The organism is Pseudomonas sp. 58 R 12, from assembly GCF_900005865.1.
In the GTDB taxonomy this organism is placed as follows: domain Bacteria; phylum Pseudomonadota; class Gammaproteobacteria; order Pseudomonadales; family Pseudomonadaceae; genus Aquipseudomonas; species Aquipseudomonas tritici.
The window spans coordinates 1-57,671 of sequence record NZ_CVTP01000005.1; the positions used below are offsets into that span (position 1 = coordinate 1).

Genomic DNA, 57,671 nt, shown 5'->3' on the forward strand with positions numbered 1-57,671 from the left:
AACTCAGGCTGAAACCGGATCACTGACCAACAGGCCATATACAGTGAGCGCCTCGCGGCGAACCTGCCGCCGCTGATATGACGCTTGCCTTTGTGCTTGCCGCTATCGTCGTTGTAGGGCGCAGTGCCGCTCAATGCTGCAATCTGATGTCTACCCACCTCGCCTAGCTCCGGAAGATAGGACATCAAGCTGGCCGCTGTAACAAGTCCTATGCCTTTGACTGAGCACAGAAGGGCTACTTTTTTACGATCCAGACGTTCTGTACTTTGGCGGATCAGGCTTTCCAGCTCCTTCAGCACTTTTTGCAAATAGTCGATATGACTCTGCAGCGCAGGCTTGACCACGTCAGAGGAGGCCGTTTTAAGCCGCCGTTTGTCGTCATCTCTTTGCTGAACAAAGTGCTCTCGCTGTTGGACTAGGGCGCGCAAATCATCCTGCTCGGCGCTGGTAACCCGGCTATCGGGCGATTTGATGACCGCTGCGAACTGCGCAAGAAGGCGTGCATCTATCGGATCGGTTTTGGCTTGTTGCCCCATAGCCCGGGCAAAGCTTTTGGCTCGGCAAGGGTTGATCCGTATGACTTCAAAGCCCGCAGCTTGAAGCGCTTTCATGACTTTGCGCTCGTAACCGCCAGTGGCCTCCAGCAACACTCGACCCACGCGATGCAGGGTTAGCCATCCAATTAACCCAGGAAAATCACTCTGCGAATTGGAACAACTCATCGCTACATCCAGTTGATCAACCCGAATCTCGAGGCTACCGCTGGAGACATCAATACCTGCTGGATAGGAAAACATAGCCAAATCCTCTTACACTCAAGGTGAGAGCGCTCTGGCTTGGCCCACGCTTGTAACTGTTCGAGGTGGGCTCGTTCAACTGTTCGGGCTCAATGACCAGAGTGGAGAGGTGAGTGACAGCATGGGCTCCCACACGTGCTTTAAGCACTTCGGGCATTCAGCTTGTCACTCACCGCTCTCACCTTCAGTTTAAGCCTGGTTCAAGACACAAGCGGGCTTGCTCGCGAAGGCGGTGTTTCAGTCGATACCTACCTCACTGACACACCGCCTTCGCGAGCAAGTCGAATCGTCGCACCGCCGCTCCCACATTTTTGATCCAGTACCCATTCAAGAATGGGTCTACCGGGGGCGTTTCTTCACCAACTTCATGACCACCACAAAAAACACCGGCACAAACACCACCGCCAACGTCGCGGTGATCATCCCGCCGATCACCCCCGTACCAATCGCCTGCTGGCTGGCCGAGCTGGCACCTGTCGCAATCGCCAGCGGCACCACGCCGAGGATAAACGCCAGCGACGTCATGATGATCGGGCGCAAGCGCAACCGCGCGGCTTTCAAGGTGGCGGTGATCAGGTCTTCGCCCTGGTCATACAGGTCCTTGGCGAACTCGATGATCAGGATCGCGTTCTTCGCCGACAGGCCAATGATGGTGATCAAGCCGACCTTGAAGAACACATCGTTGGGCATGCCGCGCAAGCTCACCGCCAACACGGCACCGAGTACGCCCAACGGCACCACCAGCAATACCGAGGTCGGGATCGACCAGCTTTCATACAGCGCCGCCAGGCACAGGAACACGATCAGCAGCGACAGGCCCAACAGTATCGGCGCCTGGGAACCGGACAGGCGTTCCTGCAACGACAAACCGGTCCATTCCTGGCCCAGGCCGGCCGGCAATTGGCTGACCAGGCGCTGGATTTCATCCATCGCCTCACCGGTACTGTGGCCCGGTGCCGCTTCGCCGGAAATCGCAATGGCCGGGTAGCCGTTGTAGCGCGTCAATTGCGCCGGGCCCTGGGTCCACTTGGCTTCGACAAAGGCCGACAGCGGCACCATCTTGCCGGCGTTGTTGCGCACGTGGATCTTCATCAGGTCCGCCACCTGGCTGCGCTGGTCGCCTTCGGCCTGCACCACCACCCGTTGCATGCGGCCCTGGTTGGGGAAGTCATTGATATAAGCCGAGCCGATGGCCGAGGACAGCACATTGCCCACGTCTGCAAAGGCCACGCCCAGCGCGTTGGCTTGCTTGCGGTCGACTTCCAGCTGCACTTGCGGTGCTTCGGCCAGGGCGCTTTCGCGCACGTTGGCCAGGATCGGGCTTTTCTCGGCGGCGGCCAGCAATTCCGTGCGCGCGGCCATCAACGCGGCATGGCCGACACCGCCCCGGTCCTGCAAGCGGAACTCGAAGCCGCTGGACGTGCCGAGGCCATCCACCGGCGGTGGCAGGACCGCGTAGGCAATCGCATCTTTCAGTTCGGTAAAGGCCATGTTGGCGCGGTCGGCAATCGACGCGGCGGAGTCATCGCTGCTGCGCTCCGACCAATCCTTGAGCGTGGTAAACGCCAGCGCGGCATTCTGCCCCGAACCGGAGAAACTGAAGCCCATGATCATGGTGGTGTCGCCCACCCCAGGCTCTTTGGCGTTATGCGCTTCGATCTGTTCGGCCACCTGCACCGTGCGGTTCTTGCTCGCGCCCGGTGGCAACTGGATGTCAGTGATGGTGTAACCCTGGTCTTCCACCGGGAGGAACGAGGAGGGCAGGCGGCTGAACATCCACCCCAGGCCCACCAGCAGCACCAGGTAAATCAGCAGGTAACGGCCGCTGCGCTTGAGGGCATAGGCCACCCAGCCTTCGTAGCGGTCGGTGAGGCGTTCAAAACGCTGGTTGAACCAGCCAAAGAAACCGCCTTTGGCATGGTGCTCATCCTTGGCGATCGGCTTGAGCAAAGTGGCGCACAGGGCCGGGGTCAAGGTCAGGGCGAGGAACGCCGAGAACAGGATCGACACCGCCATCGACAACGAGAACTGTTGGTAGATCACCCCCACCGAACCCGCCATAAAGGCCATCGGCAGGAACACCGCCACCAGCACCAGGGTGATGCCGATGATCGCGCCGGTGATCTGGCCCATGGCCTTGCGCGTCGCTTCCTTGGGCGACAGCCCCTCGGCGACCATGATCCGCTCGACGTTTTCCACCACCACAATCGCGTCGTCCACCAGGATACCGATGGCCAACACCATGCCGAACATGGTCAGCACGTTGATCGAGAACCCCAGCAACAACATGGTGGCGAAGGTGCCCATCAACGCAATCGGCACCACCAGTGTCGGGATCAGGGTGTAGCGCACGTTCTGCAGGAACAAAAACATCACCGCAAACACCAGCGCCATGGCCTCGAGCAGGGTGTAGACCACCTTGGTGATCGAGACTTTGACGAACGGCGAGGTGTCGTACGGGATTTTGTATTCCACATTGGCCGGGAAGTAGCGCGACAGCTCGTCCATCTTCGCCCGCACCAGGGTGGCGGTGTTCAGCGCATTGGCGCCAGGTGCCAGCTGCACGCTGACTGCGGTGGACGGTTTGCCATTCAGGCGCGTGGAGAACTGGTATTCCTGGCTGCCGACTTCCACCCGTGCCACATCGCCGATGCGCACAGTGGAGCCGTCGGGATTCGCCTTGAGCATGATGTCGGCGAACTCGGCCGGCGTGGACAGCTGGCCCTTGACCAGGATCGCGGCGGTGATTTCCTGAGTCTTGGTACCCGGCAAATCACCGATGCTGCCCGCCGATACCTGGGCGTTTTGCGCGCTGATCGCGGCGTTTACATCGGCCGGGGTCAGGTTGAAACCGATCAGTTTCTGCGGGTCGATCCAGATCCGCATGGCACGTTCGGCGCCATACAGCTGGGCCTTTCCCACACCGTCGAGGCGCTTGAGTTCGTTCATCACGTTGCGCGCCAGGTAATCGCTGAGCGCTACATCATCGAGCTTGCCGTCGCTGGACGTGAGGGTCACCAGCAACAGGAAGCCGGCGGAGACTTTCTCCACCTGCAAGCCTTGCTGGGTCACCGCTTGCGGCAGGCGCGGCTCGACCGCTTTCAGGCGGTTCTGCACATCCACCTGCGCCATTTCCGGGTTGGTGCCCGGCTGGAACGTCGCGGTGATGGTTGCCGAACCCAGGCTGCTCTGGGACTCGAAATACAGCAGGTGATCGGCGCCGTTGAGCTCTTGCTCGATCAGGCTGACCACGCTCTCATCCAGGGTCTGCGCCGAAGCGCCGGGGTAGACCGCGTAGATTTCGACTTTTGGCGGCGCGACGTTGGGGTACTGCGCCACCGGTAGCTGCGGGATTGCCAGCAAACCGGCGAGCAGAATAAACAGGGCAACCACCCAGGCGAAGATCGGGCGGTCAATAAAGAACTGCGGCATGGTCAATGATCCTTATTGGCCGGAGGCCTGGGCGAGCGGCGTCGGGCTGTCATCTACGTCGACTTTTTCACCGGGGCGCGCGTGCTGGAGGCCTTCGACGACGATGCGGTCACCGGCCTTGAGGCCGCTGCTGACAATCCAGCGATCATTGATCACCGCGCCCAGCTCCACCGGCTGCTGGCTGACGGTTTGTTCGGCGTCCAGCAGCAAGACCATCGGGATACCGGCGCTGTCACGGGTAATGGCGCGTTGCGGCACGCTGATGCCTTGCTTGTCGACGGCTTGCTCCAGGCGCACCCGCACAAAGCTGCCGGGCAGCAGGTCGAGGTCCGGGTTGGGGAATTCGCTGCGCAGGATGATCTGGCCGGTACCGGGGTCGACGCTGATCTCGGCAAACAGCAATTTGCCCGGCAACGGGTAGAGGCTGCCGTCGTCCTCGATCAAGGTGGCCTTGGCCTGGTCCTGGCCGACCTGCTTCAAGCTGCCGGCACGGAAGGCACGGCGCAGGTCATTCAGCTCGCGATTGGACTGGGTCAGGTCGGCGTGGATCGGGTCCAGTTGCTGGATGATCGCCAGCGGCGTGGCCTCATTCTGGCCGACCAGGGCGCCCTCGGTCACCAGCGCACGGCCAATACGCCCGGAAATCGGTGCGGTCACGGTGGCGTAGCCCAGGTTCAACTTGGCTCGCTCGACGGCAGCCTTGTTGGCGGCGACCTCGGCGTTGGTCTGGCGCACGGCGGCGCGGGCGTTGTCGTAGTCCTGGCCGCTGATGGCGTTGCCTTCCACCAACTGGCTGTAGCGCTGCTCTTGCAGGCGCGCCTGGAAGGCATTCGCCTCGGCCTTGCTCAGATTGGCCTGGGCGCTGTCGAGGTCGGCCTTGAAGGGCGCCGGATCAATGCGAAACAGCACGTCGCCCTGTTTCACGTCACGACCTTCCTTGAACACCCGCTGCATCACCACACCCGCGACCCGTGCGCGCACTTCAGCGATACGCGGCGCAGCAATACGCCCGCTCAGTTCGCTGGTGATCGACAGGGGCTTGGCCTCAAGGGTTTCGATGCGCACTTTGGCCAGCGGCATTTGCGGCGCTTCGCCCGCGGAGTTGTCACACGCGCTCAGGGCAAGGGTGAGGGCCAGCAGGCAAAACGGCGCAAACAGATTCTTCGACATGCTCTTATCCCAATATTGACTGGCGCATCCTAAAGTCACCTGCGCCGTGGTGCTGTGAAGCTGTGTAGCGGGTCTGTGAAGAAATGTAAGGTGCAACGCGTTGTGAGCGTTGGGCGTATATCCTTGCACAATCCTGCAAGCGCCAACGATTCAACATGTGGCAACCGGCTTGTGTGGGAGCTGGCTTGCCTGCGATAGCATCACCTCGGTCTACCTGATAGACCGCAGTGCCTGTATCGCAGGCAAGCCAGCTCCCACACAAGCAGCGCCCACATTGGATTTGTGTACCGCCCATCACTGCTTATTTGGAAACACCATGCCCAACATTCTCCTGGTGGAAGACGACGCCGCACTCTCCGAGCTGATTGCCAGCTACCTGGAGCGCAATGGCTACCACGTCAGCGTGCTCAGCCGTGGCGACCACGTGCGTGAACGCGCGCGCTTGAATCCGCCGGACCTGGTGATCCTCGATCTGATGCTGCCCGGACTCGACGGCCTGCAAGTATGCCGATTGCTGCGGGCCGACTCGGCGGGCTTGCCGATCCTGATGCTCACGGCGCGGGACGACAGCCACGATCAGGTGCTGGGCCTGGAAATGGGCGCCGACGACTACGTGACCAAACCTTGTGAACCGCGCGTGCTACTGGCCCGTGTCCGCACGTTATTACGGCGCAGCAGCTTGTCCGAACCCCAGGCGGCCAACGACCAGATCATCATGGGCAACCTGTGCATCGACCTGTCGGAGCGCACCGTGACCTGGCGTGAACAACCGGTGGAGTTGTCCAGCGGCGAATACAACCTGTTGGTGGTGCTCGCACGGCATGCCGGCGAAGTACTCAGCCGTGACCAGATCCTGCAACGCCTGCGCGGTATCGAGTTCAACGGCACCGACCGTTCGGTGGACGTGGCGATTTCCAAGCTGCGCCGCAAGTTCGACGACAACGCCGGTGAAGCGCGCAAGATCAAGACGGTGTGGGGCAAAGGCTACCTGTTCAGCCGTTCCGAGTGGGAATGCTGATCGATGGTTCGCGTACTGTTTCGCCTCTATCTGATCACCATCGTCACCTACAGTGCGGCGATCTACCTGGTGCCCACGCTGGTGATCCAGCTGTTCGAACACCGCTACGTGAATTACAACATCGAGCAGACCCGCGGCCAGCAAAAGCTGATTGTCAAACAATACCTGCGCGCACCTGTGGAGCGCTGGTCACAGGTCACCGACCAACTGGGCCGCGAATTCGCGCCGCTCAGGGTTCAATTGCTGCTGCGCCAGGACGCCAGCTACACCCCGGCTGAGGAAAAGCTACTGGAGCAGGGCAGGTCGGTAGTGCGCCTGGGCGAATGGGGCTGGATGGAGCAAATCAGCACTCCGATCAATGAGCAATTCGTGGTCAAGCTGACGATACCGCCTGACCCGATGGACATGAACGTGCTGTATTGGGCGATCAACGTGTTGATTGTTGCCGCGCTGCTGGCCTGCCTGTTGGTGTGGCTACGCCCGCACTGGCGCGACCTGGAACGCCTGAAAAGCACCGCCGGGCAATTGGGCCAGGGCAATATGGCGGAACGCACGCGCATTCCGGCCAGCTCCAGCATCGGCAGCCTGGCTTCGGTGTTCGACACCATGGCCGACGACATCGAATACCTGCTCAATCAGCAACGCGACCTGCTTAACGCGGTCTCCCACGAGCTGCGCACGCCGCTCACGCGCCTGGATTTCGGCCTGGCCCTGGCGCTCTCCGAAGACTTGCCCGAGGCCAGCCGTGAACGCTTGCAAAGCCTGGTGGCGCATATCCGCGAGCTGGACGAACTGGTGCTGGAGCTGCTGTCCTACAGCCGCCTGCAGAACCCGGCGCAATTGCCGGAGCGGGTGGAAGTGGTGCTCGATGAGTTTATCGACAGTGTGCTGGGAAGCGTCGATGACGAACTGGAAAACCCCGAGATCGTCATTGATGTGGCGCTCGACTGCGCCGTGGAGCGCTTCAATCTCGACCCGCGCCTTACTGCCCGCGCGTTGCAGAACCTGCTGCGCAATGCCACGCGTTACTGCGACAAGCGCATTCAGGTCGGCGTGAAGGTCTGCCCCAAAGGCTGTGAAATCTGCGTGGACGACGACGGCATCGGCATCCCGCTGGACCAGCGAGAGCGCATCTTCGAGCCGTTCTACCGCCTTGATCGCAGCCGTGACCGCGCCACCGGCGGTTTTGGCCTGGGCCTGGCCATCAGCCGACGCGCCCTGGAAGCCCAGGGCGGCACCTTGACGGCATTGGCTTCGCCGCTGGGCGGTGCACGCTTTCGCGTGTGGTTGCCCAGCGTCGCCTGATCAGAGCACCTTGACCGCGCGGCCAATTGCCTGGATCGGCCCGGTGGGTTTGCCGGTCGGCGAGCCGCGCGGGTCTTCCAGGGTCAACTCGAACAGCTGGTTCTGCGTGAGCGGCGGCAGCTTGTCCAGCGGTACCGACAGCGTTTGCCCGGGTTTGACCAGGCCCAGGGATACCGGCCCCTGCCAACCGTCACCCTTGGTCCAGAACTGCAGGGCTTTGTCCGCCGGCACTTCCATCACGCCCAGCGGGATCAACTGAATCTGCTGATTGTCACTGGCCTGGATCACCCAGCCCGGGGCCTGGCTTTGCGGCGCCACCAGCACCACGACAAAGGTCGGGTCGGCGGTGGGCGGGCGGGTCAGCAGCAGCGTGGCCAGTACCAGGGTTGTCACCAGCCCGGCACCGGCCAGGCCGCGCCACACGGCCAGCAGATCCCACCAATGCGTGCGGGCGCTGGCGATGTTGCGTTCGATACGCCGCCACAGCTCAGAGGAGGGTGGCACCGGCTCCGCGAGTGCGGTCAGCGGCAACAGGCGATGCTCCCAGGCGTCCACTGCGGCGCGTAATTCGGCGTCGTGCTTGAGCCGTTGTTCCACCTCGGCGCGTTGTTCGCCGGGCAGGGTGCCCAGCACGTATTCGCTGGCCAGTTCGTCCAGTGGGTTGCTCATGCCATGCACTCCCGCAGCGCGGCGAGGCTACGTTTGATCCAGGCTTTGACGGTCCCCAGTGGGGTGTCCAGTTTCTGGGCGATTTCGCTGTGGGAATAACCGTCGACGTAGGCATGCAGGATGCAGGTACGACGGGCCGGGTCGAGTTGCTCCAGGCAGATGTGGACCTGCCCGGCGCGTGCGCTGAATTCAAAGGTGTCGATTGCAGCGACTTGCTCGTGTTCTTCGCCTAACGGTACTTCGCGGTAATGGTTACGCACACTGTTGAGCGCCAGGTGCCGGGTCACGCTGAACACCCAGCCACGTGCCGAACCGCGACTGGGGTCGAAACTGTCGGCACCGCGCCAGATCTTGATAAATGCGTCGTGCACGATGTCTTCGGCCAGGGACTTGTCCCTCGCTATGCGCAACGCCACGCCGAGCAAACGGCTGCTGTCGTGCTCATAGAGCTGGTGCAGGGCACGCTGATCGCCACGGGCGCAGGATTGCAGACAGGCTTCGTAATCAAACACGCGGTGCTCCCCCCAACGATCGGCATTGGGGGCAGCGTAGCCGACTTTGCTCAGTTGGCCGCCCAGAAAATGTAGTCGGCCTGGTACTTCACCACGGCCTGCTTGCCCTTGTTGGCCGCCGTGCAGGCACTGCTCGGTGCCACGCCGCCCTTGAGGGCAACCCGCTGGATGTAACTCACGCCGCTCATCGCGCCCTTGCCTTCAGCCGGGTTGGCCTTGACCAATTGGTACGGCAGGTTGCCCGCACCCGACGGCGCCACCGCCAACTGAGTGCCGGTGATTTTCGAACCGTCCGTGGCTTGCCAGGTGGCGGGCGGGCCGAAATAGGTGCCGACTTGCTTGCCGCTACGGTCATTCAGCACGGCCTTGGGGCCGACGAAGGTCCACTCGGTCTGGCCGGCGGCGTTGGCGTTGTCGCGGCACTCGTAGGTGATTTCGCCGACACCGGTGGTTTCCAGTGCCACCTTGTGGCCGTCCGGCACCTTGATGCTGTCCGGCAAGCCGGTCTGGGCGAAGGCAACGGGTGCAGTTGCCAGCAGGGCAGTGAGGCAGAACAGTGCTTTAGCGTTCATGGGTGTTTCTCCATTTCAGTAAAACAGCGGGGTGACTGAAAGGACTACCCAGCTTGCGCAGGATTGGATGCACGGATTAGAAAATAAATGTGTGAGGGCGCACACTGTGCCCCCGCTTCACCCCTGAGGAGAGATTGGCAATGACTGGTGTCCACGCGTCTGCTCAACAAGGTTTCTCCACCCATGCAGTCACTTACGCCCAAGGCCGGCCGAATTACCCCAGACAACTCACTGGCTGGCTCACTCAAACCCTGCGGATTGATGCGCAGTCGACAGTGATTGACCTAGGTGCCGGCACCGGCAAATTCACGCGCTTGCTCAGCACCCTGGCGCCAACGCTGATTGCCGTCGAGCCTGTGGCGGCGATGGGCGCGCAGCTGGCTAAGCTGCTGCCGGGCGTGCGCCTGGTAAATGGCACTGCCGAATCCATCCCCCTGGCGTCTGCCAGCGCCGATGCGCTGGTCTGTGCGCAGGCATTCCATTGGTTCTCCACCCAGGCCGCACTGGCGGAAATCCATCGCGTACTCAAGCCCGGAGGGCGCCTGGGGCTGGTGTGGAATGTGCGCGACGAATCGGTGGGCTGGGTGGCGGCAATCACCGAAATAATCACACCGTACGAAGGCGACACCCCGCGCTTTCATAGCGGACGTTGGCGTGAAGCCTTCACCGGCAAGTACTTTTCCGACCCTGAAGTCACCTGTTTTGCGTACAGCCACGTCGGCAGCCCCCAGGAAGTGGTCATGGATCGCTTTCTGTCAGTGAGCTTTATCGCGGCGCTCCCAGCCGCAGAAAAGGCCAGCGTTACCGCGCAATTGCGCACTTTGATCGACACCCATCCCGACTTGCGCGGGCGGGACACCATCGCCTTCCCGTATCAAACCCAGGCCTATGCCTGTCATCGCCTGCCATAAAAGGCATAAAGTCAGATCATATTGATATAAGTCGTTATAAGAAAAATCGCTATCCTGCGGCCAGAAATTTATAAGGCCGCAGGTAGCGTTGATGGAAGTGGGTAATTTTGGTTTTGTGATTGCCGGCCTGATCGTTGGTTTTATCGTGGGCATGACGGGGGTGGGCGGGGGCTCGTTGATGACCCCGATCCTGCTGTGGTTCGGCATCAACCCGGCGACGGCCGTGGGCACCGACTTGTTGTACGCCGCCATCACCAAGTCCGGTGGGGTGTTGGTGCACAGCAAGAACAAGAACATCGACTGGACCATCACCGGTTGGCTTACCCTGGGCAGCGTGCCTGCGGTGTTGCTGACCCTGTGGTTCCTGGCCAGCCTGCACACCGACCCCAGCGCGATGAACGCGGTGATCAAGCAAGCCCTTGGCGTGGTGTTGCTGCTGACGGCCCTGGCGATTCTGTTCAAGAAAAGCCTGTTGGCTTTTGCCCAGCGGCATGCCGGTGATGACTATCACATGAGCCCACGCAACCTGAACATGCTGACGGTGGTGACCGGTGCCATCCTGGGCACCATGGTTGCCCTGACGTCCATCGGCGCGGGTGCTCTGGGGACTGTGGCGCTGTTTATCCTGTATCCGTTCCTGGCCACGCGGCGGCTGGTGGGGACCGAGATCGCCCACGCCGTGCCTCTGACCCTGGTGGCGGGCTTGGGGCATGCGAGCATGGGGAACATGGACTGGCATTTGTTGGGGTTTTTGTTGATGGGGTCGTTGCCGGGGATTTACTTCGGCAGCCATATGACCGGCAAGCTGCCGGACGGGATATTGCGGCCGTGCTTGGCGGTTATGTTGATGGCGATTGGTTATAAGCTCGCGTTCTGATTGGGGGGGATATCCGGTATTTGGGTAATGGCTGATATGGGTTCCGCCCTTACGGCGGGTCACTTTGGAAAAGAGCCGGAATGCCGGCCCAGCCCAAAGTAACCAAAGGGCTCTTGCCCCAACACTCGGCACCTCGCCTAGGCTGGGTGTGCCCTCACTCCGGCTTGAATCCGTGGGCCGCCGCGATGGGCCATCCTTGGCCCAGCGCGGCTAACCCGGCGTCCTGCCGGGTTACCTACGGATTCAAGCCTGCGTTCGGCCAGCGTGTTTGATGGGGCGCCCCAGATCAAAAGCAAAAGCGCGGCGGCCTTAAAGCCGACCGGTATTGTGTGGCCGAACTCGGTCAAAACTGTGGGAGCTGGCTTGCCTGCGATGGCATCACCTCGGTGTAACTGACATACCGAGTTGCCTACATCGCTGGCAAGCCCCTAAAAACAGCGCTTTTGCTCCCCACCACTCAGGCCGGCTGTCAGGCCGCCGTGCTTTTGCTTTTGATCTTTTTGATCTTGATCTTAGGCGCCCCGTTAAACACGCTGGCCGGAATTCGATATTGATTTGGGGGGTAAACCGGCAGGGATGCCGGTTTAGCCGCCCCGCGCCATGGATGGCGCGTGGCGGCGGCCCCCCAAATCAATGTCGGATTACGGGCACACCGAGCCTAAGCGAGGTGCCGAGTGTTGGGGCAAGAGCCCTTTGGTTACTTTGGGGCTATTCCAAAGTGACCCGCCGTAAGGGCGGAACCCATATCCGCCATCACCCAAATAACGGATACACCCCCTACCAAAACCGCGACTCAACCCCGGCCCGGCCCATTCCCAATCTGCCAAACAAACGGCGGCTCAGCCCCATTGATCACCCAATCCCCCACAATCCGCGCCTTATAGATCACCGGATTATGCGACGACACCGTCCGCGCATTACGCCAATGCCGATCCAGCGCTTTACCCTGGCGCACATCCGAAGCCCCCAGTGCGTTAAACAATTCACTGGTAGCCCGCTGAATCAATTCCGACACCACCACCTGCGCCGTCGCCGATTCAATCTCGGCCGTCACATTGGCTTCGCGTTCGGCAACCTCATCCCCGCCAAACCGGGCCACGTACGCCCGTTGCGCCGGTAGCGTGGCTTTCAACGCGCTCGCCTCGGCGGCATAGACCAGCGCTGCCACTTCACCTACCACCTGCTGAACCTGTGCGTCCTGGCTGACATGGGCCGCATTGCCATGGCTGTAGATCCGCTTGCGGCTGCGCACCTGATGCGCCACATCGCGCAACGCTGCACGGCCAATACCGGCCAGGCTGGCGAGCAGAACAAGCTGATAGAACGCGGTCTGGTATTTGAACCGGCTGGAAAAGTCGATAACGTTTTCCGCCTCCACCACCGCATCGGTAAAGCGCGACGTGCCGCTGCCGGTGGTGCGCTGGCCAAAGCCGTCCCAGTCGTCGCTGTGCACCACGCCAGGCTGGCGTGCGCGGGTGGCCGCGATCACATCGCCGCCGGTGTCGCTGCGCTGGGCGTATACATCGATCCAGTCGGCGAAAATGCTGCCGGTGCTGTAGAACTTTTCGCCATTGAGTTTCCAGGCGTCGCCGTCGGGGCTGACCTGGGTGGCCACATCGCCGATGGCCACATTGCCGATTTCGGTCCAGGCACAGCCGACGATATCGCCGGCCACAAAGCGCTTGAACCACAGGTCGCGACCAGCACTGGGCGGCGCGTTCAGGCGGTCTTCGGCAAAGGCGAAGTGCCCACGCAAGGCCTGGGGCACGTTGGAGTCGGCTTCGGCCAGTTCGATCAACAATTCGAACAGCTGCGGCAGGGAGGCGCCACCACCGCCGTATTCCACCGGCACCCTTACCGCGCCAAAACCGGCCTCTTTGAGCCACTGGATGGGTTCATGGGGCAGGGTGCGCGTGTGTTCGCGCTCTACCGCGCCATCCGCGATGCGCTGGAAGATCGGTCGGAATCGCGCGGCTAACGTGGGGTAGTCGACGCCAATGGACAGTGGGTTGATGACGTGGTGGTCGGTCATGGGCAAGGTTCCTGGGCAGTGATCGGTACCGGGGTGATTGCACAGTCCGTGCCGGGTGCCGGCGCCCGTATTTGCTGAAAAAAGCCCTGATGCACTGTTGCCCTGGCAACAGCTGATCGACAAACCTGCCCAATCCGCGACATTGGCCTCTGCACCCAGCATTGGCGGCAACCCCCTTGGCCTGGGCGTTTCCCCGGCCTGGCACGCTTGCTGCTCAAGCCCTCGGTACATCCCTTTGTGCGAGGTACCGATTGATGAGTCAGCAAGCCGTGAAATTTGCCTATTGGGTGCCCAATGTCAGTGGTGGGTTAGTGGTCAGCAAGATCGAGCAACGTACCGATTGGGGTATCGACTACAACCGTAAACTGGCGCAACTGGCCGAAGCCGCGGGCTTCGAGTATGGCCTGACCCAGATCCGTTTCACCGCCGGCTACGGCGCCGAGAACCAGCACGAATCCGTGGCGTTCAGCCATGCGCTGCTGGCCGCGACCACCACACTCAAAGTGATCGCCGCGATCCTGCCCGGCCCCTGGCAGCCGGCGCTGGCGGCCAAGCAACTGGCGACCATCGACCAGCTCACCAACGGCCGTATCGCGGTGAATATCGTCAGCGGTTGGTTCAAGGGCGAGTTCCAGGCCATCGGCGAGCACTGGCTGGAGCACGATGAGCGCTATCGCCGCTCCGAAGAATTCATCCGCGCCCTCAAGGGCATCTGGACCCAGGACGATTTCACCTTCAAAGGCGACTTCTACCGCTTCAACAATTACACCCTCAAGCCCAAGCCCATCGGCCAGCCGGAAGTGTTCCAGGGCGGCAGTTCAAGGGCGGCGCGGGACATGGCCGCGCGGGTCTCGGACTGGTACTTCACCAATGGCAATACCCCAGAAGGCATCAAGGCCCAGGTCGATGACATCCGAGCCAAGGCGGCGGCGAATAACCATTCGGTCAAGGTCGGCGTCAACGCTTTCGTGATCGCCCGTGACACTGAGGAAGAAGCCCGCGCGGTGCTGGCGGAGATCATCAACAAGGCCGACCCGGAAGCGGTGAATGCCTTCGGTGACGCGGCCAAGCAGGCGGGCAAGGCCTCACCGGAAGGCGAGGGTAACTGGGCCAAGTCCAGCTTCGAAGACCTGGTGCAATACAACGACGGCTTTAAGACCAACCTGATCGGCACGCCACAGCAAATCGCCGAGCGCATCGTTGCGCTCAAGGCGGTCGGTGTGGACCTAGTGCTAGCGGGCTTCCTGCACTTCCAGGAGGAGGTCGAGTACTTCGGCAAACGCGTCTTGCCGTTGGTGCGCGAGCTGGAGGCCAAGGCCCAAATCAAACAGGTCGCTTAAGGACAAGCCCCGTAGCAGCTGCCGAGCGTAAGCGAGGCTGCGTCAAGTGCGCCGCGATGTATCAGGGAAAACGCGATGCAAGTTTTGGGGCCGCTGCGCAGCCCAACGCAGCCTCGCTGCTACGGGTTGGAGAATAGGATGACGGCTGCGCGCAATTTGTTATTGCCGAACCGGCACATGCGCTCGAACTCCCCATGGCTGACCGGCAAGTGCTGGCAGTCGAGGGGCTGGCGGTGCTGGCTGTGGTCGACGTCCGGATCGTGCAGGTAGACGAAGTCCTCGTCGCAATCGGTGACCATCACCCAGTGCGGTGACTTGGAGCGGGTGAGGCGGTAGCTGCTGATCAGCACCAAGGGCTGGCCGCCGTCGCGCAGCACTTGGGGCAAGTCCAGTGCGCCGGCGAACACTTGCTCGACGGCACTGCTGGCCAATTCTTCTTCGAAGGCTTCATGCACCAGGCGCATGACATCCTTTTTATGCGCATCGCGCACGCCATCCAGAAACAGCGGCCCGCGCACATTGACCTGCATGCGCACGGCAAACCCGCGACGCCAGGCCGCCAGTGCCAACCCTTGTGGGCTGCAGCCGCCATGGCCGGCAGTCATGAACACGGTGGTTGCTTCGCGCCAGATCTGCAGCTCTTCGCGCCGCTGCGCCGTGCGCGCCGGCATCAGTGCGCCCATGGCCATCAGCAGGCAGGCGGCGCCACAGGTGAAGTCGGTGGTCTGCTGGTAATACGGCACGCTTTGCGGGCGCGCATCCTGGTGCTGGACGATGCGTTTCTCCAGGCGCAGGGCGGCGGTGTGGTCTTCGTAATAGTCGTTAATCACGGCGAAGCGTCGGTAGCCGGCGCCTTCGTACAGCGCAAGGGCGCCGGGGTTGTCGGTGCGCACTTCCAGGCGCAGGTAGGCACAGTCGTGTTCCACGGCAATTGTCTCGATGCGCTTGAGCAACTGTTTGCCCAGCCCCAAACCGCGCGCAGGTTCGGCGATGGCGATGGAGTACAGGCGCGCCAACGAGGTGCCACGGTGGAACAGCACCAGCGCATAGCCGAGTAACTGTCCATCCGCCTCGGCCACCAGCAACTGCGCATGGGCGCGGCTGACCATCCAGTGGAAACTGCGCGATGACAGCCGGTCAGTGGTGAAACAGTGCTGTTCCAATGCCACCAATTCAGGCACATCGCAGGGGGTTGCAACGCGAAAGGAAAGAGCCATATGACCGCCGTAAAAGTTGCGTAACGAAACGGGACTTCTCTAAAAGATCGTGCTTAATAGAAAAGGTCGAGTTCTCTAAAGCGGATCAAATATTATGTCGGCGGTACAAGGTCATTGGCGTGAAGTATCCGAGCAAACCGTCGCGGCGACAATAACCAATAAGGGTTATTTTTCCGCACCCCTCAAAGGAGCAAGCCAAGTAGTGATCATTGTCGAGCGCAAGGAAGATTGGGCCTCCTACTTCCCCAGCGAAGACATCGTCACTGCTCAAGAGTACCTGGAGCAAACCCGGGAAAACGAGACCGGCAAGCGCGTGCAGGTGATTAACCTGTGCCGCAGCTACAAGTACCTAGGGCACGGCTACTACTGCTCGCTGCTCGCCGAGGCGCGTGGGCACAAGGTGATCCCATCGGTGCGCACGATCAGCGAACTGACGAAAAAGTCGCTGTATGGTCTGGCCCTGGACGACTTGGATAAAACCCTTGATAAAGCCTTGAATCATCATCTTTACAGCAATACCGAAGGCTTTACCCTGACACTTTACTTTGGCCGGACCAATATAGAACCGTTGCAGGATCTGGCCCGACAATTGTTTGAAGCGTTCCCGTGCCCCATCCTGTTAGTTGATTTCAAAAAGAATAACGGCTGGCACATAGAAGGGGTCAAGTCCGGCGTGTTGCATAAGTTGCGCGATGACCAGGAAGATCAATTCGCCCACGCCCTGGACAACTTCAGTCGCAAGATCTGGCGCCAGCCGCGTTCACGCCGCCTGGCCCGTTATGACTTGGCGATCCTGCACGATCCCCAGGAACAACTGCCGCCCTCGAACGCCAAGGCGCTGGATAATTTTATCCGCGTGGGCAAGGGCCTGGGCATCGATGTGGAGCTGATCGAACGCAAGGACTATTCGCGCCTGGCCGAATATGACGCCTTGCTGATTCGCGAGACCACCAGCGTCGACAACCACACCTATCGCTTCGCCAAGAAAGCCGAAAGCGAAGGCCTGGTGGTGATGGACGACCCGGCGTCGATCCTGCGTTGTACCAACAAGGTTTACCTCACCGACCTGCTCAACAGTCATCAACTGGGCATGCCCGCCACCGAAATCCTCTACAAGGAACGACCGGAAGATTTCGAACGGGTCGGCGAGCGCCTGGGGTTCCCGCTGGTGCTGAAGATCCCCGACGGTTGCTTCTCCCGTGGGGTGATCAAGGTCGAAAGCCAGGAAGCCTTGCTCAAGGCCACCGCCGAGTTGTTTGAGCATTCGGTACTGTTGCTGGCCCAGGAGTTCTTCTACACCGAGTACGACTGGCGCATCGGCGTACTCAACCGCAAGCCGATCTTTGCCTGCCAGTACTTCATGTCCAAGGGCCATTGGCAGATCTATAACCACAAGGCCATCGGTCAGGATATCAACGGCGAATGCCGCACCCTGGCGGTCCACGAAGCGCCCAAGGCGGTGGTGGAACTGGCTGTGAAGACCGCCAACCTGATCGGTGACGGGCTCTACGGCGTCGACCTCAAGCAGTCCGGCGACAAGGTGGTGGTGATCGAGGTCAACGACAACCCCAACATGGATGCGGGAATCGAGGACGCCTATTTGCAGGACGACCTGTACGGCTTGGTGCTGGAGGAGTTCGTGCGGCGCCTGGAGTTGAAACGCCAGGGCCAGGTCTGGTGACCCGGCGATGATCCAGCGTTTTGAGCTGACCGATGGCAAGCTGCAGAGTGGGGAACATGACGACGCCCCGATCATGTTGTTCAACAACCCTGACCTGGCCGAGCGTGAGTGGCTGCGCGACCACCATAAGCTGGACGAACACGCCCTGGCCTCGGCGCTGGACCCTGACGAAGTCTCGCGGATTGAGTTTCACCCGGACAATCTCTTCCTGATCTGGAAACGCCCGGAAAACTACTCGGGTGGCGGCAACCTGGTGTTTGAAGTGTCGTCCTGCGGCCTGCTGTTTTCACCCAGCCGCCTGTTGGTGATCGCCACCGATGAAACCCCACTGACCGGCCTCGGCAAGCGCCGCCCGCTGCACACCCCGCTGGATGTGTTGCTCGACCTGCTGCTCAACAACATCCACCACTACCTCGGCCACCTCAAGGTGATCAAGCTGGTCGCACGTGAGTTGCAGCAGCAGTTCAACGCGTCGATGAGCAACCATCACCTGATGCAGATGTTCAGCCTCAGCGAAAGCCTGATCTATTACATCAACGCGCTGCACAGCAACGGCGCGGTGCTGTCGAGACTGCGCAACCACGCGGAGAAAGAGCATTTCGGTGCCGAGATTCTCGGGCTGATCGACGACCTGATCATCGAAAACCACCAGTGCTACAAACAGGCCGAGATCTATTCCAACGTGTTTTCCGGGCTGATCGACGCGCGCGGCAACTTGATGAATAACAGCATGAACAACCTGTTGCGCAAGCTCACACTGATCAACGTGGTGTTTTTGCCGCTCAACCTGATTGCGAGCATTGGCGGCATGTCGGAGTTCAGCATGATGACGGCAGGCACGCCGTGGTGGGTGTCGTATCCGCTGTTCCTGCTGGCGATGGGGCTAGGGGCTGTGCTGATGGTGTTGGGGCTCAAGCGCATAGCCGGCGGCGCGAATGTCGTGTGAACACCGATCCCCTGTGGGAGCTGGCTTGCCTGCGATGACCATAGGCATCTACATAACTTGAGCGCGCCCTCTACGTAGCAGCTGTCGAGCCCCGGCGAGGCTGCGTCAGCGGTGTGTCAGACAGGCCGCAAACGCAGCCTCGCCGGGGCTCGACAGCTGCTACGCACTATTACATTTGAAATGTGTAGATACCTATGGTCATCGCAGGCAAGCCAGCTCCCACAGGTTTCGAGTTGCTCAGGCGTCAGGTTGCAGGGTCAGGACTTCGAAGCCATCCGCTGTCACCGCCACGGTATGTTCCCACTGCGCCGACAGGCTGTTGTCCTTGGTCACCACGGTCCAGCCATCCTTCAGGCTGCGCACTTTGCTGCTGCCCTGGTTGAGCATCGGCTCAATGGTAAACACCATGCCTTCGCGCAGTTCCAACCCGGTGCCGGGGCGGCCGAAGTGCAGGATCTGCGGTTCTTCATGCATCTGCCGGCCAATGCCATGGCCGCAGTACTCGCGGACCACGCTGTAGCCGTTGGCTTGCGCGTGGCTCTGGATGGCGTGGCCGATATCGCCCAGGCGGGCGCCGGGCTTGACCTGGCGGATGCCGGCCCACATGGCCTCGAAGGTCATTTCCACCAGGCGCCGGGCTTTGGGGGCGACGGTGCCGATCATGTACATCTTGCTGGAGTCGGCGATAAAACCGCCTTTTTCCAGGGTGATGTCGATGTTGATGATGTCGCCGTCCTTGAGAATCTCCTTGGCGCTGGGCATGCCGTGGCACACCACCTCGTTGATCGAAGTGTTGATGGAGAAGGGGTAGTCATACTGGCCAAGGCTGGCAGGGCGGGCCTTGAGCTCATTACGAATGAAGGCTTCGACGGCGCTGTCCAGCTCCAGGGTAGAGCGGCCGGCGGCGACAAAACCGTCGAGCATGCTGAAGACCTGGGCCAGCAGACGTCCGGCTTCACGCATCACGGCCAGTTGCGGGGCAGTCTTGATCATCAAGTGCGCCCCCGTATCAGGTCGGGCTTGTCGAGCAACAGTTTGTTGATCAACGCGTTGTAGGGCAGGTCAGGGTTGAGTTCGGCAAGCAGGCCGATCTTGATCCAGAACTCGGCCTGGGCGTTGATGGAGCGGTCCATCGCGGCGCTGGCCAGGCGCAGTTGTTCGTGCAGTTGGTCGGTGATCTTGACGATGCCCATGATGTTCACTGTGCGGTATGAATATACAAATCGTATACGTTTCGTATATTCATCGTAAAGCCCCATGCGTTAAATGGCTCTTCGCCATTGACGAAGTCACGGGCTGCCGGTTAGTTTCGTCACATGACCTTTCAAGCCTTGTGCAGCCAGCAGAACATTATTATTACCGCCATTCCTCATTTGGCGGGATAGCGCACGGCTGTACCCAAACCCGCCCTAGAGGCGGGTTTTGTTTTTCCGTCTCCCGGGCCCTTTACAAGAAGCCAGGAGATACCTATGAGCACCTGTACCGCGCCTCACACCGCCGACCCGGGCCTGCTTGAACATTATGTGAAGAAGATTCTCGCCGCCCCGGTGTATGACCTGGCGGTGCGTACGCCCTTGCAGGCCGCTCCGGCGTTGTCAGCGTTGTTGGGTAACCAGGTGCTACTCAAGCGCGAAGACCTGCAACCGACCTTTTCCTTCAAGATCCGTGGCGCCTACAACAAGTTGGTGCAGCTCACGCCTGAGCAAAAGGCGCGTGGCGTGGTCACGGCCTCGGCGGGCAATCATGCCCAGGGCGTAGCGCTGGCAGCAAAGGCGTTGGGGATCCAGGCGCGGATCGTCATGCCCAGCACCACGCCGGAGTTGAAAGTAGTGGGCGTACGCTCACGGGGCGCCGAAGCGGTGCTGCACGGGGCGAGCTTCCCCTTTGCCCTGGCCCATGCGCTGCAGTTGGCCGAGTCATCCGGGTGCACCTTCGTTTCGCCCTTCGATGACCCGGAAGTGATCGCCGGCCAGGGCACCGTGGCCATGGAAATCCTGCGCCAGCAGCAAGGCCCGCTGGACGCGATCTTCGTGCCGGTTGGGGGCGGTGGCTTGATCGCCGGAGTGGCGGCCTACGTCAAATACCTGCGCCCCGAAGTGCGCATCATCGGTGTCGAGCCCGAGGGCTCCAGTTGCTTGTTGGCGGCGCTGCGGGCCGGTGAGCGGGTGGTGCTCTCCAGCGTTGAGGGGTTTGCCGACGGCACGGCGGTGGCGCAGGTGGGCGCCTATGGGTTTGAAATCTGTCGGGACTGGGTGGATGAGGTCATCACCGTGAGTAATGACGAACTCTGCAGCGCAATCAAGCTGATCTACGACGATACGCGCTCTATCACCGAACCTTCAGGCGCTTTGGCGGTAGCGGGGATTTGCAAGCATGTTGGTGAGCATGGCGTGCGCGGGCAGACGCTGGTGGCGATTAATTCCGGGGCCAATATCAACTTTGATAGTTTGCGATATGTTGCTGAAAGAGTGGTTGCGCAGCACGCTGACTTCCGCGAGGTAAAGGGTTAAACGTTTAATCAAGGCCATTCGACGCTTATCTAACTAAGTCTATAAGTTCAAGTTTTAATTATATGAAATGGAAGCCTGCTTATGAGGAATGGTTACAACGAGGTCGGATTTTGCCGAGTACGCTTGGGTGTCATAAGCGTCTTCCAAGGTCGGTAAGACGCGGCGGGCAAGCGCTCGCTGAATTCACAACAACTGTTGGCAGTCTCAAGAAAGGAGAGGTTGACCATGCTTTCGGAATTAGAACTTCGCAGCATTATTGAAGGAAGTTTCCTGCCCAAGCGGTGCGAATGCACCAAAGCCGAAGATGCTTCGCTGACGATCAAAGTCTATGACGACCGCGACCGTGATCGGGTGGATTTGGAAGTCAAAGGCATAAACGCAGACAAACTCGACAGCAGTCGAGCCATCTGCAACCTGATCACCGGTTTGCGTGAAAACCTCAAGCACACCCAGGCACCCGTCCTGCAAAAAGTAGCAGGGCGCAGCTACAACTAACAGGACGCCTGAGGTTGGACGACCGAAGACCTGTGGGCCTGGATAAACGCCAGGCCCAATACGGTTTCCGTTGCCACCGCCAGTAGAATGCCGGGTCCGGCATTGCCGTTTATCCATTCACTGAACCCCAACGCCGCCAACACCAGGCATCCGGTGATAAAGCCGGTGGTCATGGCGCGTCGCGTATCGGAGGGCGGTGCATGGCGAGCGCGATAAAATATCACGCCGATGGCCAGGAACAGTGCTGCGTTACGCCGGGCAACCAGGCCCGTGGTGCTGGTGTATTCCACGCTCCACAGCCACAACATCCATTCGGGGCGCAGGCCCCATATTAAGGCCAGGGCGAAGCAGAGCACGGCGGTAAAGAGGGCGAGCGTGTGAAAGCGAAGTTGCATGGCGAATCCTTTCAGCCGTTTGACGAGCGCGCAAGGATATCGCGTGTTGACGCACTACGCCGCCCTTATCTGCAGCCTGTTCAGTTTTGGAACAGGCAAGCCTCGGACATTTTTTTGTAGCTCACATAGTGCAGTTCACCGGCCTTGTCCAAGAACTTGATCTGGGCGTCGATGACCTTGCAGTCATTGGTCTGGGGCTCGGTCATGGCAATCACTTTCTGAATGTCCATGGGCATGCCGTAGTGATACGGCACGGGTTTTGTTTCAGCCTGTGCCATTGCCGATACGGTGGTGAGCGCCAAGGTGCAGCCGAGCAGGAATACGCTGTGCATGTTCATGAGGATTCTCCGTCAGTGGTCCGGTTCATCAACGCGATGAAGCGGTGACCGCCCCTTCAGCCAATAGCCTTGGAAATGCGGTTGGGCTCACTGTTATCTCTCCACCTTAATCATTGATTAAATTAGGGTTTTTGAGAAAAGTCCTACATGTTCATGCGGTGAAATCCGACGGTATAGCCCGATCTTTTAACGGCTCAGTTCTGGAAATCACAGGCTTCGGACATTTTTCGATAGCTCACGTCTTCCACCTTGCCCGCCTTATCCAAAAACTTGATATCGGCCTTGATGACTTTGCATTCGTCGGTCGGCGTTTCGTTCATCGCCAGCACCTTGTCGATATTCATCGGCATGCCGTACTGGTAAGGCACGGGTTTGGCAGTGGCGGGTTGGTCGTCGGCCTGGGCCAGGCCTGAGGCTGCGGCCAGCGCCAAGGCGCTGCCGAGCAGTAAAGTGCGCAATTTCATGGTGGTTCTCCGCAAGTGGGTACGACTTGACTGTCGACTTGCGGGATTAACCATCGATTAATGTTTACGTGGCTGACAAAACCTTCATCAGAGCTGCTCGCGATACGGCAGGTCGGGCCCGGTCTTGCCGCAGGTCAGCGCAGCGGCGCGGATGGCGAACCCCAGCATGGCATCAATCTGCGCGCGCGTGAGCTGTTGCAGGCCTTGCACCGAATCCAGCTGCTGTTCGGTCAGCCAGGCAATCAAGGCGGCCTGGAAGGTATCGCCGGCACCCACCGTGTCGGCCATCACCACCTTGACCGCAGGTGCAGACCAAGTGCCATGCTGACGGCTGAATACGCTGGCGCCATCGCCACCGCGCGTCAGGAACACCAGCTGACAACGGTGTTGCAGCCAGCCCCGCAGCACGCTTTCAGGCGACTGGTCGGGGTAGAGCAGGTGCAGGTCTTCATCGCTGACCTTGATCAGGTCGGCATGCTTGACCAGCTCGGCCACGCGATCGCGCCACAGTTGGATGTCCGGTTGCGGGTTGAGCCGCACGTTGGGGTCGAGGCTGATCAGGCGCTTGCCGCTTTCGCGTTTGACCAACGCCAGCAGGGTGTCGCCAATCGGCTGCACCACCAGCGAGAAGGAGCCGATATGCAGGCCGCGAATGTCATCGCCCAACTCCGGCAGGTGCGCGATTTCCAACAACCGGTCGGCACAGCCTTCGCCACGGAAGTTGTACTGCGGTGAGCCATTGGCGCCCACGGCGACCATCGACAAGGTGGTCGGCGCGGCAAATTCCACCAGGAACTGTTCACTCACGCCTTCATCCTTGAGCACCTGCAACAAGCGGCGGCCGAGGAAGTCGCTGGATAAACCGCCAAACAGCCCGGCGTCGATACCCAGGCGACGCAACCCGACCGCGACGTTGAACGGCGAACCGCCGGCAATCGCCTTGTAATTGACCTTGGAAGCCTGCCCGCTGGGATCTTCTTCGCTGAAGAAATCAAACAGCGCTTCGCCACACACCAGATACATAGTCGTTCGCTCTTAAAGGGTTGCCACAAGCTGCTGATAGCGCTCGTAAGCCTGTTGATAGGCGCTGACATTGGCCGCCACCGGTAGGGTCCGGCTGGCCGGGTCGACGCTCACGCATTTGTCGCACAGGCTGGCCAGGGGTTCGCCGGATTGGCTCCACGCCGCCTGAATCGCCGCGCCCAGGGCGGCGGCTTCGCTTTGTTCAGTGCAGATGACTTCGGTGTTCATGATATCGGCGACCATCTGCCGCCACACAGGGCTTTTCGAACCGCCGCCGATCAGGCGGATGCTGTGGCTTTGCAGGCCGGTCTGGCGCAGCAGGTCGAGGCCGTAGCGCAGGCCGAACGTGGTGCCCTCGACCACCGCGCGACACAGGTTAGCGCGGGTCAGGTTGGTCATGGTCAGGCCATGCAGGCTCCCAGTAGCGTGGGGCAGGGCGGGCACGCGTTCGCCGTTGAGGAAGGGCAGCATGCTCACGCCCTCGGCCCCAATAGGCGCGTGTTCGACCAACGCATTGAACGCGGCCAGGTCGAGGTCGAACAGTTCGCGGATCACCCCGGTGGCGTTGGTCAGGTTCATGGTGCAGATCAGTGGCAACCAACCGCCGCTGGACGAGCAGAACGTGGCGACCGACGCCTGCGGGCTCACGTTAGGCTGGTCGGCGAACGCATACACGGTGCCCGACGAACCCAGGCTCATGGTGATCACGCCTGGGGCAATGTTGCCGGTGCCGATGGCGCCCATCATATTATCGCCGCCGCCACTGGAGACGATGGCGTTGGGGTTGATGCCCAGGCGTTCGGCAATCGCCGGAAGCACGCTCCCCACGCTTTGATCCGCTTCAATCAGTTGCGGCAAGGCATGTTCCAGGCGACCGCTCGGGTCGATGTGCTTGAGCAGTGCCACATCCCATTCACGGCTGCGCACGTTGAAATAGCCCGTGCCTGACGCATCGCCGTATTCCGCGACCGCACGGCCGGTGAGCCAGTAATTGAGGTAATCGTGGGGCAGCAGGATGTGCGCGATGCGCGCGAAGATGTCCGGATGCTGCTCGCGGGTCCAGAGCAATTTGGACACGGTGTAGCCCGGCGCAATCGCCACGCCGAGGCGTTCCAGCGAACCGCTTTCACCACCAAGGTGTTGCAGCAGGCGGTCGTTCTCCGGTGCGGTTTCGGTGTCGCACCATAACTTGGCCGGGCGCAGCACCTCACCGTTCTCGTCCAGCAGCACCAGGCCATGTTGCTGGCCGGAAACACCGATGCCGAGGATGTCCTGGCCATCCACGCCGGCCTGTTGCAAAGCGCGGTGGGTAGCTTCGGTGAAAGCGTCCAGCCATTCCTGGGTGTGCTGCTCGCGACGGCCATTGGCGCCGCTGATCAACGTGTGCGCCGCCGCGCCGAGGCCCAGCACCTTACCGCTGGAGGCGTCGAGGACGATGGCTTTGGTGCCCTGGGTGCCGCAGTCGATGCCGAGAAACAGGTTTTGCTGGGTCATGAGGATTTGCTCAGCAGTATTATTGTTGGAGTGCTAATCCGATCAACTGTGGGAGCTGGCTTGCCTGCGATAGCGGTGGTCCAGTCAGCCATGAGGTGACTGATAGATCGCTATCGCAGGCAAGCCAGCTCCCACCTGTTTAATTCGGTTTCTTCAGTAGGTGCTGCAGTGTTGCGGTGACGCCGTTGTCACGCAAGCTGACAAAGCACCGCTCGAAAGCTGCCACAAACGCAGGCGAGTTGGGAATAGCCGTACCAAAAATCTCTTCCACCCCCAACAGGCGTTTGCTGATCAGCGCGTCATCACTCACCAGCTCCTGGCAAAACTCGGCCCGCGGGTCCGGGATCTTGTAGCTCACCCCGTTCTCATCCACACCTTTCAGATACAGTGCCCAGGCCGCCACCACCAACGCCGCACGCTCGGTCTCGCGCCCATCCGCAATCAATCGGTTAATGGTCGGCACGGTGAACTTGGGAAACTTCGACGAGCCGTCCGAGCACACGCGCTCCAACTGATCGGCAATCGCCTGATTGGAAAAGCGATCCACCAAGGTCTGCTTGTAGTCCGTCAGATCAATACCCGGTACCGGCGCCAGGTTCGGCGTGACATCAAGGTCCATATAGGCACGCATGTAGGCGACAAACACCGGATCGTTCATGGTCTCGTGCACAAACCGATAGCCCTTGAGAAAACCCAGGTAGGTCAGTGCCAAATGACTGCCATTGAGCAGGCCGATCTTCATTTCTTCATACGGCGTGACGTCATCGGTGAACTGCACGCCGACCTTTTCCCAGGCCGGGCGCCCGTTGACGAATTTGTCCTCCAGCACCCACTGCACGAAGGGTTCGCACACCACCGGCCAGGCATCGTCGATGCCGTGTTCGTCGTGCAGTTGCAGGCGGTGGGCGGTGCTGGTCATGGGCGTAATGCGGTCGACCATGGCATTCGGGAAACTCACATTGGCCTTGATCCAGTCGTGCAACTCGGCATTGTGCAGGGCGGCGAAGGCCAGCAGCGCTTTGCGCGTGACAGCGCCATTGTGCGGCAGGTTATCGCAGGACATCACGGTAAACGCCGGGGTGCCGGCGGCGCGACGTTTGGTCAGGGCGGCGCAGATAAAGCCAAATACGGTTTTCGGTGACGTGGGGTGCGCCAGGTCGTGCTGGATCTGCGGCAAGTGGGCCATGAACTCGCCATTGCTGTCGTCGATGCAGTAGCCGCCTTCGGTGATGGTCAGCGAGACGATGCGAATCTGCGGGCTGGCCAGTTTGTCGATCAGCGCCTGGGCGCCGTCTTCTGCCAGCAGCATCTCGCTGATCGAGCCGATGACACGCACTTCGGTGTCGTCGGTATCGCCCAGTTCGTACAGGGTGAACAGGTAGTCCTGGCCAGCCAGGTCGTCACGGGCTTTGCGGTCCTCACTGCGCAGGCCGACGCCGCAGATGCTCCAGTCCAGGCCTTCGCCCGTGTTCATCAACGCATCGGTGTAATACGCCTGATGTGCGCGGTGGAAACCGCCGACGCCGATGTGCGCAATGCCTTGGCGGGTGTCGGCGATGGCGTAGGCGGGCAGCTTCACTTCCGGCGCCAGTTGGGTGAGGTTCTGTTTATTCAGCTTCATGACGGAATACTCGCGAAATCAGGCGGCAGCGCGCAGTGGGCGGGCCACGGCAACACCGTCGGTGTCGAACAGATGGCAGTGCGCCGGGTCCAGGTGCAGGTGCAGCGTCTCGCCGTACTGGCTGGCCATATCGCCACGAATCCGCAGGGTCAGCGGCTCGCCGTTGGCGGTGATAACGTGACAGAAGGTGTCGCTCCCCAGGCGTTCGCCGACATCGGCGGTGACGGTCAAGGTGGTTTGGCCCGGCGCGGCGATTTCCAGGTGCTCAGGACGGATGCCCAGGGTCACCGCACTGCCGACGCTCAAGCTGGGACCGCTCAACGGCAGGCTGATGGTTGTGCCGGCGTCCAGCTGCACGTCGCAGCCCTGGCCCTCGACGCGGGTGACCTTGCCCTTGAGGAAGCCCATTTTCGGCGTGCCGAGGAAGCCCGCCACAAACAGGTTGGCCGGCTGGTGGTACAGCTCCAGTGGCGAACCGACTTGCTCGATACGGCCGCTGTTCAACACCACGACCTTGTCGGCCAGGGTCATGGCTTCGACCTGGTCGTGGGTCACGTAGATCATGGTCGCCTGCAACTCTTTATGCAGGCGCGCCAGCTCCAGGCGCATCTGCACGCGCAGGGCGGCGTCGAGGTTGGACAGCGGCTCATCGAACAGGAAGATCTTCGGGTTACGCACAATCGCGCGGCCGATCGCCACACGCTGGCGCTGCCCACCGGACAGCTGCTTGGGCTTACGCTCCAGCAACGGGCCCAGCTCGAGGATGCGCGCCGCTTCGCTGATCTTGCTGTCCACCAGCTTCTTGTCGACACCGGCCAGGTCGAGCGCAAACGACATGTTCTTGCGCACGCTCATGTGCGGGTACAGCGCGTAGGTCTGGAACACCATCGCCAGGTCACGCTTGGCCGGGGTCACTTCGGTGATGTCGCGACCATCCAGCTCGATGGTGCCTTCGCTGACTTCTTCAAGGCCGGCGATCAGGCGCAGCAGCGTGGATTTACCGCAGCCCGAGGGGCCGACGAACACTACGAATTCCTTGTCGTTCACTTCCAGGTCGATGCCCTTGATGATGGAAAAGCCTTCGAAGCCTTTTTGCAGATTCTTGATTTTCAGGTTGGCCATGGGATGGGCCTCCGCTTTGAATTTTTATTAAGCAGCCGTTACTTCACGGCGCCGAAGGACAACCCGCGCACCAGCTGTTTCTGGCTGATCCAGCCAAAAATCAGGATCGGTGCGCAGGCCAGGGTCGAGACGGCGGACAATTTGGCCCAGAACAACCCTTCGGGGCTGGAGTAGGAGGCGATCAACGCGGTCAGCGGCGCGGCGCTGGACGAGGTCAGGTTCAGCGACCAGAACGCCTCGTTCCAGCACAGGATCAGCGACAGCAACACGGTGGACGCCAGGCCGCCCTTGGCGATCGGCAGCAGCACGCGGACCATTTCCTGCCACAGCGTGGCGCCATCCAGGCGGGCGGCTTCGAGGATGTCCTTGGGGATGTCCTTGAAGTAGGTGTAAACCATCCACACCACAATCGGCAGGTTGATCAGGGTGTAGATGATGATCAGCGCAATGCGCGTGTCCAGCAGGCCAAAGCTCTTGGCCAGCAGGTAGATCGGCATCAGCACGCCCACCGGCGGCAGCATTTTGGTGGACAGCATCCACAGCAGCGTGCCTTTGGTGCGCTTGGTTTCGTAGAACGCCATGGAGTAGGCGGCCGGTACTGAAATCAGTAGGCATAAGGCGGTGGCGCTGAAGGAAATCAGCACCGAGTTCCACGCATAACTAAAGTAATTGCTGCGCTCGTTGATGTGCAGGTAGTTCTCCAGCGTCGGCGTGAAGATGAACTGCGGCGGCGTAGCGAATGCGTCGATTTCGGTCTTGAAGCTGGTCAGCACCATCCAGAAGATCGGGAAAAAGATCAGGATCGCGATGGCCCAGGCCAACGTGCCGAGCAACAGGCTTTGCAGGCGGCGGGATTGTTGAAGCGTCATGGCGCGGCCCTCAAGGCTTGTCAGTCAGGTTTTTGCCGATCATCCGCACCAGGATGATCGCCGCGATATTGGCGATGACCACGGCAATCAAGCCGCCGGCCGAGGCCATGCCCACGTCGAACTGCACCAGCGCCTGGTTGTAGATCAGGTAGGCGAGGTTGGTCGAGGCGTAGCCGGGGCCACCGTTGGTGGTGGTGAAGATTTCGGCGAATACCGAGAGCAGAAAGATCGTTTCGATCATCACCACCACGGCAATCGGGCGCGCCAGGTGGGGCAGGGTCAGGTGCCAGAAGATCGCGATAGCACCGGCACCGTCGAGGCGCGCGGCTTCCTTTTGTTCCTGGTCCAGGGACTGCATGGCGGTCATCAGCAGCAGGATCGCGAAGGGCAGCCATTGCCACGACACTATGATGATGATCGACAGCAACGGGTAGTGCGCCAGCCAGTCCACCGGCTCAGCGCCGAAGAACTTCCACACGGCGGCGAGAATCCCCGACACCGGGTGGAAAATCAGGTTCTTCCAGATCAGCGCACCGACCGTGGGCATGATGAAGAAGGGCGAAATCAACAACACCCGCACCAGGCCGCGACCGAAGAACTCACTGGCCTCCAGCAGGGCACTGATCAACACACCGAACACCACGCTGATCAGCAGCACGCTGCCCACCAGCAACAGGGTATTGGTGGCGCCCGGCAGGAAGCCCGAGTCGGTGATGAAGTAGGTGAAGTTCTCCAACCCGACGAATTGGTTTTCGCCGGGGTAGAGCAGGTTGTAGCGGATCAGCGAAAAGTACAGGGTCATGCCCAGGGGCACGATCATCCACAGCAGCAACAAGGCCACCGAGGGGCTGACAAGGAACCAGCCGGGGTTGGCCAGGCGGTTTTTGGGTGTGGTTGTATTCATGGTATTCAAGGCCAGTACAGAGCAAGAATCGGAGTGCAATCAAATGTGGGAGCGGGCTTGCTCGCGAATGCGGTCTTCCAGTTGATGCATCCGTGACTGACACACCGCATTCGCGAGCAAGCCCGCTCCCACATTTACAGTGGAAGGCTCACCTTATTTGGGGTAACCCGCCCGCTTCATTTCCCGCTCAGTGGTGGTCTGCGCAGCAGTCAACGCAGCATCCACCGTCTGCTGACCGGTCAACGCGCCCGAGAAGAATTTACCGACCTGTGTCCCAATCGCCTGGAACTCAGGAATGGTCACCAACTGGATACCGATATACGGCACCGGCTTGAGCGTTGGTTTGGTCGGGTCCGCCACTTTCAGCGATTCCAGGGTCACCTTGGCAAACGGCGCGGCCTTCATGTACTCATCGCTGTAGGTCGACTTGCGCGTGCCTGGCGGTACGTTGGCAACGCCATCGGTCTTGGCGACCAATGCGCCATATTCCTTGGAGGTGGCCCAGCTGGTGAACACCTTGGCGGCGTCCTTGGCCTTGGAACTGGTAGGGATTGCCAGGCTCCAGGAGTACAGCCACGAGGTGCCCTTGTCGGTTTTCTCGTGGGGGGCAAAGGTGAAGCCGACGTGGTCAGCCACTTTGCTTTGGGTCTTGTCGGTCACGAACGAACCGGCGACGCTGGCGTCGACCCAAATCGCGCACTTGCCGCTGTTGAACAGCGCCAGGTTTTCGTTGAAGCCGTTGCTGGAGGCGCCCGGCGGGCCGGATTTCTTCATGTTGTCGACGTAGAAGTTCAGCGCCTCCTTCCATTCAGGGCCGTTGAATTCCGGCTGCCACTTCTCATCGAACCAGCGCGCACCGTAGCCGTTGGCCAGGGTGGTGATCAGCGCCATGTTCTCACCCCAACCGGCTTTGCCGCGCAGGCACAGGCCGTATTGCTCTTTGCTCTTGTCGGTGAGTTTGCTGGCGAATTCGCCGATCTGCGTCCAGGTCGGATGCTCGGGCATGGTCAGCCCGGCGTTCTTGAACAGGTCGGTGCGGTAGTAGGTGATCGAACTTTCGGCGTAGAACGGCAGGGCATACAGCGAGCCTTTGACAGACAGGCCGTCACGCACCGAAGGGAATACGTCATCGAGATCGTAGGACGCCGGCAAGTCCTTCATCGGCTCCAACCAGCCCTTCGCGCCCCACAGTGCAGCTTCGTACATGCCGATGGTCAGCACATCGAACTGCCCGCCCTGGGTCGCGATGTCGGTGGTCAGGCGTTGGCGCAGCACGTTTTCTTCGAGCACCACCCAATTCAGCTTGATTTCCGGATGCTCGGCCTCGAAGGTTTTCGAGAGCTTTTGCATGCGGATCATGTCGCTGTTGTTGACGGTGGCAATGGTCAGGGTTTGCGCGCCAAGGCTGACGGCGCTGAGGGTCATACAAGAAAAGGCAATTAGAGCTTTTGCTGTGAACTTCATCGCGCACTCCATTTCCGCGCCCAGGGGGCTACAGAAGGACAGTTATTGTTGTTGTGTCTTCCCACAAGGAGTCAGGAAGAGTGTGCGTTGATTACAGCCTTCTAATGGCGCTGTGACAAATCCTTGGGAGCACTGGGACTGATACTTTTTTGCACTCGATAACACAGCAGCTGAAACCATTAAGCCAGGTTCTGCTCGGTCAAGCGCTGCACCGCCAGGCGTCGGTAGTGGGAAGGGGTCATGCCTTTAAGCTGTTGAAAACGCCGGTTGAAGTTGGAGATGTTGTTGAAGCCCGATTCAAAGCACACATCGGTCACGGCTTTATCACCATCGGCCAACAGCTCGCACGACTTGCTGATGCGCAGCCGATTGACGAATTCGATAAACGTGCGCCCGGTGGCCTGTTTGAACACCCTTGAGAAATAGGTGGGCTTCATCCCCAGGTATTCCGCAACCTCTTCAAGGGACAGCTCACGCGCGTAGTGGGCGAAGATGTAGTCCACCGCGCGGTTGGTACGGTCGATACTGTGCTCGTCGGCCAACTGCGGTGTCGTCACCCCTGAAAGCAACTGGTAGTCCTCACACGCGCTGAGTACTTCCAGCAGGATAAAGAAATGTCCCAGCCGCGCCATGCCCTGTGCGTCCTCAATGCGCTGCATCAAGGTCATCGCTTGGGCAATCGTGCGCTTGCAGCGAAACTCGATGCCGTACTGCGCCCGTTCCAGCAGCGGCGCCAGGGTCTTGAGTTCGGCGAAGATATGGCTGCCGCCTTCAAACAGCTCATCGGTGAAATTCACCAACATGTCGCGCTTGGGCACTACCTCGTCTTCCTCGACCTGGCTGATCCAGTTGTGGGGCAGGTTGGGGCCGGTGAGGAACAGGCTTTCCGGGTAGAAGTTGCCGATATAGTCGCCGATAAACACCTTGCCCGAGCTGGCGACGATCAGGTGCAGCTCGTATTCCTTGTGAAAGTGCCAGCGCACCAGCGGGCAGGGGAAACCGTGCTGGCGATAGATGATGGACAGACCGTTGTGATCGTCCATCAGCTCGTAGGAAGGGTCGGTGATTCGTGTTGCTCGGGTCATACTGCCGTCGCTTTATTGTGGTTGCTGCGTAGGATAATGCCCCCTCGCGCGCAACCTCGCCAGCGTCGCCGTTTATACGCTGCGGTTTTTTGCCTCGATCCACTGGGACATGTATTGCGTACTTTTATGGGCGTGGTGGCGCAGCATGCTGCCGGTGAAGTTATCGCGGCGATGGGCGGCGAGATGGCTGCGGCACTGTTGCAGACATGCCACCAGCGCGGGGCCATGAATGTTCTGGTCATAGCGGCGCGCTAACAGCTGGCGACCGTTTTCCTGGGCCTGGGTCCAGCGTTCGCGGTCCTGGTAGAGCGCCACGGCGGCGGCGGCGAGTGCAGGTGCGCTGTGTTCGATCAGCCCCGGCCACGGCTGCTCATCACCCATGGCCTCGGCGCCGATGGGCGTGGTGATATTCGGTGTGCCGCAGAGCATCGCATCCGCGAGTTTGCCCTTGATGCCGGCGCCGAAGCGCAGTGGCGCCAGGCAGATACGCGCGGCCGTCATCACCTGCAAGGCATCTTCGGCCCAGTTCATCACATGAAATCCCTGTGCCGGGTTATGCAGCGCAGTGGCCTTGGGCGGCGTGTAGGCGCCATAGATATGCAACTGGGCGCCCGGCAATTGCTGGCGAATCAGCGGCCACAGGCTGTTTTTCATCCATAACACCGCGTCCCAGTTGGGCGCGTGGCGGAAGTTGCCGATGCTGAGGAAGTGCGCCCGGTCTTCAAATGGCGCGAAGGGCTCGGCGGGTGGTTCCAGCATCAGCGGGCACCAGTGGAGCAGGGCAGCCGGCACTTTGAACTGCTCGGTCAGCAGGCGGATTTCCACGTCAGAGATCATCAGGCTGATATCGCAACGGTAGATCGCCGCGATTTCGCGCTTGGCCAGGTCAGTGTCGGCCATCAGCTGGAACTCTTCGTGCAACGCCGGGGAAAACAGCGCGCTGAAGTCGTCGCTGTCGGGGTGGGCCTTGAGGTGGTCCTTGAGGCGCTGATGCCGTGCGTCGCGCAGGCTTTGCAGGTCAGAGGTTTCCAGTACGCGCAGGGCATCGGGGCAACATTTCTCGACGCGCCAACCGAACTGTTCTTCCATCATGAAGCGGTCGAACAGCACGATATCCGGAGCGAGTTCGCAGATAAAATCGTCGAAACTGCTGTTATTCAACTCGATAGCGCATTCGGCTATGCCCAGGGCGGGCAGATCGGCCTTGTGCTCGCCGATGGTTGCGGGGCTGCTGAAGGTAATGTCCCAACCTTGCGCCAGAAAACTCTCAAGAATCTGCATCATATGCCCGCCTGCGGCCGAGGAACGTGGTTCCGGCCAGACATAACCAATGACCAGGACTTTGGTGGCGGGCTGATTCATCGACAACGGTTTCCTTGAGGGGCAGGTGAAAAGCGCGCAATTAAACCACAACCGGTGGCATGACAATTTGTGTCTGGCGGTAGGTCGTCATCGTAGTTTGTGGTTAACTTCGGCCTCTTGAATTCGTTTAACCAAAACCCAGCATAAGGATTCCGTTCATGGCTCAAGTCACTCTCAAAGGCAACCCGGTCCAGGTTGAAGGCGAACTGCCGAAAGTCGGCGCCAAAGCCGCAGACTTCACCCTGACCGCCGGCGATCTGTCCAACGCCACCCTGGCCACCTTTGCGGGCAAGCGTAAGGTGCTGAACATCTTCCCAAGTGTCGACACCCCAACCTGCGCGACTTCGGTGCGCAAGTTCAACGCGCAGGCCAACGATGTGGAAAACACCGTGGTGCTGTGCATCTCCACCGACCTGCCGTTCGCCCAAGCGCGTTTCTGCGGCTCCGAAGGCCTGGAAAACGTGAAGAACCTGTCTGATTTCCGCGATTCGGATTTCGCGGTTGATTACGGTGTGGCGATTGCCGACGGCCCGCTCAAAGGCCTGACTGCTCGTGCCGTCGTAGTGCTGGACGAAAACGACAACGTGCTGCACAGCGAGTTGGTCAAGGAAATCGCTGAAGAGCCAAACTACGAAGCAGCCCTGGCTGTTTTGAAGTAACTGTTTCGGTACGTTACTGTCGTTTGGCAGTAACACGTATGATGCATGCTTGCGGCCTGGCCTAGTCCAGGCCGTTTTTATTTGTCGCTCAGGTGCTTAGCGAAATAGCGAACGGACTAAGCGCAGATGTTTAAAGTTGTAAGCCCAAGGTAAATAGCCGGTAAAGGCGCTTTTCTTAACGCGCTCCAGTGCTTATCTTTCAGCCTCCCAAAGAAGAAGCTCTCGCGCCCAATGGTTGATCACTCCATGCAATCCTCCCCCCGCAACTCCCGCCGCTGGTTGTTCGGCCTGCTCGTGCTGCTGGTTATCGCCGGCCTGTGCTGGAAATTCTGGCCCAGCGGTGCCGCCCATAAAGACGCGCCGGCCGGCCATGCGAGCAAGACCGGCATGGCGCGCCCTGGGTTTGGCGGTTCCACTGGCCCGGTGCCGGTACGCGTGGCGCCTGCGGTGCTTGGCGAGTTCCCGGTGTACTACAAGGCCTTGGGCACGGTTACCGCACTGAACACGATCAATGTGCGCAGCCGGGTGGGTGGCGAGTTGGTGAAGATCGCCTTTGAAGAAGGGCAGATGGTCAAGGCCGGCGACCTGCTGGCCGAGATCGACCCGCGCAGCTACCAGAACGCCTTGCTCCAGGCCCAGGGCACGCTGATGCAGAACCAGGCCCAACTGAAAAACGCCCAGGTCGACGTGCAGCGTTATCGCGACCTGTTCGCCCAGGACAGTATTGCCAAGCAGACCCTGGACACCGCCGAAGCGCTGGTTTTGCAATACCAGGGCACGGTCAAGACCAACCAGGGCGCGGTGGATGACGCCAAGCTCAACCTCGAATTCACCAAGATCCGCGCACCGATCAGTGGCCGCGTGGGCCTGCGCCAGGTGGACGTGGGCAACCTGGTGGCGGCCAACGACACCACCTTCCTGGCCGTGATCACCCAGACCCAACCGATCAGCGTCGCCTTCACCCTGCCGGAAAATACCCTGGAAACCGTGCTTGCTCGCTACCACGCCGGCAACAAACTCCCTGTGGATGCCTGGGGCCGTGGCGATGTGAAAGTACAGGCCACCGGCGTGCTGCAGAGCCTGGACAACCAGATCGACGTCACCACCGGCACCCTGAAATTCAAGGCGCGCTTCGATAACAAGGACCAGGCGCTGTTTCCCAATCAGTTCGTCAATGTGCACCTGTTGGCTGACACCCTGCATAACGTAGTGCTGGCGCCGTCGGCGGCGATCCAGTTCGGCAACACCGGCACCTTCGTCTACGTGCTCGACGGCGACAAGAAGGTCAAGGTGCAGCCGCTGGTAGTCGGCGATACCGATGGCGATAACACCGTGATCAAGCAAGGTCTCAAGGCCGGCGACCGCGTGGTGCTGGAAGGCACTGACCGTTTGAAGGACGGCAGCGAAGTCGAAGTGGTGAATGAGAGCAGCGAAGTGCCGACCACGCCGACCGAACACCTGCAAGGCAAGCCCGCCGCGAAAGGGGAGACCGGCGCTGCCGCCGGCAAGGCGCAAAAGGTCGGTTCATGAACCTGTCGCGACTGTTTATCCTTCGCCCGGTCGCCACCACGCTGAGCATGCTGGCCATTGTGTTGGCCGGCATCATTTCGTACCGCTTGTTGCCGGTTTCGGCGCTGCCCCAAGTGGACTACCCGACCATTCGGGTGATGACCCTGTACCCCGGCGCCAGCCCGGATGTGATGACCAGTGCGGTCACCGCGCCGCTGGAACGCCAGTTCGGGCAAATGCCCGGCCTCACGCAAATGGCCTCCACCAGTTCCGGCGGCGCGTCGGTGCTGACCCTGCGTTTCAACCTCGACATCAATATGGATGTCGCCGAGCAACAGGTGCAGGCCGCGATCAACGCCGCGACCAACCTGTTGCCCAAGGATTTGCCGGCGCCGCCGGTGTACAACAAGGTCAACCCGGCGGACACCCCGGTGCTGACCCTGGCCATTACCTCAAAAACCATGTTGCTGCCCAAGCTCAATGACCTGGTCGACACGCGCATGGCGCAGAAAATCGCGCAGATCAGCGGCGTCGGCATGGTCAGCATCGCCGGTGGCCAGCGCCAGGCCGTGCGCATCAAGGTCAACCCCGAGGCCCTGGCGGCCAACGGCTTGAACCTGTCGGACGTGCGCACCTTGATCGCCGCGTCCAACGTCAACCAGCCCAAGGGTAACTTCGACGGCCCCACCCGCGTGTCGATGCTTGATGCCAACGACCAGTTGGTCTCGCCTGCGCAGTACGCCGAGTTGATCCTGGCCTACAACAATGGCGCGCCGTTGCGTCTAAAAGACGTGGCACAGATCGTCGACGGCGCCGAAAACGAGCGCCTCGCGGCCTGGGCCAATGAAAACCAGGCCGTGCTGCTGAATATCCAGCGCCAGCCGGGGGCCAACGTGATCGAGGTGGTGGACCGCATCAAGGCGCTGCTGCCAAGCATCACCGACAACCTGCCGGCCGGCCTCGACGTGACGGTGCTCACTGACCGCACCCAAACCATCCGGGCGTCGGTGAAAGACGTGCAGCACGAATTGCTCATCGCCATCGCCCTGGTGGTGATGGTGACGTTCCTGTTCCTGCGCAGGGTCAGCGCCACGCTCATTCCGTCCATCGCCGTGCCGCTGTCGTTGGTGGGCACCTTTGGCGTGATGTACCTGGCGGGCTTCTCCATCAACAACCTCACGCTGATGGCCTTGACCATCGCCACCGGTTTCGTGGTGGACGATGCCATCGTGATGCTGGAGAACATCTCGCGCTACATAGAGGAGGGCGAAACGCCCTTGGCCGCGGCGCTAAAGGGCGCCAAGCAAATCGGTTTTACCCTGATTTCCCTGACCCTGTCGCTGATCGCGGTATTGATTCCGCTGCTGTTCATGGCCGACGTCGTCGGGCGCCTGTTCCGTGAGTTCGCCATCACCCTGGCAGTGGCTATCCTGATTTCCCTGGTGGTGTCCCTGACCCTCACGCCGATGATGTGCGCGCGGCTGCTCAAGCGTGAACCCAAGGAAGAGGAGCAAAGCCGATTCTACAAAGCCAGTGGTGCGTGGATCGATTGGTTGATCGCGCGTTATGGAAGCATGTTGCAGTGGGTGCTCCGGCACCAACCGCTGACCCTGCTGGTCGCCATCGCGACCCTGGGTCTGACCGTGGTGCTGTACCTGGTGGTGCCCAAAGGCTTCTTCCCGGTGCAGGATACGGGCGTGATCCAGGGTATTTCCGAAGCGCCGCAGTCGATTTCCTTCGCCGCCATGAGCCAGCGCCAGCAGGACCTGGCGAAGATCATCCTGGCCGATCCAGCGGTGGAAAGCCTGTCGTCCTACATTGGTGTGGACGGTGACAACGCTACCCTCAACAGTGGGCGCTTGTTGATCAACCTCAAGGCTCACGGCCTGCGCGACTTGAGCGCAGCCCAAGTGATCACCCGCTTGCAGCCGCAAATCGACAAGCTGGTGGGCATCCGCCTGTTCATGCAGCCGGTGCAGGACTTGACCATCGAAGACCGTGTCAGCCGCACCCAGTACCAGTTCAGCATGTCTTCGCCGGATTCCGAGTTGCTGGCGTTGTGGAGCGAAAAACTGGTCCACGCGTTGAGCCAGATGCCCGAACTCACCGACGTTGCCAGCGACCTGCAGGACAAGGGCCTGCAGGTGTACCTGGTGATCGACCGCGATGCGGCGTCACGCCTGGGTGTCAGCGTGTCGACCATCACCGACGCGCTTTACGATGCCTTCGGCCAACGGCAGATTTCTACCATCTACACCCAGGCCAGCCAGTACCGCGTGGTATTGCAGGCCCAGTCCGGCGAAACCCTGGGCCCGGATGCGCTGAACCAGATCCATGTGAAAACCACCGATGGCGGCCAGGTGCGCTTGTCCAGCCTGGCCCATGTGGAACAGCGCCAGGCGCAACTGGCGATTGCGCACATCGGCCAGTTCCCGGCGGTGATGATGTCGTTCAACCTGGCGCCTGGTGTCGCGTTGGGCAAAGGCGTGGAGCTGATCAACCAGACCCAGAAAGACATCGGCATGCCGGTGGGCGTGCAGACCCAGTTCCAGGGCGCGGCCCAGGCGTTCGAAGCCTCGCTGTCGAGCACCTTGCTGCTGATCCTGGCGGCCGTGGTCACCATGTACATCGTGCTGGGTGTGCTCTACGAGAGTTATATCCACCCGATCACCATCCTCTCGACCTTGCCGTCGGCGGCCGTGGGCGCGTTGCTGGCGTTGCTGCTCAGTGGCAATGATCTGGGCATGATTGCGATCATCGGCATCATTTTGCTGATCGGTATCGTCAAGAAGAACGCGATCATGATGATCGACTTCGCCCTCGATGCTGAACGCAACCAGGGGCTCGACCCGCAGACCGCGATCTACCAGGCGGCGCTGCTGCGCTTCCGGCCGATCCTGATGACCACCTTGGCCGCATTGTTTGGTGCAGTACCGTTGATGCTCGCCACCGGTTCCGGCGCTGAACTGCGTCAACCTCTGGGCCTGGTGATGGTCGGCGGTTTGTTGGTGAGCCAGGTGCTGACCCTGTTCACCACGCCGGTGATTTACCTGTACTTCGATCGCCTGGGCCGTCGCTGGCGCAAAGAGCCGCAAAGCCTGGAGCCGGTTGAGTCATGAACCTGTCCGGACCTTTCATTCGCCGGCCGGTAGCGACCATGCTGCTGAGCCTGGCGATCATGTTGCTGGGCGGTGTCAGCTTCAATCTGCTGCCGGTGTCGCCGCTGCCGCAGATTGATTTTCCGGTGATCGTGGTGTCGGCCAGCTTGCCTGGCGCAAGCCCCGAGGTGATGGCGTCTACCGTGGCCACGCCGCTGGAGCGCTCGTTTGGCGCGATTGCCGGCATTACCACCATGAGTAGCTCGTCGAGCCAGGGCTCTACCCGGGTGATCCTCGCGTTTGACTCCGACCGGGATATCAACGGCGCGGCGCGGGAAGTGCAGGCGGCAATCAATGCCTCGCGCAACCTGCTGCCCAGCGGCATGCGCAGCATGCCCACCTACAAAAAGATCAACCCGTCCCAGGCGCCGATCATGGTGCTGTCGCTGACCTCGGACGTGCTGCAGAAAGGCCAGTTGTACGACCTGGCCTCGACCATTCTTTCGCAAAGCCTGTCCCAGGTGCCGGGCGTAGGCGAAGTGCAGATCGGCGGCAGCTCCCTGCCGGCGGTGCGCATCGAGCTGGAGCCCAAGGCCCTCGACCAGTACGGCGTGGCCCTCGACGATGTGCGCAACACCATCGCCAACGCCAACCAGCGCCGGCCCAAAGGCTCCCTGGAAGACAGCCAGCGCAACTGGCAGATTCAGGCCAACGACCAACTGGAAAAAGCCAAGGACTACGAGCCGCTGCTGATCCGCTACCAGAACGGCGCCGCCTTGCGCTTGAGTGATGTGGCGAAGATCAGCGACGGCGTTGAAGACCGCTACAACAGCGGCTTCTTCAACAACGAACCGGCGGTGCTGCTGGTGATCAACCGCCAGTCCGGTGCCAATATCATTGAGACGGTCAGGCAGATCAAGGCGCAGTTGCCGGCGTTGCAAGCGGTGCTGCCGTCCAGCGTCAAGCTGAGCCTGGCGATGGACCGCTCGCCGGTGATCACGGCGACCTTGCACGAAGCCGAGATGACCCTGCTGATCGCCGTGGGCCTGGTGATTCTGGTGGTGTACCTGTTCCTCGGTAACTTCCGCGCCTCGCTGATCCCGACCCTGGCGGTGCCGGTGTCACTGGTGGGCACCTTTGCGGTGATGTACCTGTACGGTTTTTCGTTGAACAACTTTTCGTTGATGGCGTTGATCCTGGCCACCGGCCTGGTGGTGGACGATGCCATTGTGGTGCTGGAGAACATTTCCCGGCATATCGACGAAGGCGTGCCGCCGATGAAGGCGGCGTACCTGGGAGCCGAGGAAGTCGGGTTTACCTTGCTGTCGATGAACGTGTCGCTGGTGGCGGTGTTCCTGTCCATCCTGTTTATGGGCGGGATTGTCACTAACCTGTTCCGCGAGTTTTCCATCACCTTGTCGGCGGCGATCATTGTGTCGCTGATTGTCTCGCTGACCCTGACGCCCATGCTGTGCGCGCGCTGGCTCAAGCCCCATGTCAAAGGCCAGATGTCCGGTTTGCAGCGCTGGAGCCAGAAGGTCAACGACCGCATGGTTGCCGGCTACGCGACCAGCCTGGATTGGGTGCTGCGCCATCGTCGCCTGACCCTGCTTAGCCTGTTGCTGACCATTGGTTTGAACGTGGCGTTGTACGTGGTGGTACCGAAAACCTTCATGCCGCAGCAGGACACCGGCCAGTTGATCGGTTTTGTGCGAGGCGATGACGGCCTGTCGTTCAGCGTGATGCAACCGAAGATGGAAACCTTCCGCAAAGCCGTGCTCAAGGACCCTGCAGTGCTCAGCGTGGCCGGCTTTATCGGCGGCAACAACGGCACCAACAACGCGGTGATGCTGGTACGCCTCAAACCTATCAGCGAACGCAAGATTTCCGCCCAGGCGGTGATCGAGCGCCTGCGCAAGGACGTGCCGCTGGTGCCGGGCGGGCGGCTGTTCCTGATGGCCGACCAGGACCTGCAGTTCGGTGGCAGCCGCGACCAGACCAGTGCGCAGTATTCCTACATCCTGCAAAGTGGCGACCTGGCGGCACTGCGCCTGTGGTATCCGAAGGTCGTCGCGGCCCTGCGCGAGCTGCCGGAACTCACCGCCATCGACGCCCGAGAAGGCCGGGGTGCGGCGCAGGTCACGTTGATTGTCGACCGCGACCAGGCCAAACGCCTGGGGATCGACATGAATATGGTCACGGCGGTGCTCAACAACGCCTACAGCCAGCGGCAGATTTCCACCATCTACGACAGCCTCAACCAGTACCAGGTGGTGATGGAGGTCAATCCCAAATACGCGCAGGACCCGATCACCCTGAACCAGATGCAGGTGATCACCGCTGACGGCGCGCGGGTACCGTTATCGACCATTGCCCATTACGAGAACAGCTTGGCGGACGACCGCGTCAGCCACGAAGGCCAGTTCGCTTCGGAAAACATTGCCTTCGACATGGCGCCCGGTGTGACAGTGGAGCAGGGCACGGCCGCTATCGAGCGGGCGATTGCCAAGGTCGGCTTGCCAGAAGATGTGATCGCCAAGATGGCCGGCACCGCCGATGCCTTCGCGGCCACACAGAAGGGCCAGCCGTTCATGATCCTCGGCGCGCTGGTGGCGGTGTATCTGGTGCTGGGCATTCTGTATGAAAGCTACATCCACCCATTGACGATCCTCTCGACCCTGCCGTCGGCCGGTGTTGGCGCGATGCTCGCCATTTACCTGACGGGGGGCGAGTTCAGCCTGATCTCCTTGCTTGGCCTGTTCCTGCTGATTGGTGTGGTGAAGAAGAACGCGATCTTGATGATCGACCTGGCCCTGCAGCTGGAGCGTAACGACCGCATGGGGCCGATGGAGTCGATTCGCAGCGCCTGCCTGATGCGTTTGCGGCCGATCCTGATGACCACCCTGGCGGCCATCCTCGGTGCGTTGCCTTTGCTGTTGGGCAGTGGTGATGGCGCGGAAATGCGTCGCCCCCTGGGCCTGACCATCATCGGCGGCCTGGTGTTCAGCCAGGTCCTGACCCTTTACACCACCCCGGTGGTTTACCTCTATCTCGACCGCGCGCGCCATCGCTTCAACAAATGGCGCGGTGTGCGTACCGATGCTGCCCTGGACACTGCGCTATGACCGATTCAACCTTTGCCCAATTGGCCATGTTCCGTGGTTGCCGCGTGGCGAGCCTGGTGCTGTGTGGCGTGTTGCTCAGCGCCTGCGCTATTGGCCCCGACTACAAGCGCCCGGAAGTCGTCGAGCCCGCCCAATTCAAAGAAGCCCAGGGCTGGCGCCAGGCAACCCCGAGCGACGCCTTGGCCCGTGGCGCCTGGTGGGAGCTGTACGGCGACCGCCAGCTCAATGACCTGGTGCTGCGCCTCAACAATTCCAACCAAACCGTCGCCCAGGCCGAAGCGCGCTTTCGCCAGGCCCAGGCGCTGGTGCGCAGTTCCCGTGGTGCGTTTTACCCCAGCGTTGACCTCAGCGTCGGTAAAACCCGCGCCAGCCAAGGCACCGGCAGCAGCAGCGCCAGCCTGAGCAGTTCCAGCAGTGGTATCCGTGACACCCTGAATGCACAGTTAGGCGTGAGCTGGGAGGCGGATATCTGGGGCAAATTGCGCCGTGGCCTGGAAGCCAACGAGGCCAGCGCCGAAGCCAGCTCGGCGGACCTGGCGGCGATGCGCCTGAGCCAACAGTCGGAACTGGTGCAAAGCTACCTGCAACTGCGCGTCATGGATGAACAGACGCGTTTGCTGCAAGCCACGCTGGAGGCCTATCAGCGCTCCCTGCAAATGACCCAGAACCAATACCGCGCCGGTGTCTCCGGCAAGGACGCGGTGGCCCAGGCGCAAACCCAGCTCAAGACCACCCAGGCCAGCCTGATCGACCTGATATGGCAACGTGCCCAATTGGAAAACGCAATTGCCGTGCTGATCGGCGAGGCGCCGGCCAACTTCAACCTGGCGGTGAGCAAAGACATCCCGGCACTGCCGCAGATTCCGCTGAGCCTGCCGTCGCAATTGCTTGAGCGTCGCCCGGATATCGCCTCGGCCGAACGCTCGGTGATCGCCGCCAACGCCAATATCGGCGTGGCCGAGGCCGCTTACTATCCGGACCTGAGCCTGAGCCTGGCCGGCGGCTATTCCAGCAGTACCTATTCCGACTGGATCAGCCTGCCGAACCGCTTCTGGTCGGTAGGCCCCAAGCTCGCCATGACCCTGTTCGACGGCGGCCAGCGTTCGGCGGAAGTCGACCGCACCGTGGCCAGCTATGACGAGACCGTCGCCAAGTACCGCCAGACCGTGCTGGATGGTTTCCGCGAAGTGGAAAACTACATGGTGCAGCTCAAGGTGCTGGAAGACGAGGCGGTGGTCAGCAATGAAGCGCTTGAGGCCGCGCGTGAGTCGCTGCGCCTGACCCAGAACCAGTACAAGGCCGGGCTGATTGCCTACCTTGATGTGGTCACCGTGCAAGCGACGGCCCTGAGCAACGAACGCACCGTGTTGACCTTGTTGCAGACGCGTCTGGTGGCCAGTGTGCAACTGATCGCCGCATTGGGCGGTGGTTGGGATGGGAAGACACCCATTGCCGAGAAAGACTGATCAACACCTGTGGGAGTTGGCTCGTCTGCAATGACCCTAGGTATCTACACATTTTCAATGTGATAGTGCGTAGCAGCTGTCGAGCCCCGGCGAGGCTGCGTTGGCGACCTGCCTGACACACCGCTGACGCAGCCTCGCCGGGGCTCGACAGCTGCTACGCAGAGGGTTCGCTGTAAATGTGTAAATACTTATGCTGCGATGACATCAACTCGGTCGGCCTGATGCACCGAGGCGCCTGTATCGCGGGCAAGCCAGCTTCCACAAAAAAGCCAGCCAGGCACACTGTCCACACCGTTTTCGAGCCATCCGATTGACGTCAAAGTGCCAGTGATAGCTATACGATAATTAATCAACTGTACAAGAATTATTCTCGCTACAATCGCCCGCTTTGCCACTTTGCACGGGCCTCTCAGGCCTGCTGCGCACGAGAAGTCCCATGCTCATCGGTAGTTATTCACCCTCCCTGGTTGCGATCTCACTGCTTGTCGCGATCCTTGCTTCCTACACCGCGTTAGATCTGTCCGGCCGCATTGCCACCGCCAAAGGTCGCGCGGTCTATCTATGGATAGCCGGCGGCGCGATGGCGATGGGGGTCGGGGTGTGGTCGATGCATTTCATCGGCATGCTCGCGCTGCGCTTACCGTTTGCGCTGGGCTTCGATACAGGCATCACCGCGTTGTCGTTGTTGATCGCGGTGCTGTCCAGCGGCTTTGCGTTGTGGCTGGTCAGCCAGCCGCGTTTACCTGCCTGGCAACTGGCGTTTGGTGCGCTGATCATGGGCACCGGCATCGCCTGCATGCACTACACCGGCATGGCCGCGATGCGCATGACGCCGGGTATCGACTACGACCCGGCCTTGTTTGGCGCCTCTTTGTTGATTGCCGTCGGGGCCTGCGGCGCAGCGCTGTGGATCGCCTTCAACCTGCGCCGTAATACCCCGTACGTGCGCCTGGCACGGGGTGGCGCAGCGGTGGTGATGGGTTTTGCCATCGTCGGCATGCATTACACCGGTGTGGCGGCGGCGCAGTTCGCCGATGACAGTTTCTGCGGTGCCGCACTGGACGGCTTGAGCGGCAATGGCCTGGACAATCTGGTACTGGTCACGACCCTGGCGGTGCTCGCCATCGCCTTGCTGACCTCACTGCTCGACGCGCGCCTGGAAGCCCGCACGGCGGTGCTCGCTGACTCCCTGACCCAAGCCAACCAGGAGCTGACCCATCTGGCCCTGCACGACATGCTCACCGGCTTGCCCAATCGCACCTTGCTCGCTGACCGCATTCAACAAGCCATGCAGGCCGTCAAGGAGCAGGGCGGTTGCTTCGCACTGATGTTTATCGATCTGGACGGCTTCAAACCGGTCAACGATGCCTTCGGCCACCACATGGGCGATCAGTTGCTGCGTGAAGTTGGCCAGCGCCTGCGTGAAGATTTGCGCAGCCAGGACACCCTGGCGCGTATCGGCGGGGATGAGTTTGTATTGCTGGTGCAACTGACCCAGCCGGATGACGCACTCGGCCTTGCCGAACGCCAGGTGATCCTGATCAATCGCGCGTTCCAGGTTGCCGAGCATGAGCTGAAGATCTCCGCCAGTGTTGGTATCGCCATGTTCCCGGGCAACGGTAGCAACCCCCAGGAACTGCTGATGAACGCCGACGCCGCGATGTACCACGCCAAGGGCGTGGGCAAAAACGGCTACAGCTTTTTTGATGCCTCGATGAACACCAATGCGCGCAAGCAGTTGCAGTTATTGCAAGACCTGCGCAATGCCCTGGAACAGCAGCAGTTGCAGCTCTACTACCAGCCCAAGTTCGACGCGGTCAGTGGTATTCCGGTCGGCGCCGAAGCGCTGTTGCGCTGGGAGCATCCGCAACATGGCCTGCTGCTGCCCGCGATGTTCATCGAACTGGCGGAAAAGACCGGGCTGATCATTCCCATCGGCGAGTGGGTGCTCAATGAAGCCTGTCGCCAAATGAGTATCTGGTACGCCCAGGGCTACGAAGACTGGCGCATTGCGGTGAACCTTTCGGCCATGCAGTTTTGCCATGCCGGACTGGTCAAGAGCGTGGCTGCGGCCCTTGAACGCCATCAGTTGCCAGCCAACAACCTGACCCTGGAAATCACCGAAACCACCGCCATGAGCGATGCCGATGCCAGCATGACCGTGTTGCAGGCGCTGTCGGACATGGGGGTCGATTTGTCCATCGATGACTTCGGCACGGGTTACTCCAGCCTCATGTACCTCAAGCGCCTGCCGGCCAATGAGCTGAAGATCGACCGTGGGTTTGTCCGTGACCTGGAGCACGACAGCGATGACGCCGCCATCGTCTCGGCCATCGTCGCACTCGGCCAGGCGTTGGGGTTGCGCATTGTTGCCGAAGGCGTGGAAACCAATGTGCAGCAGCGTTTCCTGACTCGGTTGGGGTGTGATTCCCTGCAGGGTTACCTGCTGGGGCACCCGTTGCCGGCGGAGGGGTTCATGGCCGATATACAGCGCGCCGAAATAGGCGTTATGCCTGACAAAAGCCGTGCGTGACGGGTATTCTCGGATACGACCCTAAACATCAGGTTGAATCAGGAGAACGCACGCATGGACAAAGTCGTCATCATCACCGGGGGCAGCCGTGGGATCGGCGCCGAGACGGCCTTGCTGGCCGCTCGCGAGGGCTATCGCATCTGCATCAACTACCAATCCGACGAAGAGGCTGCGCACCGTGTGCTCGAGCAGGTCCGTGCGCTGGGCGTCCAGGCGATTGCCGTGCGCGCCGATGTGAGCAGCGAAGATGAAGTGATCGCCTTGTTCAACCGTGTCGACGTCGAACTGGGCCGCGTCACCGCACTGGTCAACAATGCTGGCACCGTGGGGCATAAGGCGCGGGTTGATGAGATGTCCGAGTTCCGCATCCTCAAAATCATGAAGACCAACATGCTCGGGCCGATCCTGTGTGCCAAGCACGCGGTGCTGCGCATGTCGCCCAAGCATGGCGGGCAGGGCGGCAGCATCGTCAACGTCTCGTCGGTGGCGGCGCGACTGGGCTCGCCGGGTGAATACGTCGATTATGCAGCCTCCAAAGGCGCGCTCGACACGTTCACCCTGGGCTTGTCCAAGGAAGTCGCGGGCGAGGGCATTCGTGTTAACGCGGTTCGCCCTGGTTACATCTTCACTGACTTCCATGCCCTGAGCGGCGACCCGGACCGCGTCAGCAAACTCGAGTCCGGCATCCCCATGGCCAGGGGCGGGCGCCCGGATGAAGTGGCGGAGGCGATTATCTGGTTGCTGTCGGATAAGGCTTCGTATGCGACGGGCACATTCCTGGACCTGGGTGGCGGCCGCTGACCGGACTGACGCCATCGCGGGCAAGCCCGGCTCCCACATTGGAATGCGTACACCTGTGGGAGTCGGGCTGGCCCGCGATGGCTCAAAATGACCGCACAATCCGCCCCAACGTCTCCATGGCCTTCTCTGACGCTTCGGTCCACGGGCTGCCGTAGTTCAAGCGAATACAGTTCCTGAACCGTTGGGTCGCCGAGAAAATCGGCCCCGGCGCGATGCTGATACCTTGCGCCAACGCCATCTGGAACAACTTCAACGAATCCGTCTGCTCCGGCAATTCCAGCCACAGGAAATAGCCGCCGGCCGGTTGACTGACGCGCGTCTGCGCCGGGAAGTAGCGCGCGATGGCAGCCAGCATGGCGCTTTGCTGCTCTTCCAGGGCATAGCGCAATTTGCGCAGGTGCCGGTCATAGCCGCCGTGTTGCAGGTAATCGGCGATCGCTGCCTGGGCGGGCATCGACGGGCACAGCGAGGTCATCAATTTCAAGCGTTCGACCTTCTGCGCAAAGCGCCCGGCTGCGACCCAGCCCACGCGATAGCCAGGCGCCAGGCTCTTGGCGAAGGAACCGCAATGCATCACCAGGCCTTCGGTATCGAAAGCCTTGGCCGGTTTGGGGGCCTGTTGGCCGTAATACAGCTCGGCGTACACATCGTCTTCGATCAGCGGCACCTGATGGCCGCGCAACAGTTCCACCAGCGCCTGTTTCTTGGCTTCCGGCAAGGTCGCGCCCATCGGGTTCTGGAAGCTGGTCATGGTCCAGCAGGCCTTGATCGGGTAGCGCTCAAGGCTTTGTGCCAGGGCGTTGAGGTCAATGCCATCGCGCGGGTGCACGGGGATTTCCACCGCCTTGAGTTTCAAGCGCTCCAGCACTTGCAGGCACGCATAGAACGCGGGGGCTTCGATGGCCACCAGGTCGCCCGGCTCGGTGACGGCTTGCAGGCACAGGTTCAGTGCTTCCAGCGCGCCGTTGGTAATCAGCAGCTCTTCCATGGGCAACATCAGCCCGCCGACCATATACCGCAGCGCGATTTGCCGGCGCAGTTGGGGGTTGCCCGGTGACATGTCGGTAACGACCAGGCGCGGGTCCATCTCGCGGCTGGCGCTGGCCAGGGAGCGGGCCAGGCGCGGCAGCGGGAACAGCATCGGGCTGGGGAAGGCCGAGCCGAAAGGCACGGTGTTCGGGTCCTTGATCGAGTCGAGCACCGAGAACACTAGTTCGCTCACGTCCACTTCGGTGGATTCATGCACCTGTTCACTCACTACCGGCTCGGAGAACGGGCTGGGCGCATGGGTGTTGACGAAGTAGCCAGAGCGCGGCCGCGCGCGGATCAGGCCACGACGCTCCAACAGGTAATAAGCCTGGAACACCGTGGACGGGCTGACGCCGTAGGTCTGGCTGGCATAGCGCACCGACGGCACCCGCTGGCCGGGGCCGAGCACGCCAGAGCGGATCAGTTCTGCAATGTCGTCGGCGAATTTTTCGTAGCGTTTCATGGGGCCTAATCACTTTCTGAAATTGTACGCAGGGCTAAGTGGGAGCTGGCTTGCCAGCTCCCACATTGGATCTTCAGTGCCTGACAGGTCTCAGCGATTCAGCGGCGCCACAAAGCGGCTATCAGCCGCGCTGTAGATCCACGGTTCATCCACATCCGTCACCTTGAAGCGCAGGGTTTGCGAACTGCTCGCCGGTTTATCCGCCAGCAAGGCCACCGACACCGGCACATCGCTGATTTCCCCCGGCGCCAGGCTGATCTCGGTCTTGCCTTGCAGCTGGAAGCCATCGGCGTCCACCAGTGCCAGGCGGTAGTCCTGGCGTTGTTGGGTCTTGTTGATCACCTTGAGGCTGTAGATGTTTTCGATCAGGCCCTGGGCGTTCTCACGGAACATGCCACGGTCCTTGGTCACATCCAGCGACACCATCGGCCGCTCCACCAACGCCACCACCAACGCTGCAATCATCACCAACAGCACGGCACTGTAGCCGATCAGGCGCGGCCGTAGCAGGTGGGTCTTGCCGCCTTGCAGTTGATGTTCGCTGTTGTAGCTCACCAAACCTCGGTCGTAGCCCATCTTGTCCATGATCGAATCGCAGGCGTCGATGCACGCCGCGCAGCCAATGCACTCCATTTGCAGGCCGTCGCGGATGTCGATACCGGTCGGGCAGACCTGCACGCACAGTTGGCAGTCAATGCAATCGCCCAAGCCGACGTCGGCGGGGTTGACCTCACGTTTGCGCGGGCCACGGTGTTCGCCGCGGGCCACGTCGTAGGAAATGGTCAGGGTGTCCTTATCAAACATGACGCTTTGGAAACGCGCATACGGGCACATGTGCATGCACACCGCTTCGCGCAGCCAGCCCGCGTTGAGGTAGGTGGCGCCGCTGAAAAACAGCACCCAGAACAGGCTGACGCCGCCCATTTGCCAGGTCAGCAATTCGGCGGCCAGCGGGCGGATGGGGGTGAAGTAGCCGACAAAGGTCAGCCCGGTCAGCACGCTGATGCCCAGCCACATCGTGTGTTTGGCCGAGCGTCGCGCCAGCTTGTTCAGGCTCCAGGGCGCGGCTTGCAGCTTGATGCGCTGGTTGCGCTCACCTTCGGTGACCTTCTCGCACCACATGAACAGCCAGGTAAAGGAGCTTTGCGGGCAGGTATAGCCGCACCACACGCGGCCGGCAAAGACGGTGATCGCAAACAGGCCGAAGGCGCAGATGATCAACAATGCCGACAACAGGATGAAGTCCTGCGGCCAGAACGTGGCGCCAAAAATGTGGAATTTACTTTCCGCCAGGTCCCACAGCACCGCCTGCCTGCCACCCCAGTTCAGCCACACAGTGCCGAAAAAGGCCAGGAACAGAATGCCTGCACCGCACACGCGCAAGGTGCGGAACAGGCCGGTAAAGCTGCGGGTATGAATCAAGGTGTCGCTGGATTTGGCCTTCACCTTCTTTGGGTGTATGGGCTCAAAGGTTTCCACGGTGGGGATTCGTTCGCTCATGGTCGTTCGCTCATCAGCCTCCATCAGGCGGATGAACTATGCGCGTGGCTCTGTTTGCATAACAGACTCAGCTAGGACGATAAAAAGCGGATCAGATGGGCTATGGGGGAGTCGCTGCGACAATGTGCTGCACCCCGTGGAGCAAGGGGCGCAGCGTTGTGCGGGATGTGCTGATGCAGATCAATTAAATCAACGAACCAGGCTTGTCGGCCTTTACATGTTGACGCCCATCGTGGGCGCCCGCGACCGTCAGCGCGTCTGCCTCGGCTTCGGTGATATAGATCCGCTCGGCCGCCAATTCTACATAAGACATGGCTTTTTCGAGGTCGGTAACAATATTGACCCGGGTCGCTGGCACGCTCTGTTCCTGGCCGTTGTCATCAAGCATGAAGTAGCACAGTTGGTTTTCGATACGAATGGGCATGCCAATCTCCTGTTTTGTGAGCTATAGAAGGTTAGGGGACGGCGGCGCGCAGGGGTTCCAGGCAACTGACTGGCGGTCGCCGCTGTCCATCCTTTACCAACAATGACGAAGGACAGCTGAGATGGACGCTTGGTGGCATGAAGTGTGGCAAACCCTGCAGGCCGAATTTGCCGACATCGGCGACGCCAGGCAGCTCACCCAGATCACTGTGCGCTTGCTGATCGCCGCGATCCTCGGTGGCATTCTCGGTTTTGAGCGAGAGAGCAAGGGCAAGGCCGCCGGGGTGCGCACACACATGCTGGTGGCGTTGGGCGCTGCGCTGTTCGTGATGGTGCCGCAGATGTCTGGCAATCAGGCGGATGCCATGAGCCGGGTGGTACAGGGCGTGATCGCCGGGATCGGTTTCCTCGGCGCTGGCACGATCATCAAGGGCAAGGATGATGAAGAGGGCCATGTCAAAGGCCTGACCACCGCAGCCGGCTTGTGGATGACCGCTGCGATTGGGGTCTCGGCCGGGTTGGGCCGGGAATCGACAGCGGTTCTGAGCACATTGCTGGCCTTGGTGGTGTTCAGCGTGATGCCGAAAATCGTCAAGCGTTTCGAGAAGGACTGACGATCACCGGGGGCATGGTCGTCGGCGGTTCTTCGACCGGCGGCGGCTCATTTTCTGGCGGCTCCTTTTCCGGAATGGGCGCCGGCTCAGTGGGCGGCAGGGTCGGGTTGTCGATATTTGGGTCCGGCGTTTCAGCCGGGATTGGGATATTCATCGGTGTGGCCTCCTTTGTGCTTGGCTCCAGCGGTGGACAGCCGCCGGGCCGAATTGATTCCCGCCCAGTGGCGACACATTCACCTGAACTTTTAACAGCGGCGCAGGCTCGGACCTATAAGCGGCCCTGATCAGGGAGAGCATGGCCGCATCAGAATTCGGATCAAGCAAAGAGCGTCCATAGGGCGTAAGGGGAAGATGCTCGATGACTGCTGAAACACAGGTTCCAGAAAACGCCATATTGCCGCTGTCCCAGGCACTGTTGCTGCCCAGGATCGCTATCGAAAGCACCACCCCCGTGATTGACGGCGGCGAATTCGCCGTCAAGGCGGTGGTGGGTCAAAGGGTCAATGTCACCAGCACCGTGTTCGCCGACGGCCATGACAAGCTCGCCGTACTGATCCGCTGGCGCCCGCTGCAGGAAGAGAGCTGGCACAGCGTGGTGATGACCGATGTCGGCAACAATGGCTGGGAGGGCGCGTTCACCGTCAGCCAGCAAGGCCCCCACGAATATTGCATTGAAGCCTGGATCGATACCTTCGCCAGCTTCTGCTACGAGTTGCGCAAGAAGCATGAAGCCGGCGTACCGGTCAGCCTGGAGTTGCAGGAAGGCCGCAGCCTGGTGCTGCAGGCCGCCGAACGCAGCGACAATGAACTGCGCGACCGCCTGATGCTGCTGCACCACGAACTCTCCGGCCTGCTGGAAACCGAGCAAGTCGCGAAGTTCCTGCACGAAGACAGTGCACATCTGATGACCCAGGCCGATCACCGCGCCTATTTGAGCATCAGCGCTGTGTACCCGATTGATGTGGAGCGCGAGGCCGCGCTGTTCGCCAGTTGGTACGAGCTGTTTCCGCGCTCGATCACTGACGATCCTGCGCGTCATGGCACCTTTAATGATGTGCACTCGCGGCTGTCGATGATCCATGACATGGGGTTTGATGTGCTGTACTTCCCCCCCATCCATCCGATCGGGCGCAGCCACCGCAAAGGCAAGAACAACTCCCTGACGGCTGGCCCTGATGATCCGGGCAGCCCGTATGCGATTGGCAGCGAAGAGGGCGGCCACGAGGCCATTCACCCGCAACTGGGCAGCCGCGATGACTTCCGTCGCCTGGTGCACGCCGCTGCCGACCATGGCCTGGAAATCGCCCTGGACTTCGCCATCCAGTGCTCCCAGGACCATCCGTGGCTCAAGGAGCACCCGGGTTGGTTCAACTGGCGCCCGGATGGCACGATCAAATACGCGGAAAACCCGCCGAAAAAGTACCAGGACATTGTTAACGTCGATTTTTACGCGGCGGACGCGATCCCAGGCCTGTGGACCGAACTGCGCGACGTGGTGGTGGGTTGGGTGGAAGAGGGCGTGAAAACCTTCCGAGTCGACAACCCGCACACCAAGCCGCTGCCGTTCTGGCAATGGCTGATCAGCGACGTGCGCGCCAAATACCCGGACGTGATTTTCCTCGCGGAAGCGTTCACCACGCCGGCGATGATGGCGCGCCTGGGCAAGGTCGGTTATTCCCAGAGCTACACCTATTTCACCTGGCGCAACACCAAGGCCGAGCTGAGCGAATACCTGACGCAGTTGAACGCGTCGCCATGGCGCGAATGCTACCGGCCGAATTTCTTCGTCAATACGCCGGATATCAATCCGCCGTTTTTGCATGAGTCAGGCCGCCCGGGCTTTTTGATCCGCGCTGCGCTGGCCACCATGGGTTCGGGCCTGTGGGGCATGTATTCGGGCTTTGAATTGTGCGAAGCGGCGCCGGTGCCAGGCAAAGAGGAATACCTGGATTCAGAGAAGTACGAGATCCGCCCGCGAGACTTCACCGCCCCCGGCAACATCATCGCCGAGATCGCTCAGCTCAATCGCATACGCCGGCAAAACCCGGCGCTCCAAACGCACCTGGGCTTGAAGCTTTACAACGCTTGGAACGACAACATCCTGTATTTCGGCAAGCGCAGTGAGGATGGCAGCAACTTCATTCTGGTGGCGGTCAACCTTGACCCTTATAACGCGCAGGAGGCCAGTTTCGAGTTGCCTCTGTGGGAGTTGGGGTTGCCGGATGATGCCGAGACGCAGGGCGAAGACCTGATGAACGGCCATCGCTGGACCTGGTACGGCAAGACCCAGTGGATGCGCCTTGATCCGCAGATGCCGTTTGGAATATGGCGTATCACCACATCCTGAGCCAAGTGAAGATCAACTGTGGGAGCTGGCTTGCCGGCGATAGCGGTACATCAGTCAACACGTGCTGTGCTGACACACCCTTATCGCAGGTAAGCCAGCTCCCACATTAAACCGCGTTCATTCAGCCGGTTTTTTCAGAATTTCCAGGAGTTTCCAATGGCGAAGAAACCCAACGCTGCCACCTTTATCAAAGACCCGCTCTGGTACAAAGACGCGGTGATTTACCAAGTTCATGTCAAATCCTATTTCGACTCCAACAACGACGGCATCGGTGACTTCCCCGGGCTGATCGCCAAGCTCGACTACATCGCCGACCTGGGTGTAAACACCATCTGGCTGCTGCCGTTCTATCCTTCGCCACGCCGTGATGACGGCTACGACATCGCCGAATACCGGGGCGTGCACAGCGATTACGGGACCATGGCCGACGCCAAGCGCTTCATCGCCGAGGCGCACAAGCGCGGGCTGCGAGTGATCACCGAGCTGGTGATCAACCACACCTCCGACCAGCACCCTTGGTTCCAGCGTGCGCGCAAGGCCAAGCCGGGCTCGGCGGCGCGGGACTTCTACGTATGGTCGGATGACGACCAGAAATACGACGGTACGCGCATCATCTTTCTCGACACCGAGAAATCCAACTGGACCTGGGACCCGGTCGCCGGCCAGTACTTCTGGCACCGCTTCTATTCCCACCAGCCGGACCTCAACTTCGACAACCCGCAAGTGATGAAAGCCGTGCTGTCGGTGATGCGTTACTGGCTGGACATGGGCATTGACGGCCTGCGCCTGGATGCCATCCCGTACCTGATCGAACGCGACGGCACCAACAACGAAAACCTTCCCGAAACCCACGATGTGCTCAAACAGATCCGTGCGGAGATCGATGCGCATTACCCGGACCGCATGCTGCTGGCCGAAGCCAACCAGTGGCCGGAAGATACGCAGCTGTATTTCGGTGACAAAAAGGGCGACGACGGCGACGAATGCCATATGGCCTTCCACTTCCCGTTGATGCCACGCATGTACATGGCGCTGGCCCAGGAAGATCGCTTCCCGATCACCGACATCCTGCGCCAGACGCCGGAGATTCCCGCCAATTGCCAGTGGGCGATCTTCCTGCGCAACCATGATGAGCTGACCCTGGAAATGGTCACCGACAAAGAACGCGATTACCTGTGGAATTACTACGCCGCCGACCGCCGCGCGCGCATCAACCTGGGCATTCGCCGTCGCCTGGCGCCGTTGATGGAGCGAGACCGTCGCCGTGTCGAGCTGCTCAACAGCCTGTTGTTGTCGATGCCTGGCACGCCGACCCTGTATTACGGCGATGAAATCGGCATGGGCGACAACATCTACCTCGGCGACCGCGATGGCGTGCGTACGCCGATGCAATGGTCCATCGACCGCAACGGCGGCTTTTCCCGCGCCGACCCGGCCAGCCTGGTGCTGCCGCCGATCATGGACCCGCAATATGGCTATCAGTCGGTCAACGTCGAGACCCAGGCCCAGGACCCGCATTCGTTGCTCAACTGGACCCGGCGCATGCTGGCGGTGCGCAAGCAGTCCAAGGCGTTTGGCCGTGGCAGTTTGAAAATGCTCTCGCCGAGCAACCGCCGCATCCTCGCGTATACCCGCGAATTCACCGGCGAAGACGGGCGCCACGAGATCATCCTGTGCGTGGCCAACGTGTCGCGCAGTGCCCAGGCGGCGGAGCTGGACCTGTCGGCGTTTGCTGGCATGGTCCCGGTGGAGATGCTCGGCGGCAATGCCTTCCCGCCCATCGGCCAACTGAATTTCCTGCTGACCCTGGCACCTTATGGTTTCTATTGGTTTGTATTGGCGGCCGAGAATCAAATGCCCAGCTGGCATGTGGAGCCTGTTCAAGGCATGCCGGACTTCACCACACTGGTACTGAAAAAGCGTATGGAAGAATTGTTGGAAGAACCCTGCCGCACGTCGCTGGAGCAGACCGCGCTCCCGGCCTGGCTGCCTAAGCGCCGCTGGTTTGCCGGCAAGGACACGGCTATCGACAGCGTGCGCATTGCCTATGGGGTACGTTTTGGCGACCCGCAACACCCGGTACTGCTCAGCGAGCTGGAGGTGACCGCGGGTGGTCAGGTCAGTCGCTATCAATTGCCGTTTGGCTTCCTTGGTGAGGACCAGTTAACCAGCGCATTGCCGCAGCAACTCGCGATGGCCCGTGTGCGTCGGGCACGCGAGGTGGGCCTGGTGACCGACGCGTTCAGCCTTGAGCACTTCATCCGCGCGGTGATCCAGGGCTTGCAGGCCGGCACGGTGCTCAATTCCAGCGAAGGCGACCTGCGGTTTGAGGCCACCAAACATCTGGACGCGCTGCAACTGACGGACGAAGCACAAGTGCGTTATTTGTCCGCCGAGCAGTCCAACAGCTCAGTGGTGGTGGGCGAGGGCCTGGTGCTCAAGCTGATCCGCAAAGTCAGCGCCGGTGTGCACCCGGAGCTGGAAATGAGCGCCTACCTCACCGCAGCCGACTACCCGAATATTTCGCCGTTGCTGGGTTCGGTGATTCGCCGCGACGCCGACGGCCGAGACAACTTGCTGATGATTGCCCAGGGTTACCTGAGCAACCAGGGCGATGCATGGAGCTGGACGCAGAACAACCTGGAACGGGCGATCCGCGACGAGCTTGCCGAAGCCATCTCGGAGCAGGAACAGCACTACAACGCCCTGGGCGAACTGGCCGACTTTGCCGGATTGCTCGGCCAGCGCCTGGGTGAAATGCACGTGGTGCTGGGTGCAAAAACCACAGACAAAGACTTCAAGCCCGAAGTGACCACGGTTAAAGACACCCAGGCCTGGGCCAAGGATGTCGGCGCGCAGCTGGACCGCGCGCTGCAGTTGCTAAAGCTGCATCAAAACCATTTGAACCCTGCGGATCAAGCGCTGGTCAGTGATTTGCTGGCGCAGAAAAAGGCCATCGCCAGCCATGTTCAAGCCCTGGCGAAAGCCACGGCAGGCGGGTTGCGCATCCGCGTCCATGGTGATTTGCACCTGGGCCAGGTGCTGGTGGTGAAGGGCGATGCCTACCTGATCGACTTTGAAGGCGAACCGGCACGACCGCTGCACGAACGACGTGGCAAGCACAGCCCGTATAAAGATGTAAGCGGCGTGTTGCGCTCCTTCGATTACGCGGCGGCCATGGCGTTGAATGTACAAGGGGTGGATCACTCACCCGAAGCGGACATATCGCGCAAGCGTGTGACCGACCGTTACCTGAAAGAAGCACGCCAGGCCTTTATCCAGGCTTATCAGTCAGCGACGTCTACACTGGCGCATGACTGGCAGGATGCCAAAGGCCAGGACGCAGCGCTGACCTTGTTCAGCCTGGAGAAGGCCGCGTATGAAGTGGCTTACGAAGCGGAAAACCGCCCGACCTGGTTGCCGGTGCCCTTGCAAGGGTTACACGGCCTGTTGAGTGGGCTGACACCAATATCGAAAACTGCACGCGGTGGGGAATCGTCATGAGCTTTACACATAAAGAACCGCTGCAACCGAAGTTGACTGCACTGCCGGCGTCCAAGGACGTCGACGCACTGGTACGCGCCGAACACCATGACCCGTTCTCGGTTCTCGGGCCACATGATGATGAGCACGGCGGCCAGTTTATCCGCGCCTTCCTGCCGGAGGCCTTGAGCGTCCAGGTACTGGCGCGTGACAGTGGCGAGCAGATCGGCAGCCTGGACGCGAGCCAGGTACCGGGGTTGTTTGTCGGGCACTTCGCTACACGCCAGGCGTACCTGTTGAAAATCCAGTGGGCCGGGGGTGAACAGATCACCGAAGACCCCTATAGCTTTCAGCAACTGTTGCTCGGTGAAATGGACCTTTACCTGTTTGCCGAAGGCAATCACCGCGACCTCAGCAGTTGCCTTGGTGCCCAAGTGACCACGGTCGACGGCGTGCAAGGTGTGCGCTTTGCCGTATGGGCACCGAATGCGCGGCGCGTATCGGTGGTGGGCGACTTCAATGTCTGGGACGGTCGCCGTCACCCGATGCGCCTGCGCCATCCTTCTGGCGTGTGGGAGATCTTTATCCCACGCCTGCAACCGGGGGCGGCCTACAAATATGAAGTACTTGGCGCCAATGGGATCCTGCCGCTCAAGGCCGACCCGATGGCCTTGGCCACTCAACTGCCACCCGACACCGCCTCCAAGGTTGCCGAACCCCTGCAGGTCGATTGGCAGGATCACGAGTGGATGCAGTCACGCCTTGAAAAGCAAAAATCCACGGCGCCACTGTCGATCTACGAGTTGCACGTGGGCTCATGGCAGTGCGAACTGGACGAGGCCGGCGAAGTCGCCCGCCAATACAACTGGCGCGAGCTGGCTGCGCGGTTGATTCCCTACGTGCAGCAACTGGGCTTCACCCACATCGAGCTGATGCCGATCATGGAGCATCCGTTCGGCGGCTCCTGGGGTTACCAGGCGTTGTCACAATTCGCGC

Annotated in this window: 46 protein-coding genes (1 of these 46 running past the window's edge); 20 read left to right on the top strand and 26 right to left on the bottom strand. The window is 60.8% G+C overall.

The window, feature by feature from the left end:
* The 3 genes from BFP95_RS01970 to BFP95_RS01980 all read right to left on the bottom strand — a co-directional run.
* The coding region (locus BFP95_RS01970) for an IS110 family transposase (RefSeq protein ID WP_065909028.1) at window positions 1-797 on the bottom strand (797 nt) is incomplete at its 3' end.
* A gap of 339 nt (window positions 798-1,136) precedes the next feature.
* Window positions 1,137-4,229: an efflux RND transporter permease subunit gene (locus BFP95_RS01975; protein WP_065909115.1), complete on the bottom strand. Its 3,093-nt coding sequence runs from the start codon at window positions 4,227-4,229 to the stop codon at window positions 1,137-1,139.
* Window positions 4,230-4,241: 12 nt separating this feature from the next.
* Window positions 4,242-5,399 carry an efflux RND transporter periplasmic adaptor subunit gene (locus tag BFP95_RS01980; protein WP_065881552.1) on the bottom strand — a complete coding sequence of 386 codons (1,158 nt, stop codon included), beginning with the start codon at window positions 5,397-5,399 and terminating at the stop codon, window positions 4,242-4,244.
* A gap of 316 nt (window positions 5,400-5,715) precedes the next feature.
* On the opposite strand from BFP95_RS01980, the gene BFP95_RS01985 reads away from it, so the two are divergent.
* Window positions 5,716-6,417, top strand: a complete 702-nt coding sequence (locus tag BFP95_RS01985; RefSeq protein ID WP_065876350.1) for a response regulator transcription factor — start codon at window positions 5,716-5,718, stop codon at window positions 6,415-6,417.
* Between the two features lie 3 nt (window positions 6,418-6,420).
* Window positions 6,421-7,722 carry an ATP-binding protein gene (locus tag BFP95_RS01990; RefSeq protein WP_065876349.1) on the top strand — a complete coding sequence of 434 codons (1,302 nt, stop codon included), beginning with the start codon at window positions 6,421-6,423 and terminating at the stop codon, window positions 7,720-7,722.
* Here the strand turns inward: BFP95_RS01990 and BFP95_RS01995 are convergent, their stop codons facing one another.
* From BFP95_RS01995 to BFP95_RS02005, 3 genes are read right to left on the bottom strand one after another with little or no spacing between them, the layout of a single operon-like run.
* Window positions 7,723-8,391, bottom strand: a complete 669-nt coding sequence (locus BFP95_RS01995) for an anti-sigma factor (protein ID WP_065881549.1) — start codon at window positions 8,389-8,391, stop codon at window positions 7,723-7,725.
* Window positions 8,388-8,903, bottom strand: coding sequence for a sigma-70 family RNA polymerase sigma factor (locus BFP95_RS02000; RefSeq protein ID WP_065909117.1), 516 nt, complete (start codon window positions 8,901-8,903; stop codon window positions 8,388-8,390). Before BFP95_RS02000 ends, BFP95_RS01995 begins: the two co-directional genes overlap by 4 nt.
* A gap of 50 nt (window positions 8,904-8,953) precedes the next feature.
* Window positions 8,954-9,475 (bottom strand): DUF3455 domain-containing protein, encoded by a 522-nt coding sequence (locus BFP95_RS02005; RefSeq protein WP_065909120.1) that lies wholly within the window; start codon window positions 9,473-9,475, stop codon window positions 8,954-8,956.
* Between the two features lie 140 nt (window positions 9,476-9,615).
* Between BFP95_RS02005 and BFP95_RS02010 the strand changes: the two genes are divergently transcribed.
* Together BFP95_RS02010 and BFP95_RS02015 are read left to right on the top strand one after the other, a co-directional pair.
* Window positions 9,616-10,386, top strand: a complete 771-nt coding sequence (locus BFP95_RS02010) for a class I SAM-dependent methyltransferase (RefSeq protein WP_065909123.1) — start codon at window positions 9,616-9,618, stop codon at window positions 10,384-10,386.
* A gap of 91 nt (window positions 10,387-10,477) precedes the next feature.
* On the top strand, window positions 10,478-11,263 hold the full coding sequence (locus BFP95_RS02015; protein WP_065876344.1) for a sulfite exporter TauE/SafE family protein: 786 nt from the start codon (window positions 10,478-10,480) through the stop codon (window positions 11,261-11,263).
* Between the two features lie 793 nt (window positions 11,264-12,056).
* On the opposite strand, the gene BFP95_RS02020 is transcribed toward BFP95_RS02015, so the two are convergent.
* Entirely contained in the window at window positions 12,057-13,295 is a 1,239-nt protein-coding gene (locus BFP95_RS02020) for an acyl-CoA dehydrogenase family protein (RefSeq protein ID WP_065909126.1), read from the bottom strand.
* Between the two features lie 254 nt (window positions 13,296-13,549).
* Here BFP95_RS02020 and sfnG point away from each other — a divergent pair, with 254 nt between their 5' ends.
* Window positions 13,550-14,635: a dimethylsulfone monooxygenase SfnG gene (gene sfnG / locus BFP95_RS02025; RefSeq protein ID WP_065909128.1), complete on the top strand. Its 1,086-nt coding sequence runs from the start codon at window positions 13,550-13,552 to the stop codon at window positions 14,633-14,635.
* Between the two features lie 119 nt (window positions 14,636-14,754).
* On the opposite strand, the gene BFP95_RS02030 is transcribed toward sfnG, so the two are convergent.
* Window positions 14,755-15,852, bottom strand: coding sequence for a GNAT family N-acetyltransferase/peptidase C39 family protein (locus tag BFP95_RS02030; protein ID WP_065889726.1), 1,098 nt, complete (start codon window positions 15,850-15,852; stop codon window positions 14,755-14,757).
* 94 nt (window positions 15,853-15,946) lie between these two features.
* Between BFP95_RS02030 and BFP95_RS02035 the strand changes: the two genes are divergently transcribed.
* Entirely contained in the window at window positions 15,947-17,533 is a 1,587-nt protein-coding gene (locus BFP95_RS02035) for a RimK family protein (protein WP_049708609.1), read from the top strand.
* 7 nt (window positions 17,534-17,540) lie between these two features.
* Window positions 17,541-18,479, top strand: coding sequence for a magnesium transporter CorA family protein (locus BFP95_RS02040; protein WP_065909131.1), 939 nt, complete (start codon window positions 17,541-17,543; stop codon window positions 18,477-18,479).
* Between the two features lie 237 nt (window positions 18,480-18,716).
* Here the strand turns inward: BFP95_RS02040 and map are convergent, their stop codons facing one another.
* Both map and BFP95_RS02050 read right to left on the bottom strand, forming a co-directional pair.
* Window positions 18,717-19,472: a type I methionyl aminopeptidase gene (map, locus tag BFP95_RS02045; protein ID WP_065876340.1), complete on the bottom strand. Its 756-nt coding sequence runs from the start codon at window positions 19,470-19,472 to the stop codon at window positions 18,717-18,719.
* Window positions 19,472-19,672 carry a ParD-like family protein gene (locus BFP95_RS02050; RefSeq protein ID WP_049708606.1) on the bottom strand — a complete coding sequence of 67 codons (201 nt, stop codon included), beginning with the start codon at window positions 19,670-19,672 and terminating at the stop codon, window positions 19,472-19,474. Before BFP95_RS02050 ends, map begins: the two co-directional genes overlap by 1 nt.
* A gap of 276 nt (window positions 19,673-19,948) precedes the next feature.
* On the opposite strand from BFP95_RS02050, the gene ilvA reads away from it, so the two are divergent.
* Both ilvA and BFP95_RS02060 read left to right on the top strand, forming a co-directional pair.
* Window positions 19,949-20,989: a threonine ammonia-lyase, biosynthetic gene (gene ilvA / locus BFP95_RS02055; protein WP_083224189.1), complete on the top strand. Its 1,041-nt coding sequence runs from the start codon at window positions 19,949-19,951 to the stop codon at window positions 20,987-20,989.
* 225 nt (window positions 20,990-21,214) lie between these two features.
* Window positions 21,215-21,484 carry a DUF1652 domain-containing protein gene (locus BFP95_RS02060; protein ID WP_065876338.1) on the top strand — a complete coding sequence of 90 codons (270 nt, stop codon included), beginning with the start codon at window positions 21,215-21,217 and terminating at the stop codon, window positions 21,482-21,484.
* Here the strand turns inward: BFP95_RS02060 and BFP95_RS02065 are convergent.
* The 12 genes from BFP95_RS02065 to BFP95_RS02120 form a co-directional block, all read right to left on the bottom strand.
* Entirely contained in the window at window positions 21,481-21,879 is a 399-nt protein-coding gene (locus BFP95_RS02065; RefSeq protein WP_065876337.1) for a hypothetical protein, read from the bottom strand. The genes BFP95_RS02060 and BFP95_RS02065 overlap by 4 nt on opposite strands.
* Before the next feature lie 80 nt (window positions 21,880-21,959).
* Entirely contained in the window at window positions 21,960-22,217 is a 258-nt protein-coding gene (locus BFP95_RS02070) for a DUF2790 domain-containing protein (RefSeq protein WP_065909141.1), read from the bottom strand.
* Between the two features lie 194 nt (window positions 22,218-22,411).
* Window positions 22,412-22,681: a DUF2790 domain-containing protein gene (locus BFP95_RS02075; RefSeq protein ID WP_065909142.1), complete on the bottom strand. Its 270-nt coding sequence runs from the start codon at window positions 22,679-22,681 to the stop codon at window positions 22,412-22,414.
* 87 nt (window positions 22,682-22,768) lie between these two features.
* The gene (locus tag BFP95_RS02080) at window positions 22,769-23,704 is read right to left on the bottom strand and encodes a carbohydrate kinase family protein (RefSeq protein ID WP_065889732.1); all 936 of its coding nucleotides are present in this window, start codon (window positions 23,702-23,704) and stop codon (window positions 22,769-22,771) included.
* Between the two features lie 12 nt (window positions 23,705-23,716).
* Window positions 23,717-25,198, bottom strand: a complete 1,482-nt coding sequence (gene xylB, locus BFP95_RS02085) for a xylulokinase (protein ID WP_065909144.1) — start codon at window positions 25,196-25,198, stop codon at window positions 23,717-23,719.
* Between the two features lie 139 nt (window positions 25,199-25,337).
* A complete protein-coding gene (locus BFP95_RS02090) occupies window positions 25,338-26,819 on the bottom strand; it encodes a mannitol dehydrogenase family protein (protein WP_065881533.1) in 1,482 nt (493 codons plus the stop codon).
* A gap of 18 nt (window positions 26,820-26,837) precedes the next feature.
* The gene (locus BFP95_RS02095; protein ID WP_065909146.1) at window positions 26,838-27,941 is read right to left on the bottom strand and encodes an ABC transporter ATP-binding protein; all 1,104 of its coding nucleotides are present in this window, start codon (window positions 27,939-27,941) and stop codon (window positions 26,838-26,840) included.
* A gap of 38 nt (window positions 27,942-27,979) precedes the next feature.
* Entirely contained in the window at window positions 27,980-28,810 is an 831-nt protein-coding gene (locus tag BFP95_RS02100) for a carbohydrate ABC transporter permease (protein ID WP_065876330.1), read from the bottom strand.
* 10 nt (window positions 28,811-28,820) lie between these two features.
* Entirely contained in the window at window positions 28,821-29,714 is an 894-nt protein-coding gene (locus tag BFP95_RS02105; RefSeq protein ID WP_049708596.1) for a carbohydrate ABC transporter permease, read from the bottom strand.
* Between the two features lie 153 nt (window positions 29,715-29,867).
* On the bottom strand, window positions 29,868-31,139 hold the full coding sequence (locus BFP95_RS02110) for an ABC transporter substrate-binding protein (protein ID WP_371905507.1): 1,272 nt from the start codon (window positions 31,137-31,139) through the stop codon (window positions 29,868-29,870).
* A gap of 218 nt (window positions 31,140-31,357) precedes the next feature.
* Window positions 31,358-32,263, bottom strand: coding sequence for an AraC family transcriptional regulator (locus tag BFP95_RS02115; protein WP_065876328.1), 906 nt, complete (start codon window positions 32,261-32,263; stop codon window positions 31,358-31,360).
* Window positions 32,264-32,335: 72 nt separating this feature from the next.
* Window positions 32,336-33,625, bottom strand: a complete 1,290-nt coding sequence (locus tag BFP95_RS02120) for a glycosyltransferase (RefSeq protein WP_065876327.1) — start codon at window positions 33,623-33,625, stop codon at window positions 32,336-32,338.
* A 158-nt stretch (window positions 33,626-33,783) separates the two neighbouring features.
* Here BFP95_RS02120 and tpx point away from each other — a divergent pair, with 158 nt between their 5' ends.
* The 7 genes from tpx (at window position 33,784) to BFP95_RS02155 (ending at window position 46,816) form a co-directional block, all read left to right on the top strand.
* A complete protein-coding gene (gene tpx / locus BFP95_RS02125) occupies window positions 33,784-34,284 on the top strand; it encodes a thiol peroxidase (protein WP_065876326.1) in 501 nt (166 codons plus the stop codon).
* Window positions 34,285-34,515: 231 nt separating this feature from the next.
* Window positions 34,516-35,814, top strand: a complete 1,299-nt coding sequence (locus BFP95_RS02130; protein ID WP_065909148.1) for an MdtA/MuxA family multidrug efflux RND transporter periplasmic adaptor subunit — start codon at window positions 34,516-34,518, stop codon at window positions 35,812-35,814.
* Window positions 35,811-38,912, top strand: a complete 3,102-nt coding sequence (locus BFP95_RS02135; RefSeq protein WP_065876324.1) for an MdtB/MuxB family multidrug efflux RND transporter permease subunit — start codon at window positions 35,811-35,813, stop codon at window positions 38,910-38,912. Before BFP95_RS02130 ends, BFP95_RS02135 begins: the two co-directional genes overlap by 4 nt.
* Window positions 38,909-42,016 carry an efflux RND transporter permease subunit gene (locus BFP95_RS02140; protein WP_065881528.1) on the top strand — a complete coding sequence of 1,036 codons (3,108 nt, stop codon included), beginning with the start codon at window positions 38,909-38,911 and terminating at the stop codon, window positions 42,014-42,016. The genes BFP95_RS02135 and BFP95_RS02140 overlap by 4 nt, the downstream gene beginning before the upstream one ends.
* On the top strand, window positions 42,013-43,482 hold the full coding sequence (locus BFP95_RS02145; RefSeq protein ID WP_065909151.1) for an efflux transporter outer membrane subunit: 1,470 nt from the start codon (window positions 42,013-42,015) through the stop codon (window positions 43,480-43,482). The genes BFP95_RS02140 and BFP95_RS02145 overlap by 4 nt, the downstream gene beginning before the upstream one ends.
* 436 nt (window positions 43,483-43,918) lie before the next feature.
* A complete protein-coding gene (locus BFP95_RS02150; RefSeq protein WP_065876321.1) occupies window positions 43,919-46,015 on the top strand; it encodes a putative bifunctional diguanylate cyclase/phosphodiesterase in 2,097 nt (698 codons plus the stop codon).
* Between the two features lie 54 nt (window positions 46,016-46,069).
* Window positions 46,070-46,816 (top strand): SDR family oxidoreductase, encoded by a 747-nt coding sequence (locus BFP95_RS02155; RefSeq protein ID WP_065909152.1) that lies wholly within the window; start codon window positions 46,070-46,072, stop codon window positions 46,814-46,816.
* Window positions 46,817-46,898: 82 nt separating this feature from the next.
* On the opposite strand, the gene mapR is transcribed toward BFP95_RS02155, so the two are convergent.
* The 3 genes from mapR to BFP95_RS02170 form a co-directional block, all read right to left on the bottom strand.
* Complete coding sequence (gene mapR / locus BFP95_RS02160; RefSeq protein WP_049708586.1) at window positions 46,899-48,308, bottom strand: GntR family transcriptional regulator MpaR; 1,410 nt, start codon at window positions 48,306-48,308, stop codon at window positions 46,899-46,901.
* 90 nt (window positions 48,309-48,398) lie between these two features.
* Entirely contained in the window at window positions 48,399-49,808 is a 1,410-nt protein-coding gene (gene ccoG, locus BFP95_RS02165) for a cytochrome c oxidase accessory protein CcoG (RefSeq protein ID WP_065909154.1), read from the bottom strand.
* 184 nt (window positions 49,809-49,992) lie between these two features.
* A complete protein-coding gene (locus tag BFP95_RS02170) occupies window positions 49,993-50,232 on the bottom strand; it encodes a DUF3203 family protein (protein WP_065876318.1) in 240 nt (79 codons plus the stop codon).
* A 121-nt stretch (window positions 50,233-50,353) separates the two neighbouring features.
* Between BFP95_RS02170 and BFP95_RS02175 the strand changes: the two genes are divergently transcribed.
* Window positions 50,354-50,845, top strand: a complete 492-nt coding sequence (locus BFP95_RS02175) for an MgtC/SapB family protein (protein ID WP_065876317.1) — start codon at window positions 50,354-50,356, stop codon at window positions 50,843-50,845.
* Here the strand turns inward: BFP95_RS02175 and BFP95_RS29740 are convergent.
* Entirely contained in the window at window positions 50,823-50,999 is a 177-nt protein-coding gene (locus BFP95_RS29740; protein ID WP_175403076.1) for a hypothetical protein, read from the bottom strand. The two genes, BFP95_RS02175 and BFP95_RS29740, sit on opposite strands and share 23 nt — an antisense overlap.
* A gap of 204 nt (window positions 51,000-51,203) precedes the next feature.
* On the opposite strand from BFP95_RS29740, the gene BFP95_RS02180 reads away from it, so the two are divergent.
* From BFP95_RS02180 to glgB, 3 genes are all read left to right on the top strand, one after another.
* Window positions 51,204-53,192 (top strand): alpha-1,4-glucan--maltose-1-phosphate maltosyltransferase, encoded by a 1,989-nt coding sequence (locus tag BFP95_RS02180; protein WP_065909155.1) that lies wholly within the window; start codon window positions 51,204-51,206, stop codon window positions 53,190-53,192.
* Window positions 53,193-53,348: 156 nt separating this feature from the next.
* A complete protein-coding gene (gene treS, locus BFP95_RS02185) occupies window positions 53,349-56,696 on the top strand; it encodes a maltose alpha-D-glucosyltransferase (RefSeq protein ID WP_065909157.1) in 3,348 nt (1,115 codons plus the stop codon).
* On the top strand, window positions 56,693-57,671 hold the 5' portion of the coding sequence (gene glgB / locus BFP95_RS02190; RefSeq protein WP_065909159.1) for a 1,4-alpha-glucan branching protein GlgB. Its footprint extends 1,259 nt past the window's final position; 979 of the gene's 2,238 nt are visible here — the first part of the coding sequence; the start codon lies at window positions 56,693-56,695; its stop codon lies beyond the right edge, outside the window. Before treS ends, glgB begins: the two co-directional genes overlap by 4 nt.

Coding starts and splice junctions, on each gene's coding strand:
- BFP95_RS01975 (WP_065909115.1), bottom strand. CDS start 4,229: ATGCCGCAGTTCTTTATTGACCGCCCGATCTTCGCCTGGGTGGTTGCC.
- BFP95_RS01980 (WP_065881552.1), bottom strand. CDS start 5,399: ATGTCGAAGAATCTGTTTGCGCCGTTTTGCCTGCTGGCCCTCACCCTT.
- BFP95_RS01985 (WP_065876350.1), top strand. CDS start 5,716: ATGCCCAACATTCTCCTGGTGGAAGACGACGCCGCACTCTCCGAGCTG.
- BFP95_RS01990 (WP_065876349.1), top strand. CDS start 6,421: ATGGTTCGCGTACTGTTTCGCCTCTATCTGATCACCATCGTCACCTAC.
- BFP95_RS01995 (WP_065881549.1), bottom strand. CDS start 8,391: ATGAGCAACCCACTGGACGAACTGGCCAGCGAATACGTGCTGGGCACC.
- BFP95_RS02005 (WP_065909120.1), bottom strand. CDS start 9,475: ATGAACGCTAAAGCACTGTTCTGCCTCACTGCCCTGCTGGCAACTGCA.
- BFP95_RS02010 (WP_065909123.1), top strand. CDS start 9,616: ATGACTGGTGTCCACGCGTCTGCTCAACAAGGTTTCTCCACCCATGCA.
- BFP95_RS02015 (WP_065876344.1), top strand. CDS start 10,478: ATGGAAGTGGGTAATTTTGGTTTTGTGATTGCCGGCCTGATCGTTGGT.
- BFP95_RS02020 (WP_065909126.1), bottom strand. CDS start 13,295: ATGACCGACCACCACGTCATCAACCCACTGTCCATTGGCGTCGACTAC.
- sfnG (WP_065909128.1), top strand. CDS start 13,550: ATGAGTCAGCAAGCCGTGAAATTTGCCTATTGGGTGCCCAATGTCAGT.
- BFP95_RS02030 (WP_065889726.1), bottom strand. CDS start 15,852: ATGGCTCTTTCCTTTCGCGTTGCAACCCCCTGCGATGTGCCTGAATTG.
- BFP95_RS02035 (WP_049708609.1), top strand. CDS start 15,947: ATGTCGGCGGTACAAGGTCATTGGCGTGAAGTATCCGAGCAAACCGTC.
- BFP95_RS02040 (WP_065909131.1), top strand. CDS start 17,541: ATGATCCAGCGTTTTGAGCTGACCGATGGCAAGCTGCAGAGTGGGGAA.
- map (WP_065876340.1), bottom strand. CDS start 19,472: ATGATCAAGACTGCCCCGCAACTGGCCGTGATGCGTGAAGCCGGACGT.
- BFP95_RS02050 (WP_049708606.1), bottom strand. CDS start 19,672: ATGGGCATCGTCAAGATCACCGACCAACTGCACGAACAACTGCGCCTG.
- ilvA (WP_083224189.1), top strand. CDS start 19,949: ATGAGCACCTGTACCGCGCCTCACACCGCCGACCCGGGCCTGCTTGAA.
- BFP95_RS02060 (WP_065876338.1), top strand. CDS start 21,215: ATGCTTTCGGAATTAGAACTTCGCAGCATTATTGAAGGAAGTTTCCTG.
- BFP95_RS02065 (WP_065876337.1), bottom strand. CDS start 21,879: ATGCAACTTCGCTTTCACACGCTCGCCCTCTTTACCGCCGTGCTCTGC.
- BFP95_RS02070 (WP_065909141.1), bottom strand. CDS start 22,217: ATGAACATGCACAGCGTATTCCTGCTCGGCTGCACCTTGGCGCTCACC.
- BFP95_RS02075 (WP_065909142.1), bottom strand. CDS start 22,681: ATGAAATTGCGCACTTTACTGCTCGGCAGCGCCTTGGCGCTGGCCGCA.
- BFP95_RS02080 (WP_065889732.1), bottom strand. CDS start 23,704: ATGTATCTGGTGTGTGGCGAAGCGCTGTTTGATTTCTTCAGCGAAGAA.
- xylB (WP_065909144.1), bottom strand. CDS start 25,198: ATGACCCAGCAAAACCTGTTTCTCGGCATCGACTGCGGCACCCAGGGC.
- BFP95_RS02090 (WP_065881533.1), bottom strand. CDS start 26,819: ATGAAGCTGAATAAACAGAACCTCACCCAACTGGCGCCGGAAGTGAAG.
- BFP95_RS02095 (WP_065909146.1), bottom strand. CDS start 27,941: ATGGCCAACCTGAAAATCAAGAATCTGCAAAAAGGCTTCGAAGGCTTT.
- BFP95_RS02100 (WP_065876330.1), bottom strand. CDS start 28,810: ATGACGCTTCAACAATCCCGCCGCCTGCAAAGCCTGTTGCTCGGCACG.
- BFP95_RS02105 (WP_049708596.1), bottom strand. CDS start 29,714: ATGAATACAACCACACCCAAAAACCGCCTGGCCAACCCCGGCTGGTTC.
- BFP95_RS02110 (WP_371905507.1), bottom strand. CDS start 31,139: ATGACCCTCAGCGCCGTCAGCCTTGGCGCGCAAACCCTGACCATTGCC.
- BFP95_RS02115 (WP_065876328.1), bottom strand. CDS start 32,263: ATGACCCGAGCAACACGAATCACCGACCCTTCCTACGAGCTGATGGAC.
- BFP95_RS02120 (WP_065876327.1), bottom strand. CDS start 33,625: ATGAATCAGCCCGCCACCAAAGTCCTGGTCATTGGTTATGTCTGGCCG.
- tpx (WP_065876326.1), top strand. CDS start 33,784: ATGGCTCAAGTCACTCTCAAAGGCAACCCGGTCCAGGTTGAAGGCGAA.
- BFP95_RS02130 (WP_065909148.1), top strand. CDS start 34,516: ATGGTTGATCACTCCATGCAATCCTCCCCCCGCAACTCCCGCCGCTGG.
- BFP95_RS02135 (WP_065876324.1), top strand. CDS start 35,811: ATGAACCTGTCGCGACTGTTTATCCTTCGCCCGGTCGCCACCACGCTG.
- BFP95_RS02140 (WP_065881528.1), top strand. CDS start 38,909: ATGAACCTGTCCGGACCTTTCATTCGCCGGCCGGTAGCGACCATGCTG.
- BFP95_RS02145 (WP_065909151.1), top strand. CDS start 42,013: ATGACCGATTCAACCTTTGCCCAATTGGCCATGTTCCGTGGTTGCCGC.
- BFP95_RS02150 (WP_065876321.1), top strand. CDS start 43,919: ATGCTCATCGGTAGTTATTCACCCTCCCTGGTTGCGATCTCACTGCTT.
- BFP95_RS02155 (WP_065909152.1), top strand. CDS start 46,070: ATGGACAAAGTCGTCATCATCACCGGGGGCAGCCGTGGGATCGGCGCC.
- mapR (WP_049708586.1), bottom strand. CDS start 48,308: ATGAAACGCTACGAAAAATTCGCCGACGACATTGCAGAACTGATCCGC.
- ccoG (WP_065909154.1), bottom strand. CDS start 49,808: ATGAGCGAACGAATCCCCACCGTGGAAACCTTTGAGCCCATACACCCA.
- BFP95_RS02170 (WP_065876318.1), bottom strand. CDS start 50,232: ATGCCCATTCGTATCGAAAACCAACTGTGCTACTTCATGCTTGATGAC.
- BFP95_RS02175 (WP_065876317.1), top strand. CDS start 50,354: ATGGACGCTTGGTGGCATGAAGTGTGGCAAACCCTGCAGGCCGAATTT.
- BFP95_RS29740 (WP_175403076.1), bottom strand. CDS start 50,999: ATGAATATCCCAATCCCGGCTGAAACGCCGGACCCAAATATCGACAAC.
- BFP95_RS02180 (WP_065909155.1), top strand. CDS start 51,204: ATGACTGCTGAAACACAGGTTCCAGAAAACGCCATATTGCCGCTGTCC.
- treS (WP_065909157.1), top strand. CDS start 53,349: ATGGCGAAGAAACCCAACGCTGCCACCTTTATCAAAGACCCGCTCTGG.